Annotated in this window: 50 protein-coding genes (2 of these 50 cut by a window edge); 28 read left to right on the top strand and 22 right to left on the bottom strand. The window is 70.2% G+C overall.

All coding sequences use genetic code 11. The features are described from left to right. Positions 1 to 885, bottom strand: the 5' portion of a protein-coding gene (locus ACFVBH_RS21755; protein WP_379003824.1) for a hypothetical protein. It extends 345 nt beyond the left edge of the window; the window shows 885 of its 1230 coding nt (coding positions 1–885); its start codon is at positions 883 to 885; its stop codon lies beyond the left edge, outside the window. A gap of 79 nt (positions 886 to 964) precedes the next feature. Between ACFVBH_RS21755 and ACFVBH_RS21750 the strand changes: the two genes are divergently transcribed. From ACFVBH_RS21750 to ACFVBH_RS21735, 4 genes are all read left to right on the top strand, one after another. After that, entirely contained in the window at positions 965 to 2890 is a 1926-nt protein-coding gene (locus ACFVBH_RS21750) for a protein kinase (RefSeq protein ID WP_379003821.1), read from the top strand. A gap of 77 nt (positions 2891 to 2967) precedes the next feature. Beyond that, positions 2968 to 4119, top strand: a complete 1152-nt coding sequence (locus ACFVBH_RS21745) for a serine hydrolase domain-containing protein (protein ID WP_379003819.1) — start codon at positions 2968 to 2970, stop codon at positions 4117 to 4119. A gap of 119 nt (positions 4120 to 4238) precedes the next feature. Continuing rightward, positions 4239 to 5483 (top strand): polysaccharide pyruvyl transferase family protein, encoded by a 1245-nt coding sequence (locus tag ACFVBH_RS21740; RefSeq protein ID WP_379003816.1) that lies wholly within the window; start codon positions 4239 to 4241, stop codon positions 5481 to 5483. Positions 5484 to 5524: 41 nt separating this feature from the next. Beyond that, positions 5525 to 6331, top strand: a complete 807-nt coding sequence (locus ACFVBH_RS21735; RefSeq protein WP_379004571.1) for a glycosyltransferase family 2 protein — start codon at positions 5525 to 5527, stop codon at positions 6329 to 6331. 10 nt (positions 6332 to 6341) lie between these two features. Here ACFVBH_RS21735 and ACFVBH_RS21730 read toward each other — a convergent pair whose 3' ends face one another. Both ACFVBH_RS21730 and ACFVBH_RS21725 read right to left on the bottom strand, forming a co-directional pair. Next, a complete protein-coding gene (locus tag ACFVBH_RS21730) occupies positions 6342 to 6968 on the bottom strand; it encodes an MspA family porin (RefSeq protein ID WP_354991451.1) in 627 nt (208 codons plus the stop codon). A 132-nt stretch (positions 6969 to 7100) separates the two neighbouring features. Beyond that, a complete protein-coding gene (locus ACFVBH_RS21725; protein ID WP_379003813.1) occupies positions 7101 to 8276 on the bottom strand; it encodes a methyltransferase domain-containing protein in 1176 nt (391 codons plus the stop codon). A gap of 14 nt (positions 8277 to 8290) precedes the next feature. On the opposite strand from ACFVBH_RS21725, the gene ACFVBH_RS21720 reads away from it, so the two are divergent. Further along, positions 8291 to 8854, top strand: coding sequence for a dTDP-4-dehydrorhamnose 3,5-epimerase family protein (locus tag ACFVBH_RS21720; RefSeq protein WP_379003811.1), 564 nt, complete (start codon positions 8291 to 8293; stop codon positions 8852 to 8854). 42 nt (positions 8855 to 8896) lie between these two features. On the opposite strand, the gene ACFVBH_RS21715 is transcribed toward ACFVBH_RS21720, so the two are convergent. Genes ACFVBH_RS21715 through ACFVBH_RS21705 form a run of 3 tightly spaced genes read right to left on the bottom strand, consistent with a single transcriptional unit; the run spans position 8897 to position 12007 of the window. Beyond that, the gene (locus ACFVBH_RS21715; protein WP_379003809.1) at positions 8897 to 9925 is read right to left on the bottom strand and encodes an NAD-dependent epimerase/dehydratase family protein; all 1029 of its coding nucleotides are present in this window, start codon (positions 9923 to 9925) and stop codon (positions 8897 to 8899) included. 46 nt (positions 9926 to 9971) lie between these two features. Continuing rightward, the gene (locus ACFVBH_RS21710) at positions 9972 to 10754 is read right to left on the bottom strand and encodes a sugar phosphate nucleotidyltransferase (protein WP_354991447.1); all 783 of its coding nucleotides are present in this window, start codon (positions 10752 to 10754) and stop codon (positions 9972 to 9974) included. Further along, entirely contained in the window at positions 10751 to 12007 is a 1257-nt protein-coding gene (locus tag ACFVBH_RS21705) for a class I SAM-dependent methyltransferase (RefSeq protein WP_354991446.1), read from the bottom strand. Before ACFVBH_RS21705 ends, ACFVBH_RS21710 begins: the two co-directional genes overlap by 4 nt. Positions 12008 to 12522: 515 nt before the next feature. Here ACFVBH_RS21705 and ACFVBH_RS21700 point away from each other — a divergent pair. Continuing rightward, complete coding sequence (locus ACFVBH_RS21700) at positions 12523 to 13227, top strand: sugar transferase (protein ID WP_379003805.1); 705 nt, start codon at positions 12523 to 12525, stop codon at positions 13225 to 13227. Here ACFVBH_RS21700 and ACFVBH_RS21695 read toward each other — a convergent pair. Genes ACFVBH_RS21695 through ACFVBH_RS21680 form a run of 4 tightly spaced genes read right to left on the bottom strand, consistent with a single transcriptional unit; the run spans position 13154 to position 17470 of the window. After that, positions 13154 to 14002 (bottom strand): polysaccharide lyase, encoded by an 849-nt coding sequence (locus ACFVBH_RS21695; protein ID WP_379003803.1) that lies wholly within the window; start codon positions 14000 to 14002, stop codon positions 13154 to 13156. The two genes, ACFVBH_RS21700 and ACFVBH_RS21695, sit on opposite strands and share 74 nt — an antisense overlap. 4 nt (positions 14003 to 14006) lie before the next feature. Beyond that, a complete protein-coding gene (locus ACFVBH_RS21690; RefSeq protein ID WP_379003801.1) occupies positions 14007 to 14963 on the bottom strand; it encodes an NAD-dependent epimerase/dehydratase family protein in 957 nt (318 codons plus the stop codon). A gap of 44 nt (positions 14964 to 15007) precedes the next feature. Next, entirely contained in the window at positions 15008 to 16162 is a 1155-nt protein-coding gene (locus ACFVBH_RS21685) for a glycosyltransferase family 4 protein (protein ID WP_379003799.1), read from the bottom strand. Between the two features lie 60 nt (positions 16163 to 16222). After that, positions 16223 to 17470: a GNAT family protein gene (locus ACFVBH_RS21680; RefSeq protein WP_354991441.1), complete on the bottom strand. Its 1248-nt coding sequence runs from the start codon at positions 17468 to 17470 to the stop codon at positions 16223 to 16225. Between the two features lie 177 nt (positions 17471 to 17647). Between ACFVBH_RS21680 and ACFVBH_RS21675 the strand changes: the two genes are divergently transcribed. The 6 genes from ACFVBH_RS21675 to ACFVBH_RS21650 are packed head-to-tail and all read left to right on the top strand — an operon-like array spanning position 17648 to position 25473. Further along, on the top strand, positions 17648 to 19024 hold the full coding sequence (locus ACFVBH_RS21675; RefSeq protein WP_379003795.1) for a polysaccharide pyruvyl transferase family protein: 1377 nt from the start codon (positions 17648 to 17650) through the stop codon (positions 19022 to 19024). Next, positions 19017 to 20642 carry an oligosaccharide flippase family protein gene (locus ACFVBH_RS21670; RefSeq protein WP_379003792.1) on the top strand — a complete coding sequence of 542 codons (1626 nt, stop codon included), beginning with the start codon at positions 19017 to 19019 and terminating at the stop codon, positions 20640 to 20642. The genes ACFVBH_RS21675 and ACFVBH_RS21670 overlap by 8 nt, the downstream gene beginning before the upstream one ends. After that, entirely contained in the window at positions 20639 to 22060 is a 1422-nt protein-coding gene (locus ACFVBH_RS21665) for a hypothetical protein (protein ID WP_379003790.1), read from the top strand. The genes ACFVBH_RS21670 and ACFVBH_RS21665 overlap by 4 nt, the downstream gene beginning before the upstream one ends. 46 nt (positions 22061 to 22106) lie before the next feature. After that, positions 22107 to 23132 carry a glycosyltransferase family 4 protein gene (locus ACFVBH_RS21660; protein ID WP_379003788.1) on the top strand — a complete coding sequence of 342 codons (1026 nt, stop codon included), beginning with the start codon at positions 22107 to 22109 and terminating at the stop codon, positions 23130 to 23132. Beyond that, the gene (locus ACFVBH_RS21655; RefSeq protein ID WP_379003785.1) at positions 23129 to 24265 is read left to right on the top strand and encodes a glycosyltransferase; all 1137 of its coding nucleotides are present in this window, start codon (positions 23129 to 23131) and stop codon (positions 24263 to 24265) included. The genes ACFVBH_RS21660 and ACFVBH_RS21655 overlap by 4 nt, the downstream gene beginning before the upstream one ends. Further along, complete coding sequence (locus tag ACFVBH_RS21650) at positions 24262 to 25473, top strand: glycosyltransferase family 4 protein (protein WP_379003783.1); 1212 nt, start codon at positions 24262 to 24264, stop codon at positions 25471 to 25473. The genes ACFVBH_RS21655 and ACFVBH_RS21650 overlap by 4 nt, the downstream gene beginning before the upstream one ends. On the opposite strand, the gene ACFVBH_RS21645 is transcribed toward ACFVBH_RS21650, so the two are convergent. Genes ACFVBH_RS21645 through ACFVBH_RS21630 form a run of 4 tightly spaced genes read right to left on the bottom strand, consistent with a single transcriptional unit; the run spans position 25428 to position 30656 of the window. Then, positions 25428 to 27080 (bottom strand): O-antigen ligase family protein, encoded by a 1653-nt coding sequence (locus tag ACFVBH_RS21645; protein WP_379003781.1) that lies wholly within the window; start codon positions 27078 to 27080, stop codon positions 25428 to 25430. The genes ACFVBH_RS21650 and ACFVBH_RS21645 overlap by 46 nt on opposite strands. Next, positions 27077 to 28639 (bottom strand): hypothetical protein, encoded by a 1563-nt coding sequence (locus ACFVBH_RS21640; RefSeq protein WP_379003779.1) that lies wholly within the window; start codon positions 28637 to 28639, stop codon positions 27077 to 27079. Before ACFVBH_RS21640 ends, ACFVBH_RS21645 begins: the two co-directional genes overlap by 4 nt. After that, on the bottom strand, positions 28636 to 29280 hold the full coding sequence (locus ACFVBH_RS21635) for a hypothetical protein (protein WP_379003777.1): 645 nt from the start codon (positions 29278 to 29280) through the stop codon (positions 28636 to 28638). Before ACFVBH_RS21635 ends, ACFVBH_RS21640 begins: the two co-directional genes overlap by 4 nt. A gap of 17 nt (positions 29281 to 29297) precedes the next feature. Then, positions 29298 to 30656: an AMP-binding protein gene (locus tag ACFVBH_RS21630; protein ID WP_354988553.1), complete on the bottom strand. Its 1359-nt coding sequence runs from the start codon at positions 30654 to 30656 to the stop codon at positions 29298 to 29300. Between the two features lie 182 nt (positions 30657 to 30838). Between ACFVBH_RS21630 and ACFVBH_RS21625 the strand changes: the two genes are divergently transcribed. The 4 genes from ACFVBH_RS21625 to ACFVBH_RS21610 are packed head-to-tail and all read left to right on the top strand — an operon-like array spanning position 30839 to position 35295. Next, positions 30839 to 32215, top strand: a complete 1377-nt coding sequence (locus tag ACFVBH_RS21625) for a nucleotide sugar dehydrogenase (protein WP_379003774.1) — start codon at positions 30839 to 30841, stop codon at positions 32213 to 32215. 19 nt (positions 32216 to 32234) lie between these two features. Then, positions 32235 to 33251 carry a glycosyltransferase family A protein gene (locus ACFVBH_RS21620; RefSeq protein WP_354988555.1) on the top strand — a complete coding sequence of 339 codons (1017 nt, stop codon included), beginning with the start codon at positions 32235 to 32237 and terminating at the stop codon, positions 33249 to 33251. Beyond that, positions 33248 to 34741, top strand: a complete 1494-nt coding sequence (locus ACFVBH_RS21615; RefSeq protein ID WP_379003771.1) for a lipopolysaccharide biosynthesis protein — start codon at positions 33248 to 33250, stop codon at positions 34739 to 34741. Before ACFVBH_RS21620 ends, ACFVBH_RS21615 begins: the two co-directional genes overlap by 4 nt. Further along, positions 34738 to 35295 (top strand): YdcF family protein, encoded by a 558-nt coding sequence (locus ACFVBH_RS21610; protein ID WP_354988557.1) that lies wholly within the window; start codon positions 34738 to 34740, stop codon positions 35293 to 35295. The genes ACFVBH_RS21615 and ACFVBH_RS21610 overlap by 4 nt, the downstream gene beginning before the upstream one ends. A gap of 104 nt (positions 35296 to 35399) precedes the next feature. Here the strand turns inward: ACFVBH_RS21610 and ACFVBH_RS21605 are convergent, their stop codons facing one another. Continuing rightward, positions 35400 to 37535 (bottom strand): alginate lyase family protein, encoded by a 2136-nt coding sequence (locus ACFVBH_RS21605; RefSeq protein WP_379003768.1) that lies wholly within the window; start codon positions 37533 to 37535, stop codon positions 35400 to 35402. Positions 37536 to 37738: 203 nt separating this feature from the next. On the opposite strand from ACFVBH_RS21605, the gene asnB reads away from it, so the two are divergent. Beyond that, entirely contained in the window at positions 37739 to 39580 is a 1842-nt protein-coding gene (gene asnB / locus ACFVBH_RS21600) for an asparagine synthase (glutamine-hydrolyzing) (protein WP_379003766.1), read from the top strand. A gap of 7 nt (positions 39581 to 39587) precedes the next feature. Here the strand turns inward: asnB and ACFVBH_RS21595 are convergent, their stop codons facing one another. Further along, positions 39588 to 40259 (bottom strand): GntR family transcriptional regulator, encoded by a 672-nt coding sequence (locus tag ACFVBH_RS21595; RefSeq protein ID WP_379003763.1) that lies wholly within the window; start codon positions 40257 to 40259, stop codon positions 39588 to 39590. A gap of 238 nt (positions 40260 to 40497) precedes the next feature. Between ACFVBH_RS21595 and ACFVBH_RS21590 the strand changes: the two genes are divergently transcribed. Together ACFVBH_RS21590 and ACFVBH_RS21585 are read left to right on the top strand one after the other, a co-directional pair. Beyond that, complete coding sequence (locus tag ACFVBH_RS21590; RefSeq protein ID WP_354988561.1) at positions 40498 to 40698, top strand: hypothetical protein; 201 nt, start codon at positions 40498 to 40500, stop codon at positions 40696 to 40698. A 13-nt stretch (positions 40699 to 40711) separates the two neighbouring features. After that, a complete protein-coding gene (locus tag ACFVBH_RS21585; RefSeq protein WP_379003760.1) occupies positions 40712 to 41548 on the top strand; it encodes a hypothetical protein in 837 nt (278 codons plus the stop codon). Between the two features lie 3 nt (positions 41549 to 41551). Here the strand turns inward: ACFVBH_RS21585 and ACFVBH_RS21580 are convergent, their stop codons facing one another. Further along, positions 41552 to 42145 (bottom strand): transglutaminase family protein, encoded by a 594-nt coding sequence (locus tag ACFVBH_RS21580; protein ID WP_354988563.1) that lies wholly within the window; start codon positions 42143 to 42145, stop codon positions 41552 to 41554. Positions 42146 to 42154: 9 nt separating this feature from the next. After that, complete coding sequence (locus tag ACFVBH_RS21575) at positions 42155 to 42784, bottom strand: TetR/AcrR family transcriptional regulator (protein ID WP_379003757.1); 630 nt, start codon at positions 42782 to 42784, stop codon at positions 42155 to 42157. 62 nt (positions 42785 to 42846) lie between these two features. On the opposite strand from ACFVBH_RS21575, the gene ACFVBH_RS21570 reads away from it, so the two are divergent. From ACFVBH_RS21570 to ACFVBH_RS21550, 5 genes are all read left to right on the top strand, one after another. After that, on the top strand, positions 42847 to 43602 hold the full coding sequence (locus ACFVBH_RS21570; RefSeq protein WP_379003754.1) for a nuclear transport factor 2 family protein: 756 nt from the start codon (positions 42847 to 42849) through the stop codon (positions 43600 to 43602). Positions 43603 to 43759: 157 nt separating this feature from the next. Then, a complete protein-coding gene (locus tag ACFVBH_RS21565) occupies positions 43760 to 44647 on the top strand; it encodes an alpha/beta fold hydrolase (protein ID WP_379003752.1) in 888 nt (295 codons plus the stop codon). A gap of 128 nt (positions 44648 to 44775) precedes the next feature. After that, a complete protein-coding gene (locus ACFVBH_RS21560) occupies positions 44776 to 46218 on the top strand; it encodes a hypothetical protein (RefSeq protein WP_379003749.1) in 1443 nt (480 codons plus the stop codon). A 209-nt stretch (positions 46219 to 46427) separates the two neighbouring features. Then, entirely contained in the window at positions 46428 to 47660 is a 1233-nt protein-coding gene (locus ACFVBH_RS21555) for an AAA family ATPase (RefSeq protein WP_379003747.1), read from the top strand. Then, the gene (locus ACFVBH_RS21550) at positions 47657 to 48880 is read left to right on the top strand and encodes a VWA-like domain-containing protein (RefSeq protein ID WP_379003745.1); all 1224 of its coding nucleotides are present in this window, start codon (positions 47657 to 47659) and stop codon (positions 48878 to 48880) included. The genes ACFVBH_RS21555 and ACFVBH_RS21550 overlap by 4 nt, the downstream gene beginning before the upstream one ends. A gap of 19 nt (positions 48881 to 48899) precedes the next feature. Here ACFVBH_RS21550 and ACFVBH_RS21545 read toward each other — a convergent pair whose 3' ends face one another. The 3 genes from ACFVBH_RS21545 to ACFVBH_RS21535 form a co-directional block, all read right to left on the bottom strand. Beyond that, entirely contained in the window at positions 48900 to 49178 is a 279-nt protein-coding gene (locus ACFVBH_RS21545; RefSeq protein ID WP_379003742.1) for a hypothetical protein, read from the bottom strand. 53 nt (positions 49179 to 49231) lie between these two features. After that, entirely contained in the window at positions 49232 to 49645 is a 414-nt protein-coding gene (locus ACFVBH_RS21540) for a hypothetical protein (RefSeq protein ID WP_354988571.1), read from the bottom strand. 95 nt (positions 49646 to 49740) lie between these two features. Further along, complete coding sequence (locus ACFVBH_RS21535; protein WP_379003739.1) at positions 49741 to 51246, bottom strand: sugar transferase; 1506 nt, start codon at positions 51244 to 51246, stop codon at positions 49741 to 49743. A gap of 298 nt (positions 51247 to 51544) precedes the next feature. Here ACFVBH_RS21535 and ACFVBH_RS21530 point away from each other — a divergent pair, with 298 nt between their 5' ends. From ACFVBH_RS21530 to ACFVBH_RS21515, 4 genes are all read left to right on the top strand, one after another. After that, positions 51545 to 52771: a cytochrome P450 gene (locus tag ACFVBH_RS21530; RefSeq protein ID WP_379003736.1), complete on the top strand. Its 1227-nt coding sequence runs from the start codon at positions 51545 to 51547 to the stop codon at positions 52769 to 52771. A 138-nt stretch (positions 52772 to 52909) separates the two neighbouring features. Next, the gene (locus ACFVBH_RS21525) at positions 52910 to 54145 is read left to right on the top strand and encodes a cytochrome P450 (RefSeq protein ID WP_354988574.1); all 1236 of its coding nucleotides are present in this window, start codon (positions 52910 to 52912) and stop codon (positions 54143 to 54145) included. 60 nt (positions 54146 to 54205) lie between these two features. Continuing rightward, complete coding sequence (locus tag ACFVBH_RS21520) at positions 54206 to 54934, top strand: TetR/AcrR family transcriptional regulator (RefSeq protein WP_379003732.1); 729 nt, start codon at positions 54206 to 54208, stop codon at positions 54932 to 54934. Positions 54935 to 55040: 106 nt separating this feature from the next. After that, positions 55041 to 55346, top strand: coding sequence for a hypothetical protein (locus ACFVBH_RS21515; RefSeq protein ID WP_379003729.1), 306 nt, complete (start codon positions 55041 to 55043; stop codon positions 55344 to 55346). A 24-nt stretch (positions 55347 to 55370) separates the two neighbouring features. Here the strand turns inward: ACFVBH_RS21515 and ACFVBH_RS21510 are convergent, their stop codons facing one another. Further along, a protein-coding gene (locus ACFVBH_RS21510; protein WP_354988588.1) for an MMPL family transporter crosses the window boundary here: on the bottom strand, positions 55371 to 57385 show its 3' portion. It continues 187 nt past the right edge of the window; only the last 2015 of its 2202 coding nucleotides appear in the window; its start codon lies off the right edge, out of view; its stop codon occupies positions 55371 to 55373.

Raw genomic sequence — 57385 nt, 5'->3', positions numbered from 1 at the left:
GGCAACGGGGGAGTAGACGGCGAAGGAGTCGGGGTCGGGGGTGCGCGAGCCGCGATGGGCCGTGACCACCCGCGCCAGCAGGTTGTCCGGATCCACCTTCAGATCCGCGATGTCCTCCGCCGGTGTCGGTGCGAAGGCGTCCAGCAGGCGGACCTGGGCGTCGAGTGTCTTGCGCACCCATTCGGTGAGGTCGGCGCCATCGGCGCGCGGCCGCTGCACCAGCAGCGATATGACGAAATCCCCGTGCGCCATGAAGGTTCCGACGTTCGCCACGCCGGGCCGCCAGTGGATGAAGGCGTCGGGGAAGGCGGTCAGATTCAGCCGCCTGTTCTGGTCCGCGGCGACGGCGAAGTCGACGTCCTCCAGTTCGCGGGCGGCGAGCTTTGCGGCCGCGGCGCCGGGAAAGCGCAGCAGCAGAACGGTGACCGAGGTCGTGGTGGCGGCGGGCCGCTCGGACCCGGCCGGATCGGCGGCGTCGGCGCTGCCCGCCGCGTAGCCGGTGATCAGCTCCTGGCGTTCGAGCACCGCTGCCGAATCCGAAGCCAGGAAGCCGGATTCGGCGTCGGCGGCGTCCAGCACCACGCGGCCGCCGCGACCCGAGGTCAGCGTCGCGTCGATCGCGGGTCCGATCGGCACCGCCCCGGACATGCGCATGCCCTCGAGCAGTGAGCCGTTGTCGCGCGCGTCCTGGTCGTAGCGATAGCGATCCACCGGGTACGCGCCCGTATCCAGGGTGCGGACGTCGAGCTCGGCGGGGACCGGATGACCGGCGACGCCGCAGGCGGTGAGCCCGGCGAGAGCTACGGCCAGCAGATATCGGGACAGGGGCGGGAATGTGCGACGTGACGTACGCGGCATGGTGACCTCGATTCCGCTCGGTCCCACGCTGCGACCGGGGACCGCTGTCCACCCAATTGTGCGTTACCGTGGTCGGCAGTAGGCGGTAGTCGGAGGTAGTGGGGATTTGGCCAGGACACTCGCGCCGGGGCAGTCATTCGCGGGCTATCTGATCGAACGACTGCTGGGTGTCGGCGGCATGGGGGAGGTCTATCTCGCCAGGGACCGGGACCTGCCCCGGCAGGTCGCGCTGAAGCTGCTGAATCCCGCCGTGGCCGACAATCCCGAAGTGCGCGCGCGGTTCCTGCGGGAGGCCGATACCGCCGCCCGGCTGGCGCATCCCAACATCGTCGCGGTCTACGCGCGCGGGCGGGAGCAGGACCGGCTGTGGATGGCCATGCAGTACATCGAGGGCACCGATGTGGCGGCCGCACTGGCCGAAGGGCCGCTGCGGCCCGATCACGCCGTGCGGATTCTCGGTGAGACCGCCGCGGCGCTGGATCACGCGCATCGCGCGGGCGTGCTGCACCGCGATGTGAAGCCGGCCAACATCCTGCTGGCCTGGGGGCCGGAACAGCGGGTGTTCCTGGCGGACTTCGGCATCGCCAAGGCGCTGGACCAGACCAGCCAGCTCACCCGCACCGGGGAGATGTACGCCAGCTTCCAGTACGCCGCGCCCGAACAGTTCGAGCTGCGCGCGGACATGGATCACCGCGCGGACGTCTACGCCCTGGGCTGCACGCTGTTCCACATGCTCACCGGCGGGTTGCCGTACCCGGGGGCGAGCACCGCGCAACTGGTGAACGGGCATCTCAACGGCGAGATTCCGCGGCCGAGTCATCGAAACCCGGGCCTGTCCATGGCGTTCGACGAGGTCATCGCGCGGGCCATGGCCAAGGACCGGGATCGGCGCTACGGCAGCTGCGGGGAGCTGGCCCGGGCCGCCGCCCGCGCCCTGGCCGAACCCGTGCGGGTCTACGACGGGCCGGACCGTGCGACCGGCGGTGCGCATCCGGGCTTCGGCACCACCCGAACCGGCTCCGGCGCACCGGGACCCACGCAGCCGGGGATGGGCGGGTCCGGCCCGTTCCGGCCCGGGCCGGGCGGCCCCGGCGGGCGTCCGGGTGCGACCGGGCCCCGGCCGATGCCGACCGGACCGACGCGCACCGGCTTCGAGCCGACGCGGTACGCCGATCGGCCGCGGACAGGAACACCGTCGACCGGAACACCACCAACCGGTGTCCCGCACGGCAGCGCCGGGCATGGGAGCGGCGCGCACGGCACAGCTCCGCACGGGAGCGCCCCGCACGGGAGCGCCCCCAGCAGCAGCGCGCACGGCAGCGCTCAGTACAACAGCGCCCAGCACGGCAGCGGTGTGCCGTATCTCGCGTCCGGCGGGGATCGCCGCGGCCCGGCGTCCGTCGACCAGGGTGGTGTGCCGACCGTTCACGGCTCACCCGGTTCCACAGCAGCGCAGGAAAACTCCGCACCGCGCGGTCGCCGCCGCAGGTGGCTGCTCGTCGCGCTGATCGCGGTGCTGGTGCTCGTCGCGGGCGTGGGGGTGGGGCTGGGCACCGGCACCCTGCGGCTGCGGATCGGCGGCAGCGACACCGCGACCACCGCGATCACCTCGACCACCGCGGCCGGCGACGGCGGGCCCGCGGTCACCGATCCGAGCCGGGCCGCGGCCATCGCGGCGGCCTGCGATTACGGGCTGCTGATGAACACCTACGACTACGGCGATGGCGACGGGTGGCAGCGCAAGGTGCTGGCCGGAGCCACCGGAACCTGGAAGACCCAGGCGGGCCAGCTGCTGCCCGCGATTCGGCTGCTGCTGGAGGCGGATTCGGAACACACCCGCGGCACCGACGCGAAATGCGCGATCACCTCCGGCAATTCCACGCATTATGAGCTCACCGCCGAGATGACCCTGGTCAACTCGACGCAGGGCAAGCCCGATACCACCGAACAGCAGACCATCACCATGTCCATGGATTACGTGGACGGGCGCTGGCTGTGCAGTAAGTGGGTCAGCCCGCTGTTCCCCGCCTGAGCGCTCGAACCCGGTCCGGGGCTCGCGCGTATGCCCTGCTGGCCGGTGCCCCGCCGGTCCCGTGCCCTGGAGGACCTATGCGAGCCCGTACCGGATCATCGATGGCCCGCGCGCTGACCGGCGTGTGCGCCGCGGCGGTGCTGACGATCGCGACGGGCACGGGAATCAGCGCCGCCCAACCGGGTTCGATCCAGGAGCGGTTGCGGGTGCTGCTCGATGACACCGTGCGCGGCAGTGACGTCCCGGGCGCGCAGCTGGTGTTCACCGAGCGCGGCGGTGAGTTCCGGATCACCGGCGGGGTGGGCGATCTCGGCACGGGTGCGGGATTCCCGGACGATGCCCAGGTGCGAATCGCCAGTAATACCAAGGTTTTCGTCGCCGCGGTCGTGCTGCAATTGGCGGGCGAGGGCCGCATAGCGCTGGACGAACCACTGGAACGGTATATGCCGGGGGAGGTGCGCGGTCCCGGCGGGGACGGCGCCGTCATCACGGTCCGGAATCTGCTGCAGCACACCAGCGGAATTCCGGACTATCTGAGCGAGCTGAACCTGGAATCGGTGGACGCGCTGCGCCGGGCCCGCCCGCCGGGCGAATTGATCGGCCTCGGCCTGGCCCGGCCCGCGGAGTTCGAACCGGGTTCGCGCGCACAGTATTCCAATACCAACTACCTGCTCGCGGGCGAACTCGTGCACCGCGTGACCGGCGTGCCGGTGGGTGTCGAAGTGACCCGGCGCATCCTGCTGCCGCAGGGCCTGAACGACACCTACTGGCCGCTCGCGCCGGTGGAACAGGTGCTGCGCGGACCGCACGCGCGCGCCTATCACCAATTCGGCGACGCGCGAGTCGATGTCACCGATATCGACCCCGGGTGGGGGCTGCCCGACGGCGCGATGGTCTCCACCGGAGCGGATCTGAACCGCTTCTTCATGGCGCTGCTGTCCGGGCAGGTCCTCGGGCCGGCCCAGCTCGCCGAGATGCAGCGTACGGTTCCCAGCGGAGATCTGCGGCGGCAGGAGGAATTCGGGCTCGGTCTGTTCGGCTGGGTCACCTCGTGTGGTCTTCAGGCCTGGGGGCACGGGGGCACCATGCACGGCACCTTCGTATACGGCGGCGCGACCGCGGATCGCTCGATCACGGTGAGTATGAATCAGATTCCCGATATTCTCGCCGCGCGCACCGGCGGTGTCGATCTGGACGAGGTGGTTGATACCGCACTCTGCTCGGTATAGCGCGATCCCCCCGGCGCGGCATAGCGCGAACCCCGGCTCGGTGTAGCGCGAACCTCCCGGCGTGGGTTAGATTTCGCGGGGAATTACCGGCGCGACGCCGGAACTTCGGAAGGACGAGTGTGGGGACTTCTGGCGCGGGGGACGGTGCCGGGGAAATTCGAGTACTGGTCGACAATGGCGAGTACGCACTACGTAATCGGGGCGATCTGGCCCTGATGGCCATGACGGTGGAGCGCCTGCGCGAGCGCTGGAGCCGGGCCCGCATCGGCATGCTCACCGATGAGCCGCACCTGCTGCGCGCGGTGCTGCCGCAGGCCGAGCCGATTCCCGCCGGGGGTGGCGGGCACTGGGGCAGAAGCGGTTTCATCGGTCAGCTCGATCAACTGGCGGGCGCCCGGGTCACCGGGCCCGCGGTGCGGCGGTGGCGGCACGTCACCGACGCGCCGCTGGGCACCCTGCGCGAGGTGCGCGCCCGGGTGCGCACGGAGGTGCTGGCTCGCACCGGCAGCGCGCCCGAGGTGGCCGGAATGCCGCCGCTGCCGCCGGTGCCGGCGGCCGTGGCCGAATCCTCGCTGGTGATCGCCCAGGGCGGGCAGTACCTGGCCGACGCGGATCGCTACCAGGCCCACCGCACCCTCAATCTGCTCGAACACGCGCAGCGCCTGGGCATTCCGACCGCCATGCTCGGTCAGGGCCTGGGGCCCATGCGGGATCCGGAGTTGCTGCGCCGGGCCGCCGAAGTGCTGCCGGGTGTGGATTTCATCGGGGTGCGTGATCGGCTCTTCGGCCCGCCGCTGCTCGCCGAACTGGGGGTGCCCGCCGACCGCGTGCTGGTCACCGGCGACGACGCGGTGGAATTCGGATATCGGCTGCGCCGCCCCGAGATCGGCGGGGAACTGGGTCTGTGCGCGACCGTGTCCGGCGCCGCGCGCACCGCCCTGGACGCCGCCGTGCGGGTCAGCACGCTCGGGCCGGTGCGCCCGATCGACAACAGAGCCGGAACGGCCGAAAGCCTGGCGCGCTGTGTTGCCCGCTGCCGCGTGCTGGTCACCGGCGCGTTCCACCCCGCGGTTTTCGCACTGTCGCAGGGCATTCCGGCGGTCGCTGTAACGGCCTCTCGGCACTACGACGACAAGTTCAGTGGATTGGCCGATATGTTCGGTACCGGGTTGCGCGTGGTGCATCTCGACGCCGAGGACCTCGAATCCGGGCTGGCGAACGCGGTCCGGGAGCTGTGGGCGGCGGCGCCCGAGCTGCGCGATACCCTGCAGCAACGCGCTGTCGAGCAGATCGACGATGCCCGAACGGGTTTGGAGCGCGTCTGCCAACTCGTGCGGGTGCGGTCCGCGAGCCGGTCCAACTGAATCCGCGCGAGTGCTCAGGGGGAAACTTGGCCATCCTGTCGGTGTGTGTTCCGGTGCACGATGCCGGACCTGGCCTGGCGGCGACGCTACGTTCGATTGTGGACCAGGACACCGAGATCGAGGTGGTGGTCCTGGACAACACCGGTCACGACGAGACCGCCGACATCGCGAGCGCCTTCGACGATCCGCGACTGCGTGTGGTGCGCAATGCCGAGGTGCTGCCCGCCGGTGAGAACTGGAACAAGGCGGTGTGGCTGTCCACCGGCCGCCTGGTGAAAGTGGTGCGCCCGGGCGAGCTGCTGCTGCCCGGGGCGCTGGACAAACAGCGTGAACTCATGGGCGACAACGGCATCGCGGTGTGCGCCGCCCGGTATCGGCGGCTCGACGCCGGCGGACGGATCGAACGGGCGGATCTGGGGCTGTCGAATCTGCTGGGGCCGTGTGATTCCCGGGCGCTGCTGCGGACCCTGGTCTGGCGCGGTGCGGCCGATTTCGGGCCCACGGCGGCGGCGGTCTTCCGGCGCCGGGACTTCGACCGCGTCGGCGGCTTCCGCGGTGATCTGCTCGCCGCGGTCGATGTGGACCTGTTCGCCCGGGTGTGCGCCTTCGGCCGTTTCTTCGGGATGGCGGAGAACCTGGCGGCCCGCGCCGCCACGCCGCCGGCCTCCGGCTTGGGCGAACTGGGCGAGGCGCTGCGTTTCCATCATCGAATGGGTGCGGAGTATCCCGAATTGCTCGGGCGCGCCATCGTATTGGGCGGTGATCTGCGCCTGGCTCGCTCCGCGGTGGAACGGCTGCGGCTCCGGGCGGCGCGCTCGCGCCGGCCGGAGCCGCATCTGAACCTGTGACCCGAGGCCGCTAGATGGACCGCAGCGGTCCGTAGGTGATCACGGTGTCGCCGTTGCTGCTCACGATCTTGACCCAGGGCCGGATGGTGACCTGCCCGACCACACCGCTGACCGTGCCGTGGAAGCCCGACATCTGGATGAAGCCGTCGGTGCCCGAGACCTCACCGCTGGCCGCCTCCACGGTCTGGATCCCGGGGCCGAAGCCGACATCGAGCTCCACGCCGGCCTGGGGCAGCAGGTTGTTCACGGTCACACCCGGATCGGTGCCGATCTCCACCCCGAGATTCGGCGTCCACCACTGGAATCGCAGCTTGCCGTTGAGCGTGGCCGGATAGCCGACCTGGTACCCGAGGGTCAGCTGCCCGGACCAGTCGTCCGCCTTCGGGCCCGACACCCGGAAGCTCGCCTTGCCGTTGTGGAACCATTCGCGAGTCAGCGGATTGCCGTCCAGCGGCGGGACGAAGTCGATCCGGGTATCGGAGGCGATGGCCTCCACCGTGCGCTCCTGGCGGTCCACGATCGAATTGCTGCTGTCGATTCCGGCCACCGAGATACTCGTGCCCAGCATCAGTCCGACGCCGATCGCCGCTGCCACGGCCATCGTGCGCGCGGTCGCGCGCTGCTTCGAGCCTTTCATCTGTTCCCCTATTCCCTCATCAGGTGTTGCGTTCGTAATCACTACGCGTGTAAAGAATTCCCCACATGCATCCGGACGTCGCGGCGAAAGTGCCCGACGTCCTCACCACCGGTCCTCAGCCGGCTGCCGAGACTACGAGTCGGGTACCGTGACGACCCACCTCCCGTCCAGTTCGGGCCACTGCGCCCGGACCTCCTGCACGAGGTCGGGCAGCGTGAGCAGAATTCGGTCGGGTCGCGCGGCGAGCAGTTCCGCCGGTGTGATGATCGGCACGTCGGTGCCGGGCATGCGACGGCCCTGCTTGCCGGGTGAGGCATCCGCTACCGCGCACAGCAGCGCGCGGCTCACCCCCGCCAGATAGAGCAGGGCGACCGCCCGCGAGGCCGCGCCGTAGGCGTACACCGTTCGCCCGGCGGCCTTCTCGTGCTCGAGCCAGCGGCGCAGGGCGTTCGCCTGGGCGTCGGCCGCGGTCTGCAGTGTGCGGACGGCGGCGAGATCCGGTGCGCCGGACGCGGTCGCCAGCACTCCGGCCTCGGTTTCGAGCAGTGTGGTCACGGCCCGGTCGGGCGCGAGGTGGTCGGGCAGTGCTCGGCCCGGCATCGGTCGGCCGGGTCCGGGCGCCGTCGCTGGATCGCGGACCGCGGCGACCAGCACCGTGCCGCCGTAGAGGTCGAATTCCCAGGCCGTGACCACCCGCAGGCCGGCGTCCGCCAGCAGCCGGGTGAGCGCGGCGAGCGAGTAGTACGCGAAGTGCCCGTGCCGCAGCGCGTTCCACTGGCCCTGGGCCACGATCGCGTGCAGCGCGTGAAACTGCAGCAGCAGGACGCCGTCCGGGGCCAGCGCCGCGGCGCGGCGCGCGAAGGCGGCCCGCTGGTCGGGTTCGTGCATGATGCCGAAGCAGTCGACCACCACGTCGGCGGGCTCGCCGGTGGCGGTGAAGCCGCGCTCGGCCAGCAGCGGCAGCCAGCTCCCGCCGTGCGGACTACCGAACTCGCGCACGGTGCGCCCGCGCAGCCAACCGGCACCTGCGACCCGGGCCAGCGCGTCGGCGGCCTGGTCGCGCAGCGCCCGCGGCTCGATGCCGCGCGGTTCATCGGTCACGGTGTCGTCGTCCGCGAGCTGCGCCAATCCGCACGCTCGGCACAGATCCATGGCCAGCGGATGCCCGGCCTCGCGGCCCGGCGCGGCCCCCGCCGGTTCGTCCGGCCCCGGAAAGTAGTCCGCCGCAGGCATTTTGCCCAGATCCAGCACGCGGTCCGGGCTCGGTGCGCCGCAGCCGCGGCATCCCCGCGTCACCGGCGCGCCCATGGCACGATAGCGGGGTGCTCATCGAACAGGCCGCGCTCGCCGACGTGCTGGTGCTGACCCCGCAACCCCACCGGGACGGCCGCGGCCTGTTCACCCGGACCTTCGACGCGCACGAGTTCGACGACTTCGTGGGCAGGCCCGGGCTGGCCGCGACCTTCATCCAGGATTCGCAGTCGCGGTCGCACCGGGGCGTGGTGCGCGGGATGCACGGCCGGGCCGGGCGCGGCGAAGCCAAGCTGGTGAGGTGTGCGCACGGCTCGGTGCACGACGTGCTGGTGGACATGCGGCCGAATTCGCCGACCTTCGGTGCGCAGCAATCGTTCCTGCTCGATGACACCGATTTCCGGACGCTGTTCGTGCCTCCCGGCTTCCTGCACGGATTCCAGGCGCTGAGCCCGGTCGCCGATGTCTGCTATCGCATCGACCGCCCGCACGATCCGGGCGAGGACATCAGCATCGCCTACGACGATCCGGATCTCGCCATCGCCTGGCCGCAGCCGGTGACCGCGGTCTCCGATCGCGACGCGTCGGCGGCCTCGTGGAAAGAGCTGCTCGCCGCCCTCGGCCTGGGATCCTGATCCGTGTTGGGGTCCGCTCGCGCGTCGCTGCGCCGCGGCCATTCATGCCTCGATTCTGCTGCGGCGCAGGTCGTCGTCGAGCACGCCCGCGTCCTTGAGCGCGGTCAGGTGCGCCAGGCGGGTGAAGCGGTGGAAGAAGCCGTCCGCGGTGAGTCCGCGCGCGGTGTACTCGTGTGCCAGCTCGGCCGCGCCCGCGGGAATGTCCCAGCTCGCCTCGAAGCCCAATTCCCGGCGCGCGGCGGCGAAGTCGACCCGATACGACCGCGGATCCGCGCCGCTCTCGCCGGTGATGACCAGGCGGGAGCCGGGCACCGCCGCGACCACGGCCTGCGCGATCTCGGCGACGGTGAGGTTGTTGGTCTCGGCGCCCACGTTGAAGGCCCGGCAGTGCACGGCCGGCGCGGGGGCGGTCAGGCAGACGGCGAAGGCGCGGGCGATGTCCCGCGCGTGCACCAGCGGCCGCCACGGGGTGCCGTCCGACAGCACTTTCACCTCGCCGGTGAGCACCGCGTAGCCGACGAGATTGTTGAGCACGATGTCCGCGCGTAGTCGCGGCGAGAATCCGAAAGCCGTTGCGTTGCGCAGGAACACGGGCGTGAAGCCGGAATCCGCCAGGGCCGCGACGTCGTCCTCGACCCGCACCTTGGACTCGGCGTAAGGGGTCAGCGGGCGCAGCGGCGCGTCTTCGGCGACCAGGTCGCTGCCCGCGGCCCCGTAGACCGAACAGGTGGATGCGTACAGGAACCGCTGTACCCCGGCGTCCTTGGCCAGACGCGCCAGCCGCACCGAGGCGGTGTGGTTGATGTCGTAGGTGATGCGCGGGGTGAGTGCGCCCAGCGGATCGTTGGACAGGGCGGCCAAGTGTACGACCGCGTCGAATCCGGCGAGCTGGTCCACCGTCACGTCGCGCAGGTCGACCCGGAGCTGCGGCGGCGGCGCGGGGGCGGTACCCAGGACGCACTCGGCGAAGAAGCCGCTGTCCAGGCCGGTCACCTCGTGTCCGGCCCGCACCAGCTCGGGGACCATGACGGTGCCCAGATAGCCCTGGTTGCCGGTGACGAGTACGCGCATGGTCATGCTCCTTCGACGGTGATGGTGGTGGCGGTCCCGAGTGCGCTCATGCGCCCGCTCGTTCCCAGACCATCCACGGCCGGTCGCCCGAGTGGTAGCCCGCGTCCAGTTCGGCGCGTTCCTTGAAGGTGTCGGCGGGTTTCCAGAACCCGTTGTGCTGGTAGCCGAACAGCCGCCCCTGGGCCGCCAGGGCCCCGCACGCGTCCTCGACCAGATCGCCGTTGGGCGGCAGGTGGTCGAACACCTCCGGGGTGAGCACGAAGTAGCCGCCGTTCTCCCAGATGGGCAGGCGCGAGACCGGGGTGATGTTCTTGACCTCGCCCGCGGAATTCACGTCCACGCAGTGGAAGGAGGACTGCGGCGGCACGATCATCATGGCCGCCGCCGCCTTGGACGCGCGGAAGTCGCCGATCATGGTGTCGAGCGGGGCATCGGTGAGCACGTCGGCGTAGTTGGCCAGGAAGTGGCTCTCGCCGTCGAGGTGCGCACGCACCCGGCGCAGGCGCTCGCCGATGGGCGATTCCACGCCGGTGTCGACGAAGGTGATGGTCCAGTCGCTGATATCGGAGTGCAGCAGCTCGACCTGGCCGCCGCGGATCACGAAGTCGTTGGAGACCGATTCCTGATAGGTCAGGAAGAAGTTCTTGATGTGCGAGGCGCCGTAGCCCAGGCACAGCACGAAGTCCTTGTGCCCGTAGTGCGCGTAGTAGCGCATGACGTGCCAGATCAGCGGGCGCGGGCCGACCAGCTGCATGGGTTTGGGGATCATGTCCTCGGTCCCGTTGCGCATGCGCATGCCGTAGCCGCCGCAGAACAGTACTACCTTCACTTCGCTTGCCTCTCCGCATGATTCGACGCGGCGAGCTGCCCGCGATGCAGGGTCGGAAGCGGGTAGATCAGCTCGCCGCCCCACTCGTGCACCCGGTGCAGCTGCGCGGTGATCTCCGCTTCCAGATTCCAGGGCAGCACCAGCACCACGTCCGGGCGATCGGCGTCGATGCGCTCGGGTGCGTGGATGGGAATGCGGGTGCCGGGGGTGAATCGCCCGTGCTTGTAGGGATTTCGATCCACCGTGTACTCGAGTAGATCGGGACGGATGCCGCAGTAGTTGAGCAGGGTGTTGCCCTTGCCGGGGGCGCCGTAGCCGACCACGCGCTGTCCGGCGGCGCGCGCGGCCAGCAGGAAGCGCAGCAGTTCCTGGCGGACGAGTTCGGTGCGCGGGCGCAGCTCGAGATAGCCGGCCACCGCGTGCAGTCCGGCCTCGGCCTCTCGGCGCAGCACGTCCGCGACCCGCGGCCCGGGCTCGGCGACGCCGTCGGGCCGGGCCCAGATGCGTAGCGAACCACCGTGTGTGGCAAGCAGTTCCACGTCGACCACGGTGAGCCCGGCGGTGGCCAGCGCGCGCTGGGCCGAGAGCACGGTGTAGTACTGGAAGTGCTCGTGGTAGATCGTGTCGAACTGGCCGTGTGTCACCAGCTCGAGGGCGTGGTGCACCTCGATGGAGAGCCAGCCGTCGTCGGCGAGCAGGACGCGCAGCGCTCGGGTGAAGCCGAGCAGATCCGGGATGTGCGCGTAGACGTTGTTGGCCACCAGTAGATCCGCGGGGCCGTGCTCGGCTCGGACCTGCTTCGCGAGATCCTCGTCCAGGAACGCGGTGATGGTGGGGACGCCCCGGTCGCGGGCGGCGGCGCCGACGTTCACCGAGGGTTCGATCCCCACGCAGGGGATGCCCGCCTCGACCGCGTGCCGCAGCAGGTAACCGTCGTTGCTGGCCACCTCGATCACGAGGGACTCGGCGTCCAGGCCCAGGCGGCGCGCCGCGTCGGCGACGAACAGCCGCGCGTGCCGTACCCAACTCTCGGAATAGGAACTGAAATACGCGTATTCCGTAAATGTCTCTTCGGGGGTGATCAATGCGGGAATCTGCAGCAGCAGGCAGTTCTCGCACAGGCGCAGATGCAGCGGGAAAGTAGGTTCCGCAAGATCGAGTTCGGCGGCGGTGAGAAATTTCTCGCAGGGTGGTGTCGCGCCGAGATCCAGCACGCTGATCAATCGGTCCGACTCGCAAAGACGACATAGCACGCGAAACCCCACCTTTCACCGCGATCGGCCGACTGTTGTACCGGCTGAACTGAGGTCGGCGCGATCCGGCCTTACGTTACAACAGGATTGACCGCGGCCGTGGGCTCAGTGGTGCGGTGACCCGGCGCCGGGTACTGAATTTCTGCGAGTCGCAGAACGGGGCGTTCGGTTGGCTATCCCTCGGGGATTGCAAATCAAGGGTTACGCACCATGAACCCGGCCGGGTGGGCAATGCATAACCTGCAATTTTGCGAATAGGGGAAATGCGGGGAAACAAGCGGGAAACCGGTTGCGATGCTATCGGCAACCTTCGGGGGACTTTGTTGTCACACAGGTTTCGCTAACGGCGCCGACCCGGGTGTGTAACATTCGGCTTCTGGTCATCGAAGAAGTCGGCGACCCCGGTGGTCGGCATGGGCGCCGGCGGTTGCAGGGGTTCCCGGCTCGGCCCGTTGGATGGAACTGATCAGTGGGGATCGGAACCCAGTTCTCCCGTGGGGGAGGTGTGGTCTCTCATGTCCGAACACGCGTCATCGCCCGGACGGCGCACGCCCGGACCGGCGGCGCCGGGTCGGCGAAAGTTCAAGGCCGTCTTCGACTTCTGTCTCGCGCTGGCGGCCGTGCTGGCGCTCGCGCCGATGCTGCTCGCGCTCGCGGTGGCGGTCAAGGCGGGTAGCCGCGGACCGGTGTTCCATCGGTCGCCGCGGGTGGGTCCCGACGGGCGGCCCTTTCTCATGCTCAAGTTCCGCAGCATGTACGTCGATCCCGACGCCCATATCGATGTCCTGCTCGGTGTCCGCCGGGTGCGCGGATTACCCGCCGGACCGCGCCGTGATCCGCGAATCACACCGGTCGGCAGGGTGATTCGCGAACTCCGGCTCGATGAGCTGCCGCAGTTCTTCCACGTGCTGACCGGCCGGATGGGCATCGTCGGCCCGCGCCCGCAGCTGCGGCGCGGACCGGAGCCGTCACGGCATCCGGTTCGGGACGGCGTGGTGCGACCCGGGATCACCGGCTTGGGTCCCCGCCTGGAGCACGGTGCGAATCCGCCTACGCGCGAGGAGATTCGGGATTTCGACCTGGCCTATCTCCGGGACTGGACGCCGCTGGGTGATCTGCGCCTGCTGGTCGCGGCCGTCATCCGGCCTACAGCGGCGCCAGCGCGTCTTCCGAGAGCGCCGCAGAGAATCCGTCATGATAGACCGCGCCGAGCGGCGTGATGCCGGCGTCGCGATAGTAGCCCTGTTTGAAGTAGACGCCGCCGCCGTTCGGCATGAGGGTGCGAATCGAGCAGCGCAGCTGCCCGGCGCAGGGTGAGGCGTCGAAGGTCTGGCGCTGGCCGCCCAGCCAGAGTTCGACATAGCCGTCCGTGTCACGCGCGGACCACTTCACGTGCAATTTGATGTCGTTCCACACGTCCGGCACCAGCTGCATGCTCCACGGGGTGTAGGTCGGGCCCGCGTCGCCCGGTGCGTTCCAGGTGGAAATGACTATGCCCCAGTGGTTCTCGCTGACGTTGGTGGGACCGGCCGCGATGGCCAGCGGCGGCGAACCATCCTCCTCGGCGTGCCACTGCGACAGCACGGTCCAGCCGCGGTCCGCGGGGAAACCGCGCTCGAACCGGGTGCTCCACTGATACCAGCGCTCGTCACCCTCGTCGGCGCGGGTGGCGTCCTCGCCGCTGACCTCGGCCCGTGCGCCGCAACAGATTCGGTCGGGGGTGTCGCCCGCGCCGACCTGGAAGCGCGCGGCGTACTCGCCCTGGCGCACCACCGAGGTCTCCACCCGCATGCTGTCGGTGGGATCGGTGTAGTCGGCGCACGGGGTGCTGCTGACCGCGACGTTCTGGCAGTTTGCCCACTGATCGAAATTGCCCGTCTCGAAATCGCCGACGAACCGGTCCACCGGCGGCGACGGGGCGGGCGTGCACGCGATGAGCAGGGACAGCAGCACCGCGCCCGCGGTGACGCAGACCTTCCAACGGCTTTCGCGCATCGCCCTACTGCCAGGTCGCTCCGGTCAAGGACGAGTACCAGGCTACAGTCCGGGTCAAGCCCAGGTCGAAGTCCACGAGCGGCTGATAGCCGATGGCTTGCAGCCGGGTGATATCGACGACGAGCCGCTCGGGATCGCCGGGGCGATTGGACCCGCTGTAGTCCAGCTCCGGATCCAAACCGGTGATGCCGCACAGGGATTTGGCGAGCTGGTCGATGGTGTACTCGCGGCCCGCGCCGACGTTGTACGCCTCACCGCGCAGCGGTGCGTTGGCCGCCACGATCATGGCCGAGCGTGCCGCGTCCTCGACGTAGAGGAAATCGCGGACCTGAGTGCCGTCACCGTGGATGAAGATGCGCCGATGGTCGCGATCGAGCTTGGCCAGCAGATCGAACACCACCTGTTTGCGCTGGCGCGGGCCGAACGCGGAGAAGAAGCGCACCGAGGCCAGGTTCAGATCGTAGAGCTCGGCGAACACCGCGAGATAGCGTTCGGCCGCGAGCTTTCCGACCCCGTAGGGGGAGATGGGCACGGTGGGGTCGGCCTCGCTGATGGGTACGCGAACCGAATTGCCGTAGACCGCCGCGCTCGATGCGAAGACCAGCCTGCCGGGCCAGCTCAGCACCCGCAGGGCTTCCAGGAGCCGGAAGGTGGTGGCGAAATTGAGTTCGTAGTCGGCGGCGGGCGCCGTCACCGACGGGGGCACGTAGGCGTTGGCCGCCAGGTGGAAGATGAACTCGGCCGGGTGCGCGGTGAGGTATTCGGCCCAGTCCAGTTCACGAATGTCCAGCTCGCGCAGCGTGATCGCGTCCTGTACCGCGGTCAGATTCGCGCGGCTGCCGGTGGCGAAGGTGTCCAGCACCGTCACCTCCGCCCCGGCCGCGACGAGCAGCTCGACCAGGTGTGAGCCGATGAACCCGGCCCCGCCGGTCACCAGTGCGGTTCTTCCGGTCCAATCCATCTGTTGCTCCGATGTTTTCGCGATGGGACGGGCTGGTGTGCGACCTACCGGCCGGCCACCCGCAGGTAGGTTTCGACGGTGCGCCGGGCCACCGCGTCGGGGTCGAACTTCTCCCGGGCGATGCGGTGTCCGCGGGCGCCCAGCCGCAGCGCCAGGTCCTGATCCTCGAGCACCCGCACCATGCGGTCGGCGAGTTCGGGGGCGTCCCCGGGCTCGATCAGGAATCCGCTCTCGCTGTCGGACACCATTTCCGGGATGCCACCGACCCGCGCCGCGAGCACCGGTTTCCCGGCCGCCATGGCCTGGGCCAGGATGGTGGGTGAGGTCTCCTCGTGGGAGAACAGCACCACCGCGCGGGCCCGGGTGATCTCGGTGCGCAGCCGATCGTTGTCCACCATGCCCACGAACTCGACCCGGTCCGCGAGCCCCAGCCCGGCGGCACGCTCGCGAATTTCGCGTGCGTAGTGCGGATCCGGTTGCGGGCCGACCACCGCGAGCACGGCCTTGGGAACCCGCTGGGCCGCCGGCGCGAACGCGTCGAGCAGCCCCTCGGGGTTCTTGCGCGGCGAGAGCACGCCCGCGAAGAGCAGCCGGGGTTCGGTGGGTCCGGAGGGCGACAGGGCGAAGAATTCCGCCGCCGTCGGATTGGCGATGCTCACGTGCTCCCCGCGCACCAGGCCGCCCAGCGCGCGGGCGTCGTAGTCGGAGATGGAGACCACCGCCCGTGCCCGGCGCAGCACCCGGCGCACCATGGCGGCGACGAGGTGATAGCGCACCCGTTCCTTGGCGCTCGCGCGCGCCTGGAGTTCGGTCTCGCGGTGCACGAGCCCGTGCACCGTGACCACGGTGTGCGTGCTCACCTGGGTGGCGATGTCGCCGCGCACACCGATCTCGTGCGCGTGCACCACATCCGGGGCCAGTTCGGCGATGATCGCCCGCGCCCGCCGCACATCGAGGTACGAGCGGGTGGCCACCGCCAGGCGGCGCTGTCCGCGCGGAAAGCGGATCTCGACCTTGGGTCCCTCGCGGCGATCGGGGACCGGCTCGGGGCCGGTGTGGAAGCACAGCACGGTCAGCCGCTCGATCTCCGGGCGGGCGGCCAGGGCGGGGACCAGTGTGCTGGTGACCGACTCGATGCCCCCCACTATGCGTCCCGGTTCCAGCGGATAGGTCGCGATCATGACGACGTTCAGACCCAACGTTCGCTCCTAGAGTCACCGCACCGCCCGCCCCCGCGGTCGTGCTATCCGGGACTTTACCTATTCGTATGCGGTTGTGCGCGATGGCTTCTCGCTCGTCGCCGCCCACAGCTCGACATCGTGGAAGTCGCCGTCACGGCCGCGCCGGGCCGCGATCAGGACGCCTTCGCGCCGCAGTCCGCCCGCGGTGGCGATGGCCGAGAGATGGGTGGCGGCCGGATCGATGAGGGTCTCCACCCGTTCCCCGCGCAGTTGGTCGATCGCGTGGTTCAGCAGCAGTGTTACCGCGGCCGCCGCACCGGGCCGCGGTGTGCCGGAATCGAAGTCGAGGGTGAGACCGATGTTGGGCCCGCTCAGGTCCAGGTGCAGGCGGCCGATCGGCTCGCCCGCGGCGCAGACGTCGTAGGCGTGCCGCCGGTGGACGGTGCGCGGGGAACGCCGCGCGGGGGGTTGACGCAGCAGGACCGGGCGGTTCGCGGCGTCGCGGCCCGAGAGTGTTTGCGGCAGGCGGGTTTCGCCTGTCCCGGTGCGGGCTCGCCAGGGCGTGCCGAGCAGGTAGCGGGTCGCGACCACGACCACCGCCCCGGGCGCGGCGGCCCGCAGGGCCCGCGCGCTCGCCGCGAGCCGGGTGCGCACCGAGATCGCGGCGGGCGCGGGGCGGGCGGTGGCGACCCCGGCCGCGAGCAGTGCCGCGACGTAGCCGCCGGGCGGGGCATCGCCCGCGCGGACCGCCCAGAGTTCGTGGTCCTTGCGCGCGCCGTTCACGTCGACCGCTCGAATCATCGTGGCCTCCAGCGACATTCCGCCCCGGATGACGGCCTGGCGGGCCCGGCGATTGCCCACGCACACCGGGGCGGTGACGCGGTGCAGGCCGAGCTCGCCGAACGCGTGATCGGTGGCCAGCGCGCCCGCCACGGTACCCACGCCGTGCCCGGCCCGCCGGCCGTCCATCCAGAGTCCCAGTTCGGCGGTGCGCTGCGCGAGATCGATGGGGGCGAGCTGACATTGGCCCGCGAACTCCCCGTTCACCAGCACGCTGAGCGACAGCGCCCGGCCCGTCAGCCGCGCCCGGCCCTGGCGCAGGCGCTCGCGGATCCACCAGGCGCGGGAATGGCGTTCCTCCCACGTCAAAGCGGAGGTGTACCAGTACGGTTCGATGAATTCCCGGTCCCGCAGCCGGATCTCGCGCCAGTGCGGGAAGTCCGCGAGCCGGGTCTCGCGCAGGGTGACCAGCTGCCCCGCCACCAGTACCGGCCCCAGGCGCACCCGGCGGCGGGCGGAACCGCGGACCGCGCCGACTGCTGGCATGGGGCCGACGCTACCGGAGAAGTTCCCGCCGCACGGCTCGGAAACCGGGAATCCGCCGGGCGGCATCGCATCCGAGTTGCAAAGGCGCTGCGGGTGTGGCTAATTGAGATACCGTTGGCGTGCAACGAAAGCCGGTCGCAGCCGTGTGGGCCCGTTGTATGACCGGGGGAGGTCGACATGGGAACCGGACTGCCGTGCGGGGGCGCCGGACATCGCATTCTCATCGAGAACAGTGAGTACTGGCTCCGGAACTACGGTGATCTCGCCATGCTCGAGGTCACCGTGCGCCGGCTGCGGGCCCGGTGGCCGGGCGCGAGCATCGGCATCATGACCGAAGCGCCCGCGCTGGTTTCGGCGTATTTCCCGGGCGCGGTGGGGATCACGGTCGGCGCGGCCGATCCCTGGCGTGCGCCGGGCCCGATCGCGCGCCTGGCCGCGCGCCTGGGTCCCACGGTCGCCGGGCCGGTCGAGATCACGCGCCTGCGCGCCTGGGCGTGGTTTCTGCCCCGGGCGATCGAGGTTCGAGATCGATTGCGGGCCAATCGATCACGTGCGGAGCCGGTCGCGGCTGCGGCCGGTGCGGAGGCCGTCGCGGCCGTCGGCACGCGGATCGAAGCGCGGCATCCGGGCGCCGCCCGGGCCGTGCGCGAAGCCGATCTGGTCGTGGCGCTGGGCGGGGGATACCTGACCGATGCCGACGTACCGCAGGCCACCCGGGTGCTCGAATTGCTCGACTACGCCAGGGACGCGGGCATTCCCACCGCCCTGGTCGGTCAGGGCCTGGGTCCGCTGCGCGATGCGCGCCTGCGCGACCGCGCGGCGCAGGTGCTGGCGAAAACGCCGTTCATCGCGCTACGTGAGCGGAGGCGCGGACCGGAGCTGCTGGCCGCGCTCGGCGTGCCGCCGGAAGCGTTCGCCGTTACCGGTGACGATGCCATAGAACTCGCGGTCGCGGCCCGGAAAGTCGAGCTGGGCACCGATATCGGGGTGTGCCTGCGGGTCGCGCGCTACGCCCCGGTGGCCGCCGCGGCCCAGGATCGGGTCGGCGAGGTGGTCCGGACGTCCGCCGCGCAGCTGGGCGCGCGCCTGGCGCCGCTCATCATCGCCGAGACCCCGGGCTCCCCGGATCGCGCGACCACCCTGCCGCTGGTGCGTGCCAGCGCGGACCCGGTTGCGCCGCCGGGCCGGTTCGTGCGGCCCGGCGACGTCGCCGAGCGGGTGGCGCGCTGTCGCGTACTCGTCACCGGCGCATACCATCTGGCGGTTTTCGCGCTCAGCCAGGGGATCCCGGTCGTGGCCCTGACCTCGACCGAGTACTACGACGACAAATTCCTGGGCCTGGCCGAGATGTTCGGCGGCGGCGTCCGACTGATCCACCTCGACGACCCGGATCTGGGCGAGCTGCTCGCCGCGGCGGTGCGCGCGGCATGGGACGAGGCCGAGGAGGTCCGGGAACCGTTGCGGGCCGGCGCCGATGAGCAGGTCGCCGCGAGCAGGGCGGGCTTCGAGCGGTTGTTCGCGCTGCTGGAACGATCGCATATCGAGCATGGGTAGCTTCGGACTTCCGCCGCCGCAATCCCCGCCGCTGGATCCGGGCGGGGCGGGTGCGGGGGCGGGCGAACCGCCGCCGGGGAAGAGCCTCACCGGCAAGATCGGCCGGGTCGCCGCCGCATCGGCGGGCGCACTGATCTTCGGCGAACTGGTCTCCCTGGGGCAGACCGTCGCGCTCGCACGGTTGCTGAGCCCGGCCGAGGTCGGCGCTTTCGCCGCGGGCACCGTGCTCACCATGCTGCTGACGACCTTCGTGGAGGGCGGGCTGCGGTCGGGACTGGTGCAGCGGGAGAAGGAGGTCGCGGACGCCGCCGACACGGTCTTTCGCGCCTCGCTGCTGAACGGGCTGGTAGTTGGTCTGTTTGCGCTGGCCGCGGCCCCGGTCATCGGCACGGTGTTCCACGACGAGACCATCGGTCTCATCGCGGCGGCCACCTCGGGCTTCCTGCTGCTGTTCGCGCTGACCAACGTGCCCGAGGCGCTGTTGCAGCGCGAATTCAGCGTGCGGCGCAGAATCATTGTGGGCCCGGCGGTTTCGGTGAGCTTCTGCGCGGTGTCGGTGACGCTGGCCGCGCTGGGGTTCGGGGTCTGGAGTCTGGTGATCGGCACCTACGCCTCCTACGCGATGTGGGTGCTCGCGGTGTGGTGGCTGGCGCGCTGGCGGCCCGGGCGCGGCCGCGCCTCGATGCGGATCTGGCGGGAGCTGGCGCGATTCGGATCCCCGGTGGTGGTGAACATGCTCGGGTCGCGGGTGCAGACCACGGTGGAGGCCGCGGTGGTGGGTCGCGGGCTCAGCGCCGCGGCACTCGGGCACTACCGGTACGGCCAGCGCATCGCCCAGATCCCGGTGCGCTTCATCGTGGAAGTCGGTGCGTTCTCGCTGTTTCCGGCCTTCTCCCGGATCGCCGAGGAACGGGACGCGCCGCGCCTGGCCGCCGCCTATCTGCGGGCCATCCGGCTCACCACGGCGGGCGCGGCCGCGCTGTGCGGGCTGATCGTGGCCGTGGGCGAGCCCGCGGTGGTCATCGTCTTCGGTGAGCGGTGGCGCGAGGCCGGGCTGGTCGTGGTCGCCATGGCGGGGCTGGGCCTGGGCAAGGCGTGGATGAGCGTGAGCGAGGAGGCCATCAAGGGCGCTGGCCGCACCGCACTGCTGAACTGGCAGACCGCGATCGAGCTCGTGCTGGGCATCGGGCTGCTGCTGGTGCTGGTGCGGCTGTACGGGCTCATCGGCGTCGGACTGGCGACCTCGGCCACCGCGCTGGCGGTCGGGGTGGTGGTGATCGGGCTGGCGCGCACCGTGATCGGCGTGCGGATCGGTGACCTGATCCGCGCGATCGGCCCGCCGCTGCCCGCCGCCGGTCTCGCCCTGGCCGCGACCTGGTTCCTCGAACACCGTGTGCTGCAAGCCGATACCCGCCCGCTGCTCACCGGGATCGGAGCCCTGCTGTTGGACGCGGTCGTGTTCGTGATCATCTACGCGCTCGTGCTGTGCGCCCTCGCGCCCGAGGCGCCGCGCGCGGTCCTGCGCCTGGCGGCCGCGCGCACCGGCCGGCGTAACGGCGCGTCGCCGGACGCGATATCCGTCGGTGCCGAGCCCCTAGCTTCCAGGGAGCCGAATTGAACAGTGCCACAGCAGTTCACCTCATTCGCATCCGCCGTCGCGCCTGGCTGGTGCTGGTGGTCACCGCGGCGGCGCTGGCGCTGGCGGCGGTCTCGGTTCGCGATCTGCAGCCGACGTACACCAATCGCATCGCCCTTACGGTCGGCTCGCCGAACCGCGCACCCGATCAGGACGCGGTGCTCTCGGTCGGGTACGCGCAGTACTTCGAGGATCCGGCGTATCAGTCCAAACTCAAAGCGGTGACCGGTGTTCCGGACGCGGTGAGTCTGCAGGCCCGCACGGTCGCCTCCAGCCCCATTTTGTTCATCGAGGCCACCGCCGCGACCGCGGGGACCGCGCTGGACGCGGCGCAGAAGGCGGGCGCGGCCTTCCGCGACGAGATCAACGCCAGTCTGCGCGCCGCCCAGGACGCGGCCATCGCGGCGGTGCGCAAACCGTTCGACGACATCCGGGCCGCCAACGGCGTGGTCAACGACGTGTCGCTGACCCAGATGCAGGACCAGATCAATCGCATCAACGCCGACACCTCCAACAAACTGATCGATCTGCAGTTGAGTTCGGAGGTGGTGCGCACCGAACCCGTGCGCTGGCCGACCCTGCTCGGCTACGGCGTCGGCGGGTTGCTGCTCGGGTGCGTCGCGGCGCTCGTCGCCGGCGCGCTCTCCCGCCGGCTGCGCACCGCCGACGATGTCGAGCAGAAGGCCGGAGTGCCCGCGATCGCGGTGGTACCGGGGGATTCCCGGAAGCCGGGGGCGCGGGGCGGGTCCGATGCGCCGCGCGATCGCGCCCTCCGGCAGGTGGTGACCGCGGTGGGGCTGGCCGTGCCGGTGACCCGGGCCGCGGTGGCGTGCACCGCCCCCGACTCGACCCCCGGCGTGGAGACCGTGGCGCGCACGATCGCACGGGAACGGGCGCGGCAGGGCGTGCGGACCATCCTGGTGCACGCGGATCTGCGGCATCCGCGCGGAATCGGCGTCGCGGAGCTGCTGGCGGGCCGCATCGGCATCGACGCCGTGCTCACCGCGACACCCATGCCGAATCTGCACGAGGTGTTCGCGGGCAGCACCGGTGAGGATCCGTTCACCGCGCTGAGCCGCGAACGCTTCGCCCGCCTGCTCGACGCGCTGCACGAGCGCGCGGACTTCCTGGTGATCATGGCGCCCCCGGTGCTCGAGGCCGTGGAGACGCAGGTGATCGCCGCGGCCGCCGGATCGACCGTGCTGATCCTGGACCGCGCCACCGCCCGGACCGCCCCGGCGCGCAAGGCGATTCGGGTACTGGCCGCAGTGGACGCCGCCGTGCTCGGTGCGGTGCTCATCGACGTGCGCGGCGAGGCGTCCGCGACCGAGCCGGGCGCCACCGCGCGCGTACCCGCCATCGAGGCTCCGGCGATCACCGCCGGACGCGGTCCCGAGTAGTCGCGCCGCCGTGAACGGTCAACGCGCCCTCTGGGTTTCCACGAGCATGACCACGCGCGGCGGGGTGTCGACCTTCGTCCGCGAGATGCGCACGACCCCGCTGTGGGAGCGCTGGCGCGTCGCGCACGTCGCCACCCATCGCGACGGCGGCCCGGCGGTCAAACTGTCCGCGTTCGCGGCCGGGCTGCTCGTGTACGCGTACCGGTTGCTGGTGCGCCGGCCCGCGGTGGTGCATCTGCACCTGTCCTCGTACGGCAGCTTCCCGCGCAAGTACCTGTTCGAACTGCTCGCGCGCGCGGTTCGCGTGCCGGTCGTGCTGCACGTGCACGGCTCGGACTTCCGGGTGTTCTACGACGAGGCGCGGGGACCGCTGCGCGCCGCCATCCGCGACGCGCTGCGCGGCGCCGCGGTCGTGATCGCGCTGGGCGAGTCCTGGGCTTTGGCGCTGCGCGGTATCGCACCGACCGCGCGAATCATCGTGGTGTCCAACGCGGTTCGAGCCCGCCCCGCGGTGCGCCAGCACACCGCCGCGCCGGTGCGGGTGCTGTTCCTGGGCGAGATCGGCGAGCGCAAAGGGACCTTCACGCTGCTGGAAGCCTGGCGTGCGGCCGCACTCGCGGGCCCGCTGCCCGCGCGGTTGATCGTGGCCGGGGACGGCGCGGTCGAGCGGGCGCGCGAGCGGGTCGCCGAACTCGGCATCGCCGACAGCGTGGAGATCACCGGATGGGTTTCCCCGCAGGCGATTCCGGAGCTGCTGGCGGACTCGCAGGTGCTGGTGCTGCCCTCGCACCGGGAGGGACAGCCCATGGCGATCCTCGAGGCCATGGCCCGGGGACTGTGCGTGGTCACCAGCCCGGTGGGCGGCATACCGGATCTCGTCGACGAGCGCTGCGCGATCTCGGTGCCGCCGGGCGCGGTCGAACCGCTGTCCCGCGCGCTCATCCGGGTGATCGAGGACCACGCGCTGCGGGCGCGCCTGGGAGCGGCCGCCCGGGAGCGAATGCTGGCGGAATTCGACATCGACGTGGTGTGGCGGCGATTCGACGGCATCTACCGGGAGCTCACCTCATGACCCCGACCCCGACCCCGACTCCGATCCGGGTGCTCTACGTGGTGCCGGACCTGCGCGTCGGCGGGGCCGAACGGCACGTGACCACACTGCTGCCCCGGCTCGATCGCACGCGATTCGAGCCCGCGGCGGTGTGCATCGGCGAGGAGGGCGCGCTCTTCGGTGATCTGGCGGACGCGGGCGTGCCCGCCCGCGCCCTGGGCTATCGCAAGCGCCAGGCCGTGCCCGCGCTGCGCGCGCTCGTGCGGATCATGCGCGAGCAGCGGCCGCACGTGGTGATCACGCGCGGCTACAACGCCGAGGCGCTCGGCCGGATCGCGGCGCGCCTGGCCGGGGTCCCGGCTTCGGTCGTCTGGGTGCACAACCACGGTGACATCGAGCCGCGCGGGCGGATCCGGCCGCTGGTGGACCGGTTGCTCGACCGCGGCACCGCCGCCTACTTCGGGGTGGCGCGCGCTCAGGTCCGGTACATGGTGCGGGAGCTGCGTTACCCCGAGGCCAAGATTCGCGTCATTCACAACGGTGTCGACCCGGCGGCCTTCGACCCCGCCGACGATCGCCGGGCCGCGGCGGAACTCGGTGTCGCGCAGGGTGACTCGGTCATCGGCATCGTGGCCGCCCTGCGCCCGGAGAAGGATCACGACACGTTCCTGGCCGCCGCGAAGCTGGTGGTCCGCGAGCTGCCGACGGCCAAATTCCTGATCGTCGGCGACGGCCCCGCACGCGCGGAGATCGAAAGCCGGATAACGGAATCGGGGCTCACCGGGCACGTGCTGCTGACCGGCTCCCGCCCGGATGTCGCGGACCTGTTGCGCGCCATGGACGTCGTGGTCCTCAGTAGTCACAGCGTGGAGTGCTTCCCCATGGCCCTGCTCGAGGCCATGGCCGCGGGCAGGGCCGCGGTGTGCACGGCGGTCGGCGGCGTCCCCGAACTCGTGGTCGAGGGCGAGACCGGCTATCTGGTCCCGCCGCGCGATCCCGAACGCCTCGCCCGGCGGGTGCTCGACGTGCTCGCCGATCCCGAGGCCCGCAAGCGGATGGGCAGCGCCGCCCGCGACCGCGTTCACACGGAATTCAGTCTGCAGGCGAGCACCGCGGCGGCGGAGCGCGCTCTGGAAGAGGTGGTGCTGCGATGAGCGGACACATTCTGATCCTGGTCGAGAACCTCTCGGTGCCTTTCGATCGGCGGGTGTGGCAGGAGAGCCGCGCGCTGGTCGCGGCCGGCTACCGGGTGACCGTCATCTGCCCGATGGGCGCCAAGGCGGACCGCGAGCCCGAGGTCACCCTCGAGGGCGTGCGCATCCTGCGGTACCCGCTGCGCGCGGCCACCGGCGGCCCGGCCGGATATCTGCGCGAGTACTCCCTCGCGCTGTGGCACACCCTGCGCCTGGCGCTGCGGGTGCGCCGGGAGGGGCCGGTGCACGTCGTGCAGGCCTGCAATCCGCCGGATCTGCTGTTCCTGGTCGCGCTGGTATTGCGGGTCGGCGGAACGCGATTCGTGTTCGATCACCACGATCTGGTCCCCGAGCTGTTCCTGTCCCGGTTCACCGGCGGCAAGGGCGCGCTGTACCGGGCCTCGAAACTGCTCGAACGACTGACCTTCGCCTGCGCGGACGCGGTCATCTCCACCAACGAGAGCTACCGGCGCGCCGCCATCGACCGCGGCGGCATGGCCCCCGACCGCGTGCGGGTCGTGCGCAGCGCGCCGGACCTGTCCCGGTTCGTGCCGCGCCCGCCCGATCCCGCGCTCAAGCGCGGAAAGCGGTATCTGGGAGCGTATCTCGGGGTGATGGGACCGCAGGACGGCGTCGACTACGCGCTGCGGGCGGTCGCGTACCTGCGTGACACCCTCGGCCGCGACGACACCCACTTCGTATTCATGGGCGGGGGAGACGCTTTCGAGGATCTCGTGGCGCTGTCCAAGGAACTCGGGGTGGCGGACATCGTGGAGTTCACCGGCCGGGTGCCGGACGAGTTCGTGCAGACCTGCCTGTCGACCGCCGACGTCTGCCTGTCGCCGGATCCGAAGAATCCGCTCAACGACGTCTCGACCATGAACAAGGTCGTGGAATACATGGCCATGTCCCGGCCGCTGGTCTCCTTCGATTTGATCGAGGCGCGGGTCTCGGCGGGCGCGGCCGCGGTGTACGTCCCGGACAACGACGAGGCCGGGTTCGCCGCGGCGATCGGCGCCCTGCTGGACGACCCGGACCGGCGCGCGCGCATGGGCGCCCTCGGGCGCGAACGGGTGGAACGCGAACTGTCCTGGGACACTTCCCGAGAGAATCTGGTGGACTTCTACGCCGGGGTGTTCCGCACCTCGGTGCCCCCGATCCGGGGCTGATCCGCGGCGGCGGTCTCGAGCTTGCGGGCCCGGATCGCCGCCCGGCGCTCCCGGCCCGCGGCGAGCGGATCCCGCGGTGTGCCGCGCTCGAGGCGATCGGCCGCCCCGACCGCGGCCCCGATCAGCGCGAAGACCATCGTGCTCGGATAGTCGAACAGGCGCAGATCCACGAAGAGCCCGGCCAGCGCCAGCGACAGGAACGCGGTGACGGCGATGAAAGCCAGTGGGCGGCCGGTGATCCCGGCCGGCGGCAGGCGCAGGTACGCCGTGATCAGCCGGTGGGCGAGCAGAACCAGCACCGTCAACCACAGCAGCAGGCCGATGATGCCGAGTTCGGCCAGGATGCCCAGCTCGGTCTCGTGCGCGGGGATGCCCAAACCGCGCTCCCACGGCGTATCGGGCGACCACTGCTGGTGCCGGTAGGTGTTGACCTGCACGAAACGGCCCAGACCCCAGCCGCTCCACGGCTTTTCGAGAAAAGCCCAGACCGCGGTGGCATTGGCGTTGAGCCGGTCGTAGACCTCGTTGGTGGAGGTCACCCCGCCCGATGTCCGGTCCGAGCTGGTGAAGTCGGTCCAGTTCATGGCGATGATCGACACCGTGCCCAGCGCGGTGACCACGAAGCCGGTGCGATAGCCCTTGCCCAGCACCATGCCCAGCACCACGACCACGGCGAAATCGAGCCAGATGGAACGGGTGTGGGTGAGGAACACCGCGTAGGCGCACGCCCCGGCGATCACCGCGAGCAGGACGCGCTGCGCGCGGGAGCGCCGCTCGGAGCCGATCAGGACCAGCGCCAGCACGTACCCGGCGATCAGGATGAGCCCGTTGACCTCCGGTTGATTCGGCAGCCCCACCGCGCGTTCGGGCCAGGCGGGCGCGAGCACGATGTAGCGCGGCCACACCAGCGCCCGCGGCCCGTGGAACTGCAGGATGCTCACCAGCGCCGAGTACGCGCTGCACGCCAGCAGGGTCAGCAGCAGGAAGCGCAACGACTCGCGCGTGCGAAAGATGATGCGCGAGATCAGGTAGGTGGCGAACGGGATGCCGGTGCCGATGATCAGATACCGCCACAGGTCCAGCTCCTGACCCGACAGCGGGTACAGGATGGGGCGGTACTCGTGCTCCTGCACAATCGAATTGACGTTCCACAGCAGATACAGCGCCATCGCGCACTCGATCGCCCCGAGGGACACGCGGCGGTCGGGGCGGCCGCGAATCCAGGCCACCGTCGCGATGAGCAGCCCGCCGAACGCCAGGATGAAGGGATCGGTGGTGGGCAGGATCTTCGGAATCGCCGGGCGCAGGAAGGTCGCCACGATCAGGAAGACGAAGGCCCAGCGCGGATCGCGCAACCCGGCGATCACGAGCGCCGCGGCCACCGCGCCCGCCGCCGCGACGGTGCCGACGCCGCCGGGGGCCCGGCCCGATACCGCGATCATGGCGACCAGCGCCACCGCCATCGCCACGGCCGGTACGGCCCAGCGGCGCAGCAGGTCCGGCCACCGCGCCGCGGCCGCCCGCGCGCTGAACCGGGCGGGTCGCCGCGGCGGGGCCGTGGGGCCGGGATGCTCCTCGGACCGCGTCGTCTCGGACCGTGTCGTCACGGGGCGGCCCCGGCCCGTTTGCGCGGCGACGACCGCGGCGCGCGGGTGTCGATCAGCACCGCGCCCAGCACCTGCGCGCCGACCTGATTCACGGCCCGCACGGCCTCGCGGACCTCGTCGACCCGGGTGCGCCCGCGCTCGATGACCAGGATGGTCAGATCCGCCAGGTCGGCCACGATCTGCGCCTCGGGCGCCGCGGTGATGGGCGGCAGGGCCAGCACCACCGTGTCCGCGGCGGCGGCGACCGAATCGAGCAGGGCGCGAACGCGTTCGCGATCGAAGAGCGGATAGGGATCGGGACTCGTCGCGCCCGCGGCGATCTCTGCGAAGCCGTCGGGAGCGTGCGTGGTGACCAGCTCCCTGGCGTCGGGCACCCAGCCGCGCAGATACTCGGCGAGGCCGCGCTCGGGGCGTGGAATGAATTCGGTCGCCTGCGGATCGGCACTCGGCCGGACGGGGCCGACGAGCCCGTCGTCGGATCGGGTCCCGGCGTTCTGGCCGGATTCGGCCGTCGGCTCGGAGGTGTCGGTGCGCGGCGCACCGGGCGCGCGGCGCAGGTTCGCGTTGACGAACACCGTCGGAGTGCCCTGGGCGGCACGCTGTTCGGCGATCGACCGCGCCAGCTCGTCGCCACCGGCGCCCGCCGAGATCGGTATCACCGCGATCGAGGTGGAAGCGGGCGTCCCGGCGCGCGCGACGAGGTTGGCCACGTGCCGCAGCGCCACCGCGCGGCGGGCGTCGCGTTCGGGGGTGCCGCCGGGCGGGATCACCTCGAACGGGCGGACCCCCGTCTTCTCCACCACGTCGTACTCGGTGTGCAGCCGCCGGGTGGCCGCACCGGCGATCAGCGCCGCCACGCAGCCCAGCAGCAGCCCGCCGACGAGACCGGTGGCCAGACCGCGCGCGCGGCCCGGTCCGGTGGCGGTCACACCCGCGCCGGACTGCAGCACCGTGAGGTGGTTGGAGGAGTCGGCATTGAGCCGGTCGATCTCCTGCTGCAATTGGATCTGGGCGCTGAAGGCGTTGGGATCGTTGGCCGCGAGCCGGTCGCCCCACACCTTCATCATGGCGGCGGTCATATCGGCGGCGGTCTCGGTCCGGCTCGCGTCCAGGCGGCCGTTGACGTCGTCGACGAACAATTGCGCGACGGTGGGCGCGGCCGCCTTGGCCACCGCGGGCGTGGCGGCGGTGACCTGGATGTAGAACAGCGGGCTCGCGGTGACGAATTCGGCCGAGAAGCCGGTGATGCCGGCCGGGAAGCCGGTCTTCTGCGCCAGATTCGACTGGTACGAGGGGTCGTTGAGAAAGTACGTGTAGCCCTGGGCCAGGATCGCGTCCTGGGTGGGCGGGCGCGTCGAGGCGGCCGAGACCAGGACCCGGCTGGTGTAGGTGGTGCTCTTGCCGTGCGAGGCGGCGTACGCCCCGCAGGTCACCAGGATCGCGATGACCAGCACCAGCCAGCGGCGCTGCCGAATGCGGTCGAGCAGCACGTACAGCGTGCCGGGCGTATGTGTTTCGGTGGTGGGATCGGGTGCGGCGGCGTCCGGGATCGCTGTCATCGGTGATCGACCTCCACCACGACCCGCGTGGGATCGGCCAGCGCGCTGACCCGGAAGCCCACCTGCGGGGTTGTCAGGCCCAGGAACACCTGGGTCACCCCGCGCACGGTGCCCGCGTACCTGATCTGGCCGATCGCGGTCAGCGTGGGATCGGTGAGCGTCTCCGGACCCGCGAAGGGCGGCACCCCGGAGACGAAGGGACTGGCCGCCTCGCGAACCAGCACTTCGATGACGGTCCGGCCGTCCACCGGATACACCTGCTGGGTGCTGTTCTGGATCGCCTGGTTCACGTAGTGCACCGCCCAGCCCGGGGTGGCCGCGCCGGTGAACTCCAGGACGACCCGATCCGCGGAATCGCCGCGCGCGGCGGAGATTCCGGTGAGGCCGATGCCCACCGCCGCCGGATCCGGCGTGCGATTCTTGGCCGCGAACTCGTCGACCGCCGCGGTGGTCACCGGGACCTGGCCGGGGCCGGGGCCGGAACCGGTATCGCAGCCCGCGAGCAGTCCGGCCGCCAGCAGCGTCGACGCCAGGGCGGCCAGGCGGCGGGCGGTGCGGCGAAAGTCGCTGTCCCCGGGCCGATATCGCCGGCGCGCGTTCCGCTCGTGCTCGTACCGTTCGTGCGCCCGAGGAACCGGCACCGGCACACCCCCTCCACTCATGTCGGCCGGCGTTCCACCGGAATCGCCGGCTGCCGCCACGTCTCGGCGTGCTCGACCACCGCGGTTTTCAGCTTGCCGCTGGGTGGTCGCGGCAGCCGCTCGAGCACGCTGACCGAAACCTGTTGACCCGGGCCGAACTGCCGCGCGACATTGCGCCGTGCGTGCGCCGCGGTCCGGGTCGCCGAAAAGCCGTCACCGGGTACCACTCTCAGCTCGAAGACCCCGGGCCGCAACTGGGCGATCTGGGCCTCGCGCAATCCACTCAGATCGTCGACCACGCTCGACGGCAGCGGCAGCGGGCGGCCGTCGGCCGCGGTGAAGGTGTCCTCCACCCGGCCGTCGACGACCCCGAGCAGCGGAAACGCGCGCCCGCACGGGCACGGGGCCGGTGCGGCCGGGCGCACCTCGTCCCCGGTGCGATAGCGCAGCAGCGGAAAGCCACTGTTCTGCAACGAGGTTCCCACCAGCTCCCAGCGCGAATCCGAGCCGGGCACCGGCAGCAGTTCGACGATGCCGTAGTGCGGGAACACGTGGTAGCCGCCGTGCTCGCAGGTGCCCGCCATGGCCACCCGCTCGGTCTGGCCGTAGTGATCGACGATGGGCGCGTCGAACACCTCGCGCATGAGGGTGCGCTGTCCCGGGGCCATCATCTCCGAGGAGGTGATGACCGCGCGCACCGGAACGCGCAGTCCGCGATCGCGCAGCAGCGCCGCCAGCAGCGCGATGCTCGACGGCCAGCCCTCCACGACGTCGGGCCGGAACCGGCGGATCTCCCCGGCGATGAGATCCACCCGTTCGGGGGTCAGGTGATAGCTCGACACCAGCAGCTGGCGTGCGCCCCGCATGCCGAGTGCGGGACCGTGCCCTGGGCCGTGCGCGAATCCACTGCCGCGCAGCACGATTCGCCGAGCGTTCGCCGGAACGCCGAACCAGCTCCACTGCTGCTCCAGCATGGCGAGCTCGAAGACCGCGGAATCGACGGTGCGATAGCACCGGATCGGCACCCCGGAGGTGCCGCTGGAGCGGGCCGGCCACATGAGCCAGCGCGGGCGGGTGGCGAAATCGGCTGCTCGTGCGGCCAATTCATCGCGCGAGATCAGCGGGAGCCGAGGCAGGTCGGCGAGAGTGCGAATGGAGGACGGATCGATGTCGTTGGCGCGGAAGTGTTCCCGGTAGAACGGTGAGCGCGCGGCGGCCAACCGCACCAGATGACGCAGCCTGCGCTCCTGGAACGCCGCGATTCCCGCCGCGTCGTCGTGCTCGAGCTTTCCCAGCGTGCGCCGCAGCGCACGATGGCGCGGATGTGCGCGCCTGAGCCGGTACTTCAGACCCCCGCCGGCACTCGGCAAACTCATCGTGTTCAGCAACCCCCCAGCCGTTTTCCCGTGCGGGTATACGGCCTCGACATCGTCACCCCCGACGGCGATGGGCACGGGACCATCGCGTGCTGCACCGCACGATGATAACTCGAACGAATCACGGAATACATTGGTATAAAGCTAAATAGCGGTTGCGACGATCCCTGGTGGGGTGCAGTGTGGACGAGCGGTACCGGCGAACAGCGAACGACGACGGCCCGATGGCGGGCGGCAGCGCGGGGGTCAGCGTATTCGGCCTGGGCTATGTGGGATGCGTGTCCGCGGCCTGTCTGGCCGCGCGCGGGAATCAGGTCATCGGGGTGGACGTCAACCCGCAGAAGACCGAGTTCATCCGGCAGGGGCGCACACCGGTGGTCGAGGAGCGCATCGGGGAGCTCATCGCGAGCGTGGTGGCCCGCGGGCAGCTGTCGGTGACCGAGGATGTGGCGAAAGCGGTTCTGGCGACCGACATCTCGATCGTCTGCGTGGGCACGCCGTCGGCGCCCGGCGGCGGCCTGTCCACCGAGTATCTGGAACGGGTGAGCGCGGAGATCGGCGCGGCGCTGGCGGTCAAGGCCGGCTGGCACGTGGTCGCCTATCGCAGCACCATGGTCCCGGGCACCTGCGTGGGCACCCTGATTCCCGTGCTGGAGCGCGCTTCGGGCAAACGCGCCGGGGTCGACTTCGGGGTGAGCGTGAATCCCGAGTTCCTGCGCGAGGGCAGCAGTGTCCGCGACTTCGAGAATCCGCCCAAAACCGTTGTCGGGGAATCGGATGAGCGCACCGGCGCGGAGATGATGAGCCTGTACGAGGGCCTGCCCGGGCCGCGCTTCCGGGTGCCGATCGACGTGGCGGAGATGACCAAGTACGTGGACAACAGCTTTCACGCGCTCAAGGTCACCTTCGGCAACGAGATCGGCGCGCTGTGCGCCCGGCTCGGGCTGGATTCGCACGCGGTGATGGACATCTTCCTGGCCGACACCAAACTCAACATCAGCCCGGCCTACCTGCGCCCCGGATTCGCCTTCGGCGGCTCCTGCCTGCCCAAGGACGTGCGGGCGCTGACCCACACCGCGCGCAGGCACGATCTGGAGCTGCCGGTGCTGGCGAACGTGCTCGCCTCCAACGAGACCCAGTTGCGCCGCGCGGTCGATCTGGTCATCGAGCTGGGCCGGCGGCGAGTCGGCATCTTCGGGCTGTCCTTCAAATCCGGGACCGACGATCTGCGCGAGTCGCCCATGGTGGAGTTCGCCGAACGACTCCTGGGCAAGGGCTACGACGTCCGCATCTACGACGCGAACGTGGCGCTGTCCCGGCTCATGGGCGCGAACCGGGCGTTCATCGAGGAACGCCTGCCGCACATCGGCGACCTGCTCACCGACGACATCGCCACCGTCGTCGCGCACGGCGAGATCTTCATCGCCGGCACCGCCGAACCGGCGGTGGTGGCCGCCATCGACGGCCTCGGCCCGGATCGGACCGTCATCGACCTGGTGCGGCTGCCCGGCGCCGCGCAACGACGCCTGCGGCCGGGATATGTGGGTATCGGATGGTAGGGCCGAAGGGGTTGGCACGGTGGAATCGATCGTTCCCGAGTTCAGTTTTCTGACCACCGCGTATCGAACCGAGGACGTGCTGGCCGACACCATCGAATCGGTGCTGGCGCAGACGATTCCGGACTGGGAACTGGTGGTCGTCGACAACGGCATGTCCGAGGCGATCGCGGACATCGTGTCCGGCTACGCGGCGCGCGATGCGCGAATTCACCTGATACGGCAGGAGAACAGGGGCTACGACGGCGGGGTGATGGCGGCCGCGGCGGGTGCGACCGGCCGCTATTTTGTGGTGCTGGACAGCGACGACCAGGTCGTGCCCACCTACTGCGAGGTGCTGCGCGCGGCCTTCGCGGCGGACCCCGGCATCGACGCCATCGGTTGCGACGCCTACCGATTCGACGACTCGGGCGCGGATCTGCCCGTCGGCTACTACCGCTCGACCAACGTGAAACGGCGGCCCGATCCGGCGCACCGGCTCACCCTGACCGATCTGCTCGGCGGACTGGTGCCGTACTACACCGCGGCCATCCGGCGCGAGGTGTGGGAGGCCGTGGGCGGCTACGACCGCGGCGGTGAGGAGCTGCACGAATCGGTCGTCATCTGGATTCGCATGGTGCGCGATCACGACATCCGGATCCTGCCGCAGCGCCTGGCCCGCTTCCGGCTGCGCAGCGACTCCATGACCCGGGACCCGGCCAAGGTCGAGGCGTTCATGACCGAGCTGGAGCGTTCCTTCGCCTGGGCAGCGCCGCAGGGTCCGGGCGAGCGCGCCGCGCTGGACCGGACGCTGCGCACCTTCCGGTACTGGGAGGCGCTGCGCAAAGCGCAGGGGGCGTTCCTGGCACACGATGATCGCGGGGCACGGGGGTTCGCGCGCGAGGCTTTCCGCCAGCGCCGCACCGCGCGCGCCGGCGCGATCATCGTGTCGGTCAGCCTGTTTCCGGGCGTGCTGCGGCGCGTGCACCCGCTCAAACAGCAGGTCTCCGAGCGGGTCGCGCACACCGCGGGCCGGTTCGTGACCGCCGTGAAGCGGTGACCGCCGGGGAACCGGAGGAACCGGCGGCGCCCGCCACCGGATTGCGCGCGGTCCTGCGGCGCGGGGCGGCGCTCTCGGCCGCCGGGGTGGGCGCGGTGCAGCTCATCGCGCTGGCGCAGACCCTGGTGCTCGCCCGGCTGCTCACCCCGGCCGAGGTCGGCGTCTTCACCGCGGGCACGGTCCTGACCGCCATCGTGGTCGTGTTCTCGCACAGCTCGCTGAGCCACGCGCTGATCCAGCGCCGCACCGAGGTGTCCGACGCGGCCGAGACCGTGTTCTGGGTGACCCTGGGATCGGGCGCGGCGCTGGCCGGACTGCTGGTGCTGACCGCGCCGGTGCTGTCGGCGATCTTCCGGGACGATCGGGTCGGGGCGGTCGCCGCGGTATCCGCGGGCACGGTGGTGCTCACCTCGCTGCTGGCGGTGCCGGACGCGTTGCTGCAGCGCTCCTTCCGGTTCGAGCGCCGGGTCATCGTGGATCCCGCCAACGCCATCGCCTTCGCCGCGGTGTCGATCACGCTGGCCGCCTGCGGTTTCGGTGTGTGGGCGCTGGTGGCGGGCTACTACGCGGCGGTGCTGGCCGCGGTGGTGGCCTCGTGGTGGCTGTGCGGGTGGCGGCCGCTGCGCGGGCGCTTCCGGCTCCGATTGTGGCGTGAGCTGGCCGGATTCGCGGCGCCGCTGCTGATCGAGAGCCTGGTGGAACGAGCCGTCGAGGTCACCGAAGTGGTGCTGGTGGGGCACCGGCTGGACAGCGCCGCGCTCGGCAACTATCGCAACGGGCGGCGGCTCGCGTTCCTGCCGGTGCAGGCGATCGTCCAGATCTGTTCGTACGTGCTGTTTCCCGCGTTCTCGAGCATCGCGGGCGAGCCCGCGCGCTTCGCCCGGGGTTTCCTCGGCGCCCTGCGCTGGATGTGGCTGGCCGTGGTCCCGGCCTCGGCGCTGTCGGCGGTGCTGGGCGCACCCCTGGTCGTGCTGCTGCTCGGCGAGCCGTGGCGGGGTGCGGGAATTCTGGTGCAGGCCATGGCCGGGGTCGGCATCGGGTACGCGCTGATGTCGGTGAGCGCCGAGGCGCTCAAGGGCGCGGGGCGACCGCATCTGATCAACGGCATGACCGGGGCCGGTGCGGTCACCGCGATTCCGCTGCTGGTGCTGCTGCTGCCGCACGGCCTGGCGGGCGTGGGCCTGGCGCTGTCGGCGTCCGCGCTGCTCACCGGAATCACCGGACTGCTGCTCTCGCGTAGCGTCGTCGGGGTGACCCCGGGTGAACTCGGGCGCATCCTGCTGCCGCCGGTCGTGGCCGGGGTCGTCGCGGCCGCGGTCACCGCGGTCCTCGAGTACGCGGTGCTGCGCGCGGGGGACCGGGGCGTGGCCGCGGGTCTGGCGTTGGTGACGGTGGAGGTGATCGTGTTCGCGACAGCGTTCGCGGCTGTGCTGCAGGTGATCTCGCCCGCCACGCTGCGCCCGGTGTGGGCCGCGGCGCGGCGGTCGTGACGCCGCCGCTGCGCCGCCGGAGCGTGCGGGCGGGGGTGGCGCTGCTCCTGCTGGCAGCGTTCGTCGCCGCCGGCATACCGGTGTACGTGCGGCCGCAGATCGATCCGCTGCGGCACGCGGACGCCATCGTGGTGCTCGGCGGCGAGGGCATCGACCGGTACGCCTACGGCATGGAACTGGCGCGGCGGGGCTACGCGGCCACGGTGCTGTTCTCCAATCCGTACGGGCCCGACACCGAACTCGACGAGGTGCGCGAACCGTGTCGCACCCCGCCCCGGGACTTCACCCTCGAATGTTTCGCGCCCGATCCGCCGACCACACTCGGCGAGGGCCGCGCCCTGGCGCGCACGGCACGCGAGCGCGGCTGGCACACGGTCATCGTGGTGACGATGCGGCCGCATCTGTCGCGGGCGCGCTACATCCTGGCGCGGTGCTTTCCCGGTGAGTTGATCATGGTGGACAGCCCGCTGGATATCTCACCGGCCTATTGGGCGTGGTCGTACGTCTACCAAACCGTCGGTTACGCACGGGCTTTCCTCTCGGACGGGTGCTGATTCCCGCGAGCGGCAGGGTGTATCGCACGCGGGTGCCGAGCCCGGTGGGTGGCCGGCCCGGGTTCATCGCGCGGGTGCCGAGGGGCGGCGTGGCGCCACCGGGTTCAGCGCGTCGCGACCGCGATCTCGGCCGCGCCGGGACGGTTCGGGTCGATGGTCACGGTGCGGCGGGCATCGCCGGTGATCCAGTGGGCGGTGATCCGGTCGCCCGCGTGCGCGATCTCCAGGGTGTGCGGGGATTCGGCGTCCGGGCACAGCGGCGTCAGCACGCTCAGCAGGGCCAGCGGTGTGCCGCCGGTGCAGTACGCCCCCACCGACCAGGACGGTTCGCGCGATTCCAGGCGTTCGGACCACCAGCCGAGGTCGGTGCTCTCGTCACCGCGCACCATTGTCGTCTCGAGGCGATGATTCGCCGCGTACGCCAGCGCCAGCACCGGCGTCCCGGCCCGGGTGGCGAGGTGGCCGGGGCCGTGGGCGCGGACGTGGAGGGACGGATGCAGCGGCCAGGTCAGCCGGGCCGAATGCGTGCCCGTACCCGAGATCGCGTCCACCACAACGATGTCCGGGTGATCCGGCGCGGCGATCACCCAGCGCCGGTGCACGACGGGATCGGCGAGGCGGGTGTAGCCGTCGTGTTCGGCGTCCACGACGCCCCGCGCCAGATCCACCGCCCGAACCCGCACCGCGGCGTGGGCGCGCCACAGGAACGGCCCGCCCATCACCGACTGATCGAGGTCGTCGACCGTCACCGTCGCGTGCGCGCGGGTGGAGCGGTGCGCGGCGCGCCGGCCGGGATGGCCGTAGTAGCTGGCGGTCCCGGGATCGCCGATGAGCTCGTGCCCGGCCGCGGCCAGGGTGAGCGCCAGGGCGTCGGCGTGGCCGTGCGCGGCGATCGAGAGATAGCCCAGCGGGCCGACATCCACGCTCGCCCGGCGGTTTCGCGCGCGCAGCACCACCAGTCCGCCGTCCGGTGCGTAACCGCTGCCTATCGGCTCGGCATCGAGGCTCGCGGCCGATCCGAGCGCGGCGCGCAGCCAGGTCGCGGTCATGCTCGGCGTGCCCGCGCGGGCCGCGGCCGGCTCCGGAACCAGTGCGTCGGCGATGCCCAGATGCGCACGGACCGTGCGGATCTCCTCGGGCCCCAGGCGCAGGGCGAAACCGCCGTCGTCGTCGCCGTAGCGCGGGTCCGGATCGGTGTCGCCCACGGTGAGCGCCAGATATCGCGAACTGCGGGCGATGGCGGCGGCCAGCCGCACGGGTGGTTCGCCGCGCAGCGCCAGGAGGGCGTGGACCACGCCGATCAGCTCAACGGTGAAAATCTGATACGCGACGGCCTGTTCCGCGCCCGCGCCGTCGGGCAGCAACTGCCGATCGGCGTGTTCGGTCAGCAGGGCCAGGGCATCGTCCGACCACCGGCGGGCGGCGGGAATCTCCGGCAGCAGCACCGCCACCACGGCCAGTCCGGCCAGTTCGCCGATCAGATGGTTGTTCGCCGAACTGAACAGCGAGCGTTCGCTCCAGCAGCGCCGGGCACTCTCGCCCAGCAGCACCACGTAGCGGCGATACCGCTCCGGCGTCAGGCCCGGCGCGTCGCGCAGCCCCTGCACCGCCACGGCCACCGAGATCGCGCGCACCCCGCATTCGAACGCGCCGCGCCACGCGATGCCCGCACCGGGCCGCTGCTGTTCCACCCAGGAGTCCAGGTGCTCGAACGCGGCGTCGGCGAAACGGGTTTCGCCGGTGAACAGCCATGCCTGGGCGAGCCACGGCAGGTGCTGCAGGCGGTTGAGTTCCCAGATCCACTTCGGGTCACCGGCCGCGGTGCGATGGTCGATGCGCTCGGAATTGGCGGTGGGCCAGCGGGTTCCGGTGAGCGGGTCGTGATTCCAGTCGACGGCGGCGCCGAGATCCGCGGCGGGATAGCCGAAATAGCGGACCTGCCCGGTCAGTACGCGTTCGGCGGCGGCGACCACCGCGGCTACCGCATCGGGGTCGGCCGCGGCGATGGCCGCGGCCCGGTCGCGGTCGAGCAGCACCGGGCGATCCGTTCCGGCGCGGAACGCGAGCAGCGCCTCGGGCCAGGACGGCTCCGCACCGCCGAACAGCTCCGCGCCCGCGTCCGCCCAGCTCACCCGGCGCGGGCGCAGGCGCTCGCGGAGTCTGCCCGCGCGCCAGAGCATTTCCGGGCCGCTCATGGTGCGCAGCCGGTGCAGGTACCAGAGCAGCTGGGTCAACAACACGCCTTTCGCCCCGGGCGATCGCCACGCCCCCGCAGTGTCGATTGCACGATACCCGTTCCCGCGCGCGGCATGCCTGCCCCGAATTCCCCGACAGCCCAGGCGATTACATCTGCTGACACCCGCCGGGACCGCGGTTACCCTTGGCTGGCGGGGCACACGCACAGGGATAACTGGATGACGGTCGACGGCGAATCGGGGCAGATGTGTGCGGAATAGCCGGGGTGCGCCGATTCGACGGTGCTCCGGTCAGCGGGGAACTGTTGGCGAAGATGGGGGAGTGCCTGCGCCACCGGGGACCCGACGCGTCGGGGGTGTGGAGCGACGGGCCGGTGGGGTTCGCCCACTCCCGGCTCGCGATCATCGATCTGGCGGGCTCGGAGCAGCCCATGGCGGGTGCGGGGCAGCAGACGCACATCGCCTTCAACGGTGAGATTCTGAACTATCGCCGACTGCGCGACGAGCTCGACTACCCGTTCACCACGCACGGCGACACCGAGGTGCTGCTGGCCGAATACGAGCGGCACGGGGTGGACGGGGTGCGGCGTCTGCGCGGTCAGTTCGCCTACGCCATCCACGACGCGCGGACCGGGGAGACCCATCTGTTCCGCGACCGCCTCGGGATCCTGCCGCTGTACTACTACCGCACCGACGAGTTCTTCGCCTTCGCCTCGGAGATCAAAGCGCTGTTCCCGGTGCTGGATTCGCCGCGGGTGGACACCGCCAGCCTGCACGATTTCCTGGCGCACCGCTCGGTGCCCGCGCCGTACACCTTCTTCGAGGGGGTGCGCAAGGTGCCGCAGGGGCATCACCTCACGGTCGGTGCGGACGGGAGCCTGCGCATCGAGAAGTACTGGCGGCTGCCCACCGAGGCCGAGATCATGGACGTCTCGCCCGCGGCCGCCGTCGAACTGCTGGACGAGGCGCTGCGCGCCTCGGTGCGCGACGCGCTGGTCGCGGATGTGCCGGTGGGAGCCTATCTTTCGGGCGGGGTGGACAGCAGTCTCATCTGCGCGCTGGTGGCACAGCAGCGTGGCGGCGAAGGGCTGCACACGTTTTCGGCCGGGTTCGGCGACGACCGGGTGGACGAGACCGAATGGGCGCGCCTGGCGGCGAAGGTCGTCGGCAGCGACCATCACGAAACCATCATCACCGCGGACGATTTCCAGTCCGATTGGGCGCGACTGAGCCGGCACCGGGATTCGCCGCTGTCCGAACCCGCGGACGTGGCGGTATTCCGGCTCGCCGAGCTGGCGCGCAAGCACGTGAAGGTGGTGCTGTCGGGCGAGGGCAGTGACGAATTGTTCGGCGGTTACCCGAAATACCGCTACGCCCGCACCACGCGCGCCGCCGCCCTGCTGCCGTCCGCGCCGCTGCGGATGCTGGAGGGCCGGATGCCCGCCGACCGGGCCCGGCTCACGGTCGCGCTGCGCGCCATCTCCGAACCCAGCTATCCCGAACGCATGCGGGGCTGGTTCGCGCCCTTCACTTCTCGCGAACGCGACGGGCTGCTGGGCGGCCCGCCCCGGCGCAGCGTCCTGGCCCCCTACCTCGACGGTCGCGGCGATGCCCTGCGCCGGATGCTCTACGCCGACGTGCACACCTGGCTGGCGGACAACCTCCTGGAGCGCGGCGACCGCATGTCCATGGCGGCCTCGCTCGAGCTCCGCCCGCCCTTCCTGGACCACCGCGTCGCCGAACTGGCCTTCCGCCTGCCCAGCAACGTGAAGGTCCGCAACGGGGCCACCAAGTGGATCGTGAAGGAGCTGGCGCGCCGCCATCTTCCCGCCGAACTGGTGGATCGCCCCAAGGTCGGCTTCAAGGTGCCGCTGGATGCCTGGTTCCGCGGCCACCTGCACGACATGGCCCACGATCTGCTGACGGATCCGTCCTCGTTCGTGGGCTCGACGTTCGATCGGACCGCGGTGCGCCGGTTGCTGGCGGCGCATGCGTCCGGCGGCCGTGACGAACAACCCCGGATCTGGACGCTGCTGTCGCTCGAGGTCTGGCACCGGGAGCTGCGCAGGCAACTGCTCGAGACCGTGTGAGAGGCCGCTACGCCGGGCCGATCGGCATGCGAAAGACGAAGGCGTCGTAGCGATCCTGGGGATAGGAGATGTCCGACACCATGATCACGCGGTCGTCGCCGCCGAGAAATCGCTGATGCACCGTCTTCACCAGATCGCCCGCGGGCGTGCCCAGCCAGGCGGCGTGCGCGGGGGTGGGCAGCCGGTCGGCGATGGTCTCCTCGAGGAACGCCGCGCCGTCGACGCCGCTGATCCCCGCCGGCTGATAGGAGTCCGAGATCGACACCGCCCGGCCGTCTTCGGACGCCCGGGTGACGACGTGCGAGACCGTCGCGCCCACGGCGATCTCGAGCGCCTCGGCGAGTTCGGCCGTCGCCGCCAGGCGCGCGGTGTCGCGCTCGATCACGACGTCGCTGCCGGACTCGTTGCCGAAAGTTGTTTCCGGGCTTTCCAACTGCCGCTCGGGCGCGACGCGGGTGAGATCGGGCCGGGCGGTGACGAAGGTGCCCCGCCGTTCGATCGTGCGCACCAGACCCTGGCTGATCAGCAGTTTGATCGCGCGCCGGATCACGATGTCCGAGACCCCGTGCCGCTCGGCGATATCGGCGTAGCTCGGCAGTCGCGCGCCGGGGCGCAGTTCGCCGGTGCGGATCGCACGCGCCAGGCTGCCCGCGATGGCGACGTACTGCGGTTCGGTCATGGTCCGTCCTCCGCATCATGTTCCGCGCCCTGATCATCGGTGTCACTCAGCGTACTCATTCTGTGTATACGCATCAGCCGTTTGGGTGTGCGGGTTCGGTGCGGGCGGCGCGCCCGGTGTACGGCGCGCCGCCTTCGTCTGGGCGCGTATACGCAAAGTCAATTGCGTATACACACACTCGTCTACGCTTGCAGCATCGCCTTCAGCGAGGGGGCGTTCGCTCGAGGAGTTGGGTCCGGTGGCGGCATATATCGATCACGGTGTCCCGGGCTACCCGGTCATGAATATCGAGACGGCCAAGAGCGCGCTGGCCAAACATGAAGGCTGCGACGCGGAGTGCGCGGCCAAGTCCTACTACTCGAAGCTGGTTCCCAGGCTCGAGCGATCCCTTTTCCGGGATTCGGTCGCGACGAGCTGGAACATGTGGACCACCGATTGACGAGATTGGACCCATGGCGGAACTGGAGCTGACGGACGAGCGCAGGACCGAGCTTGCCGCGCTGCTCGGCGACGAGCGGCGACTGCGGGACGAGTTCCCTTTGGTCGCAGACTATTTGGACACGGCGGGGCGGCTCGCGGGATCCGGTGATCAGCGAGCCGATGCGGCGTTCGATCTGCGGTTCGTGCACTATCTGACCGGCGGGGGCGCCGGGAATCCGTACTGGGAGATCGTCGCGCCCTCGGTGTCCCGGGGAGTGGTGAACGGCGGGCGGAGCACCGGCAGCGCCCGGCTGGCCTACGCGCAGACGCTGCTGCAGTCGGCCTACGCGTACGCGATTCCCGCGCCCGGGACCCTGGACTGGATCGCGGAATTCTGTGGATCGCGACCGCTGCTGGAACTCGGCGCGGGGCGGGGCTATTGGGCCGCGCAACTGTCGGCGCTGGGATTGAAGGTCGAGGCGTTCGACTCCGAGCCGCCGGACCGGAACGAGAACATGTCGTTTCCCGGCTCGGCGGGATTGCCCGCGACCTGGCATGAAATCGGTGACCTCGCAGCATATTCCGAGCACACGAGCGGTGACCGTGACGAGGTTCTGATGCTGTGCTGGCCGCCGGGGTGGGGTGACACCATGGCCTCGCAGGCCCTGGCTCGGTTCGAGAACTCGGGCGGTGATCGGCTCGTGTACATCGGGGAGCCACGCGGCGGCAAGACCGGGGACGACGCGTTCTTCGAGGCGCTCGACAGCCGGTGGGCGCTGGAATCGGTGGATCCGCACTACGTCTCGTGGTGGAACCTCACCGACACCGCCCAGGCCTGGGTGCGCCGGACCTGGGCGTGCTCGATGTGAGGATCAGGGCAGGGCGTCGGGCAGTTCGAGGTCCAGGATCGAGACGTCGCCGGCGTTGGCGAGCGTGTCGACCACGACCGCCGCCGGATCCCGATGCAGGCCCGGGTAATCGACATCGCCCGCGGCCGGATCGATGGGGAAGGCCAGCTTCTCACCGTCCAGCGAGAACTCCGCGGCGACGTCCGCCCGGTTGCCGCGCGCGTCCTGGCGATGCCAGCCCCCGTCGAGGTACACGGCCACCAGGCCGTGCAGCACGTGGCCCTCGTCGTGCGAAAGCCGTTGGTAGCACAGCGCGGTCGGAATGCCCTGCCCCCGCAGCACCGCGGTGAGCAGATGGGATTTGGCGTAGCACAGGCCCACCCGCTGCTCGAGCACGTCCGAGGCGCGCAGGGTCACCCGCGGATCCTGCGCGTCGTACGAGTGCGCGACCTCGTCCCGCACCCACTCGAACGCCCGCCGCGCGAAATCGGCATCCCCCGCGCTCTCGCCGCGCAGTCGCTCCCCGAGCGCGCGCACCCGCGGGTGATCGATCTCGATCACGGCGTCACCGGCGAGGAAGTCCGAGGGGTCGAGTGCTGAATCGGGCGTGAAGGACATTCGGCAACTCTAATTCGGCCGGGTTCCGGGACCGATCCGGACCTCGGGAACCGTCGCGTCGATGAGGCCGTCGCCCAGCAGTAGTACGACGACCCGGGTCGCGTGGTCGGCGAAGGCGGCGCGGTCGGCGCCCAGACTGCCTTCGGTCCATTCGATGAACAGGGAGATGAGTGCGCCGAAGAGGGTGGAGAAGCGCATCCGGGTGGCGGGGTCGTCGGGGGAGCCGGTGACGCGGTCGCCGAGGGCGGCCCGGGTCAGGGCCGGAACGGTGTCGCGGACGTGGGTGCGCAGGCGGGCGTCCGCTATGGGTTCGATCAGCAGAATTCGGCAGACGCGGGGGTCGGACTCCATGAGCTCGGCTGCCGCTTCGAAGGTGGCGCGCAGGTCGCCGGCGGCGGGTGCGACCGCGTGTTCCAGCCGGGTCAGGGCCGCGCGGTAGACCGTGTGCAACAGGGCGTCGGTGTCGGGGAAGCTCTCGTAGAAGAATTTCTGGCTCAGGCCCGCCGTGCGGCAGACGGCCCGCATGCCGAGGGCGGAAACACCGTGCGTGCCAACCAGTTCGAAAGCGACGTCGATGAGCCGGGCACGCCGGTCGGCGGCGCGGTCGGCGGCGGTCTGCCCGGCGTAACTCCTTGACACGGACCCCACCCTACAAGAACGATCGGTATCGGGAAGCGGGTGCTTCCCGATAGGAGATCGCGATGTTCACCGAAGAACAGTTCCAGCTGGCGTTGGCGCAACCCCGCCTGGCGCAACCGATTCCGAAGGTTCTCACCAATCGCGCCGAGCCCGTGCCGGTGCTGGACGAGGCCGCCCTCACCGCGATGACCCGCACCTGGTTCGCGGAATACGAGCGCAAGATCGAGTTCTACGCCGGCCACGGCCTGGACATCGCCTGGACGCTGGACTGGGCCAAGAAGTACTGGTGGAGTTGGCAGGCCCGCGACATGAGCCACAACCACGAGCTCTACGCCCCCGATCTGCGCTACAAGGACGTCACCACCCTCGGCGCCACCATGACCGGCCTGGACGAGTTCGTCACCTACAACTTCGCCTTCTTCGACGCCATCCCCGACTGGCGCTACGACCCGATCCCGGGGCAGAGCTATGTGGACGTGGCCCCGGACGGGACACTGCGGATGGTGGTTCGCTACTACGGATCCGGTCATCTGGTGGGGCCCCTCAAGCTGCATCCCTACGGGCCGGGGGCTCCCGAGCTGCCGGGCAACGGCAACTTCGTGCAGTGCACCGCGGTCGATCGCTACCACTTCGACGCGGATCATCTGATGTCCGAGGGGGAGACCCTGTACGACCTGGTCGACGCGGTTCAGCTCGCCGGGCTGGTTCCCGGGCCCGCGTCGCCCACCTTCTCCTGGTTGCTCCGCGGCGCGGGTCTGGCGACACGGGCCGCGACCCGGCTCGGCGGCTTGCGGGGTGGTGACCGGCGGGCCTCCTGAGGCGGCTGCGAACCCGGCGTGGGAGGTGCGCCACTCATGCTGTGGCGCAATGGGTTCCAATCGTCTGCCGCCAGTCTTCGAGTTTCCTGACATCGATTTGATGGTACGAACATATCAATTCTCTGATATGTTCGTACCATCAACGGAAGGGGTCGGAATGCCGAAGATCGGGCGGTTCACGAGTGACGCGAACAAGGGCGTGTATCTGCGGGCCTATGACGTGGCGGCGGGGCAGTGGCCGGTGGAATCCGAGGACATCGACGTCGAGACCTCGTTCGGGGTGACGCGGGTTCGCCGGTCCGGGCACGGGGCGGGGACGCCGCTGTTGCTGTTGCCGGGGCTGATGGGGAACAGCCTGTTCTGGCTGCCGCTCGTCGCGGAGTTGTCCCGGGAGCGAGTGGTCTACGCGATGGATGTCATGGGGTGGGCGGGCAGGTGTGAACAGACCGCGCCGATCGAGGACGAGGCGGACGTCGCGGCGTGGGTGGGGGAGGTGATCGCCGGGCTCGGGGCGGATCGCGTTCACCTGGCGGGGTATTCGCTGGGGGCGTGGATCGCGGCGGTGGCGGCGGCCCATCGGCCGGACCGGATCGCGAGCCTGAGCTTGCTGGAGCCTGCGCCGGCAACGTTCGCCCGGCCGTCATGGAAGGTGCTGTACAAGTTCATGGCCGGTGGAATCCGGCCGACCCGGGCGAAGATGGAGAAGTTCAATCGGTGGCTCTCGCCCGGCCTGGAGCTGTCCGAACAGATGTGGGCAATGCTGTTGGCGTCGTTCGAGTTCCGGATGTCGCTGCCCTGGGCGCGGCCGCTGACCGCCGAACGCTTCGCCGCGATCACCGCACCGGTCCTGGTCCTGTTCGGCGGCGAAACAGTGGTCCACGACGCCGAACTCGCCGCCGCGCGCGCCCGCACGGTCATGCCGGCCGCCGACATCGAGATCTACCCCGGGGTCGGCCACGAGATGATCTTCGCGATTCCGGAGCAGGTGATACCGCGGTTTCTCGAGTTCGCCGCCAAACATGAACCCGGCCCAGGTGATCGATAGTCCGGGGCGCCGGACACGCGGGCCCGCACCCTCGGGTGGCTCGGAGCGCGGCGGGGCTCTATGATCGGGGCGATGAATACTCATTCCGAATCAGGATTGGGGGTCTCGTACGCTGAAGGTGAGTGCTGATGCTCACCGATGACGCGAACGAGAATCTCTCCAGGATTTCTCTCTGGCAGCGCGTGCGGGAATTCGCCGTGCCGCCCTCCATGATCGACAACGCGACCGCTCGGCGCCGTGCCGGGGATTGGGCGGGGGCCTGTGCCGCCGCGGGTTTCGATGTGGACCTCGATTTGCGGGAACTGGCCCGAAGGTACGGGCGTGGGCTGGCCGCCCGGGTCAGGGCCGATCTGCGCTATCTCGCGCCGGATCTGCTGCGCTGGCACATGCCCCGGGGTGCGCCCGACGGATTACTGCGGGCCGGGCTGACCATCACGCTGGCCCGGTACGGGCCCGAGGGATTCGAAAACCCTTTCGGGACAACGGGTTCGGTGGAGCTGGTCGTCCGTACCGCGCCGGAGTGGGCCGATGCCGGGCAGCGGATCAGCCTCGCGCTGTGGGGCGAATCCCTGGCGGCGGCGGGAACCGGACTGCATCCGCACCCGCGGCCGGATCGGCGGTTCCGGCTCGACCTGCATCGGCATCTGTGGGACGCGCGCCGCAGCGATGAGCTGCTGATGCGTTCCGGGGCAGTGGAATCGGCGGCCGGTGCTGTAGCCGGTGCTCGGCCGGCTGCCGGGCGCGGCGATCCCCGCGCATCCGGCCACGTCGACCCGGCAATCCTGTCCTGGGCCGAGCGCGGGTGCGCGGTCGATCGCTGGGCCGACGAGGCCCGGATTCTGTTGCGCTCGCAAGGCCGAGCGGGTGGACCGCTGCTGGTGCGCCCGGGCGCGCGGCAGCGACTCGTCGTGGAGCCGGCCGAGCACGGCGATGATCCGCACCTGCGCGTTATCGACGACTTCCCGGCCGGGGAGCTGTCCGGGCTACCGGTGCTGCCCGACGCCGCGACCCGGACGCTGCCGGATCTGGAACTGCTGCGTGCCGCGGCGATCACGGCCGATCGGCTGCATCCGCTGGTCGCCGCCGCGCTCGTGCGGGACCACGTGCCACGCGTGCGGTCCGGGGCCGTCAGCGTGTCGGAACAGGCCCGCTCGGTCGAATGCCGGGGCGAGCGACATCGCATCGGCCTGCGCGACGGTGTGCTCACCGCGCTCGATCACGACCCCGGCGAGGTCCGGCGCGAGGAACTGCTGGCCGCATTGACCGGCACCCCGCTGCCCTGTCTGCAGGCGATCGATCGTGCGCACCGGCAGCCGGACTGTCTCGCCGGTGTGCGAGAACGCCTGAGCCACGGCGATATCGACGGCGTGCTGGCCATCGTCGAAGACCTGCTCGGTCCCGAGGCCGTGCTGCGGCCGGGCGCCCTGCGGGACGAGCTGGAAGCGGCCGCGGAACGCCGGGTCCGCTACGGCATGTTCCGTGCGGGGCTGTCCGCGCCCGACCCTGGTATCCGCCGTGCCCCGCGCCCGGCGGGGCGCGATCATCCTCGTCTCGCCACCATCGAGCGCTGACCGCGGCCGGGCCGCATCCGCCGCGGGCCGATCGCATCGCGGGCGGTTCTCGACGGTCGCGACCGCATCGGCCGTCGCGGACGACCTGACCGCGCAGCGCCCGTGATGGCTCAGCGCCCATCTCGACCGGGCAGTACCCCATCGCCGGCCACCGGCCATTCGCCGGTTCGTCGTCGCCCAATTCTCGTCAACCTAAAGGTGATTCACACATGCTTACCCTCGCTTCCGCTCCCGTTCAGTCCTCCCAACTCGATGTCGCCGGGGACCTGCTCACCCTGCTGGGCGATTCGACCACCGAGCTCCGCCCGAACATCCAGCTCGCAGCCCTGACCCTGGCGGTCGCCGCCGACCTGCCGGTCCTGCTCTGGGGCGAGCCCGGCATCGGCAAGACCGCCGCCCTCACCCAGCTCGCCGAATCCTTGGATCTCCCGCTCACCACCGTGATCGCGAGTGTCCATGAGCCGTCCGACTTTTCGGGCCTGCCGATCATCGGTGACGACCCGGCCGTCAACGGCGTTCCGATGGCCCCGCCGGACTGGGCCGTCGAACTCTGCCGGGCGGGTCGCGGCCTGCTGTTCCTGGACGAACTCTCCACCGCACCGCCCGCCGTCCAGGCCGCTCTGCTGCGCCTGGTCCTGGAACGCCGCATCGGCGCGCTGCAACTGCCGCCCGGCATCCGCATCGTGGCCGCGGCCAACCCGCGATCCTCGGCCGCCGACGGCTGGGAGTTGAGCCCGCCGCTGGCCAACCGATTCGTGCACCTGTACTGGACTCACGATCACGACGTGGTGGTCCGCGGGCTCGGCGGCACCTGGCCGCGGGCGATCCTGCCGGTCCTGGACCCCGAACGGCTCACCGCCGCTGTGGCTTTCGCGCGGCGCGCGGTGTGCGGGCTGCTCGCGGGACGCCCCAAGCTCGTCCATCAGCTGCCCACCACCGAAACCCGCCGCGGTGGGGCCTGGCCGTCGCCGCGCAGCTGGGACATGACCCTGCGCCTGATCGCTTTCGCCACCGCGGCGGGATCCACCCCGGATGTGCTGTCGCTGTTGATCCGCGGCACGGTCGGGGACGGGCCGGGTTTCGAACTGCTCACCTGGATCGAACGCATGGATCTGCCCGATCCCGAAGTGCTGCTCGCCGATCCCGATGCCGCGGAGCTGCCCGAGCGGGGGGACCTGCGGCAGGCGGTGCTCGACGCGGTGGTGGCGGCGGTCCGCAAGCGGCCCGAGCGGTCGCGCTGGGACGCGGCGTGGGCGCTGCTGGTGAAAGCCGTGCAGACGGGCGCGCCGGACCTGGTGGTGGTCCCCGCGACGACCCTGGCCACGCTGCGTCAGGGTGAGTGGGACGTCCCGGCGGCGATCGAGGACCTCGCCGCCATGGTGTCGGTGTCCCGGGAAGCCGATCGCGCCGCGGCTCGCGTCGAGGCCGAGGTGCGCCGATGAGAACCCCGCTGGATCTCGAAAAGATAGCCGCGGCACGGCTGCTCGCGGTCCGGGCCCGGCCCTACCTGGCGACCGCGCTGTTCGCGATGCGGCTGGTCGAGTCGTCCCGGACGCCGACGATGGCCGTCGATCGCTACTGGCGCTGCTACATCTCGCCCGTGTTCGTCGATCGGAACCCGGTCGAGGAACTGGCCTCGGTCCTGGTGCACGAGGTCTCGCACCTGCTGCGCGACCATCACGGCCGCAGTGACCGATTCGCCGCGCTGCACAACCTGACCGGGCCCGCCGAACGCCTGCGCATGAACATCGCCGCCGACGCCGAGATCAACGACGACGCGTTCGGCGACGGTCTGATCCAGCCCGAGGGCGCGGTCCTGCCCGCCACCCTGAACCTGTCCCCGGGTGAACTCATGGAGGACTACCTGCATCAGTTCCGGCTCGGTCCGCGCACGGCCGCCATGGCGTGGCTCGACTGCGGCAGCGGCGCGGACGGCTCCGACCGGGAATGGGACCTCGGCCCCGACGGCGCCGACGGTCTCAGCCAGCAGGAGACCGACGCCGTCCGATTCCGGGTGGCGCAGGGCATCATCGGCCGCCCGGGCAACGCGCCGGCGGGCTGGCGGCGCTGGGCCGAGGACGCGGTGCACCCGCCCCAGCCGTGGCGCGAACTGCTCGGCGCGGCCGTGCGCTCGGCGGTCTCGGCGGGCGGTTCGGGCGACGACTACACCTACGGCCGCACGGCCCGCCGCTCGACCGCCCTCCCCGGGATCGTGCTCCCCAGCCTGCGTCGCACCCCACCCCGGATCTGCGTCATCATCGACACCTCCGCCTCGGTCAGCGACGCCGAACTCGGCAGCGCCCTACTGGAAACGGCCGCCATCACCCGCGCGGCAGGCGGCCGCCGCGACCTGGTCACGGTCCTGTCCTGCGACGCCGCGGCCCGTATAGCCGACCCCCTCTGCCGGGCGGAAGGCATCCCCCTGATGGGCGGCGGCGGCACCGACCTCTGCACCGGCTTCACCAAGGCCCTCTCCACCCACCCCCGCCCCGACGTGATCGTGGTCCTGACCGACGGCCAAACCCCCTGGCCCCCAACCCGCCCCTCCTGCCGGACGGTGGTCGGCCTGTTCGCCCGCGAACGCCGCCGCACGTGGAACGAGAATTCGGACTACGTCCCCGACCGCCCCCCGGACTGGGCACGTGTGGTCCGGATCGGCTGAGACGGGCCGGCCGCCGTGCTCATGCATCGAGTGAGAATGCTTGTGCCGCTTCGCCGATGAACCGCTGCACCAGTGCGAAGGGCAGCGGCTGATCGGTGAACACGCGCAAGGTACAGGCCCCGGTCGTGTCGTCCGAAAACGCGACCAGCACTACGCCGCGACCGGGGGCAGGTCCGAGATCCTCCAGCTCCCAGCCGTATCCGTCGCGCGCGGAGACATCGCTGAACGCTGTGACGGTGTAGAACCGGCCTTCGTACTCCCAGCGGTCGGCCGGGGAATCACGGAACGGAACGTTCATGCCCGGAATGTACCGGTGGGTGGGAACCGAGGTTCTGTCGGCAAGCGTGGAGATCAGCCGAAGTGGAGGAGGACCTCGCCTGAACCGACCTTCCAGTACTTGCGGTTCAGTTGGGCCGTGCCGGTGCCGTCGGTGTAGGGGACCAGGACCGGGAGGTTGTTGGTGGGGGTCAGGGTGGCGGTCCAGGTCTCGGTGCGGTCGGTGCAGGGGAGGGTGATGCCGGGGGGAGTGCTCGCCAGTTGGATCGTGCCGCTGCCGGTGGTGTCTATCGCGGCCTTGACGTCCAGGTAGCCGATGCCTGCCTCACAGCGGTAGGTGCCGGTCGCCTGGAGGCCGCCGGGGGCCGTTGTCACCGCGGCGTTGAGGGTGATGAACTCGGACTCGGGGCCCGCGTGGGCGGGGGTGGCGCAGACCGTCGCGGCGGTGGCCGCGGCGATCGCGAGCAGGGCGTACTTGGTGTCGAACACGGACCGGCTCCTGTCCATCGAAGGTCGAGCTCGGGAAAGTTCGACCTTGATGGTAGCCAGTTGGGCCGGGCCGCACGGGAGTTCGCCGCAGCGGATCAGTACGCGCCCTCGCTGCCGGCCACGGCGGTCATCGTCTTCTTGATGATCGAGAGGTCCTGGACCATGCTCCAGTTCTCCACGTAGGACAGGTCCAGGCGGACCGACTCCTCCCAGGACAGGTCGGAGCGGCCCGAGACCTGCCAGAGGCCGGTGACGCCGGGCTTCACCAGCAGACGGCGGCGGACCTTGCCGTCGTAGCGCTCGACCTCGGTGCGCAGCGGCGGGCGGGGGCCCACCACGCTCATCTCACCGCGCAGGACATTGATGAACTGGGGGAGCTCGTCCAGGCTGTAGCGGCGCAACAGGCGGCCGACGGGGGTCACCCGGGGATCGTCGCGGATCTTGAAAAGCGGACCCGCGCCCTCGTTCTCGGTGAGCAGGTCCGCCAGCGCCCGATCGGCGTCCGCGCGCATACTGCGGAACTTGATCATCTGGAACGGGTGGCCGTTGAGACCGATGCGTTCGGACCGATAGAAGACCGGACCGCGGCTGGAGACCTTGATCGCCAGCGCGAGCATCAGCATGAACGGCGCGACGGCCAGCAGCGCGACGGCCGCGAACAGGACGTCGAAGGCGGTCTTGCCGAAGGACTTCGCGCGATCGTACTGCGGCTTCTGGATGTGCAGCAGCGGGAGATTGGCGACCGGCCGAATCGACAGGCGCTGATCGGCCACATCGACCACACCGGGCGTCACCACCAGATCCACCCCCAGCGGCGCCAGCTTCCAGACCAGGTCGTTGATGCCCCGGGTGCCGAGCTGCTCGGTCGCCGCAATGGCCACGGTGTCGGCGCCGGTCTCCTGAACCGCCTCCAGCACAGAGGATTCGGCGCCTATCACCGGCAACTCCGAATCCTCGATCTCGAAATCGTCCGGATCCAGCAGGTACGGGGTGTAGACGCCCACGACCGAATAGCCGACAGCCGGATCGCGCGCGAAACAGCGCATGATCTCGCGCGCCGAATCCCGCCGTCCCACAACCAGAACCGCGGTGAGATAGCGCCCGGCCCGGCGCTGGCGCGCGGCGAACTTGCGCCAGCACAACCGGTTCAGGATCAGGCCCGCGAGCCCCACCGGCAGCGCGATGGCGAGATAGCCACGCGCGAACTCGATCCGAAGAAGCAGCGAGACGATCGCGATCAGGCCGAACAACCGCATGGTCGCCGAGATGAGCCGGCGGTACTCCTCCGGCCCGGTGTCGATAATGCCGCTGGACCACACGTTTCCCACGGTGAGGAACCCGATCCAGACCAGCACGAGCATGAGCGAGATGGCCGAGTAGCCGATGCGGGTGTCGCCCGCCCAGTCCAGCATGGGGTCACTGCCGGGGTCCCCGAAGCGAATGAACTGGGCCGCGACCACTGCCGCGCAAACAATCAGCGCATCGGTAATCCGCAGTCGCCGACCGTATTCCGTTTGCCACCGATCCTTACCGGACCGCTGCACGCCGCCCCTGCGCGGCGCTCTCCGTCGAGTCTGTTCCTGGTCGATCCGGAAGGCCATCCTGCAGCTCCATCATGCGACACGTAAGTCTCGTGGTAGTCCCCCCGACCGGACGCCCAGCGCAATACTACTGGTTCTGTTCATCGTCCGGCCAGCATTGATCGCTACCGAATGGTGCGAAATGCCAACAGGTTTGGTGTTTCTGCGGGCTTTCTGCGACCTCCGATGCGACCCCCCGCGCGCACGGTACCGAGCGGGCGCACAGTGACACATCAAGTGAACAGCATTTACTAAACGGGGTTCACAAAACGAGTGTGGCGTGCTTCACTCCTGTGGACCGTGTTCCAAAGGAGGTACCGTGTCCCCTCGAATCATCAGTCCCGGTTTCGATTTCACCGATCCAGACCTGTTCGCCACCCGTCTGCCGCTCGAAGAATTCGCCGAATTGCGGCGCACCGCGCGCGTGCACTGGAATCCGCAACCGGACGGCGTCAGCGGCTTCGACGACGGCGGCTATTGGGTAGTCACCAAACTCGAAGACATCAAACACATCTCGAAGCATCCCGAGCTCTTCTCCTCGGAGGAGAACACCGCCGTCATCCGCTTCAACGGCGACATCACCCGCGACGAGATCGAGGTGCAACGCTTCCTGATGCTGAATCAGGATCCGCCCCGGCACACCCAGCTGCGCCGCATCGTCGCCAAGGGCTTCACGCCACGCGCGATCGAGAGCCTGCGCGCGGCGCTGCGCGAGCGCGCGGAGCGAATCGTGCACGCGGCCAAGAAAACCGGCGGCGGCGACTTCGTCACGCAGGTCGCCAGTGAGTTGCCGTTGCAGGCCATAGCCGAGCTCATCGGGGTGCCGCAGGAGGATCGCGGGAAGATCTTCGACTGGAGCAACCAGATGATCGGCTACGACGATCCCGAGTTCGAAGGTGATCATCGGGCCGCGACCGCCGAGGTCATGGGCTATTCCTGGAACCTCGCCGAAACCAAGCGGGCCTGCCCGATGGACGACATCGCCACCGGCCTGCTGCGAGCCGACGTCGACGGTGCGGGGCTGACCTCCGAGGAATTCGCCTGGTTCGTCATCCTGCTCGCGGTCGCGGGCAACGAGACCACGCGCAACTCCATCACGCACGGCATGAAGGCGTTCGTCGATCATCCCGACCAATGGGAGCTCTACCGCGAGCAGCGCCCGCGCACCGCGCCGGACGAGATCGTGCGCTGGGCCACCCCGGTCATCGCCTTCCAGCGCACCGTCATGGCCGATACCGAACTCGCCGGGCAAGAGCTGAAGAAGGGGCAGCGGGTCGGAATGTTCTACAGCGCCGCCAACTTCGACGACGAGCACTTCCATCGGCCCTTCGAGTTCGACGTGCTGCGCAACCCGAACCCGCACGTCGGCTTCGGCGGCACCGGCACCCACTTCTGTGTCGGGGCGAACCTGGCCCGATTGCAGATCGACCTCATGTTCAACGCCATCGCCGACGCGATGCCGAACCTGCGCCAGCTCTCGGAGCCGGTGCGCCTGCGCTCGGGGTGGCTCAACGGCATCAAGAGCTGGCAGGTCGCCTACGAGTGAGGGTCGCGGGCGGACGGCGCTGACCAGCGCGGTTCTCTACATACCGCATGGTTTGTGAACATGTTTTAGTAATACATGTTCACAAACGCGGGTGTGGTGTGGTTCACTGCTCCGGAACGTGTTCCAAAGGAGGTAACCGTGTCCGCGCCGTCCAGCCCCGCCGGCTTCGATTTCACCGATCCGGATCTGCTCGCCACTCGACTGCCCGTCGAGGAGTTCGCCGAGCTTCGCCGCACCTCGCCCGTCTCCTGGGTTCCCCAGGCGGGCAGTGGATTCAAGGATGACGGCTACTGGGCCGTCACCAAACTCGAAGACATTCGCGAGATCTCGAAGAACCCGGAGGTGTACTCCTCCGAGGAGAACACCGCGGTCATTCGCTTCTACGACGACATCCTGCGCGAGGAGATCGAGGTACAGCGCTTCCTGCTGCTGAACCAGGATCCGCCCCGGCACACCAAGCTGCGCCGCATCGTCTCCAAGGGCTTCACCCCGCGCGCGGTCGAATCGCTGCGCGGCGCCCTGCGCGATCGCGCCGAGAAGATCGTGCAGGAGGCCAAGGCGCAGGGCTCGGGCGACTTCGTCACCCAGGTCGCGTGCGAACTGCCGCTGCAGGCCATCGCCGAGCTCATCGGCATCCCGCAGGAAGATCGCGGCAAGATCTTCGACTGGACCAACCAGATGATCTCCTACGACGATCCCGACTTCGAGGGTGACCACAAGGTCGCCACCGCCGAGGTCATGGGCTACTCGTGGAACCTGGCCGAGGGCAAGCGCGCCTGCCCGGTCGACCTGGACGCGCACGCGGACATCATGTCCACGCTGCTCGAGGCCGACGTCGACGGCGAGGGCCTGACCTCGGAAGAGTTCGCCTGGTTCGTGATCCTGCTGGCCGTGGCCGGCAACGAGACCACCCGCAACGCCATCACGCACGGCATGAAGGCGTTCGTCGACAACCCGGATCAGTGGGAGATCTACCGCGAGCAGCGCCCGCGCACCGCTCCCGACGAGATCGTCCGCTGGGCCACCCCGGTCATCGCCTTCCAGCGCACCGTGCTGCAGGACACCGTCCTGGGCGGGCAGGAGCTGAAGAAGGGCCAGCGCGTCGGAATGTTCTACTCCGCCGCCAATTTCGACGAAGAGCACTTCGAGAACCCGCATCAGTTCGACGTGCTGCGCAAGAACAATCCGCATGTTGGCTTCGGCGGCACCGGAACCCACTACTGTGTGGGTGCGAACCTGGCTCGCCTGGAGATCGACCTCATTTTCAACGCCATCGCCGACGTGATGCCGAACCTGAGCGAGGTGTCCGAGCCGGTCCGTCTCCGTTCGGGATGGCTGAACGGAATCAAGAGCTGGCAGGTCAAGTACGAGTAAGCGTTTCCCGGGCCCGGCGTGATCACGTTGGGCCCACGCTTGTTCGCCGATGGAGACAGTGTGAGTGAACAACGCCGACGCGGCCGGATGCCTGCGGTCAGTGATGCGGACATCCGCCGCGTGGCGCGGTCACTGCTGGTGGAACAGGGCCTGGAAGCGATCACGCTGCGGGCCATCGCGCGCGAGCTGGGCATCACCGCCCCCGCGCTCTACCGGTATTACGAATCCCGCGATCAATTGGTCGCGGCCGTGCGCACCGACGTGTGCGCCGACCTGGCCACCGATCTCGCCGCGGCCGTCGACGGCCTGCCCGACGACGCGGGCGTGCGCTTCTTCGCGGTGTGCCGCGGCTTCCGGACATGGTCGCTCGCGCATTCGCGCGAGTTCACGCTGGTCTTCGCATCCCCCTCGGCCGCCGGATTCGGCAGTGCCATGCAGCAATTCGGCGAGCCCGTCGGCCGCCTCTTCCTCGAGGCCGCCGGCCGGCTGCTGACCGACTACGACATCGTCACCCCGCCGGTCGAACTCATTCCCGCCGAACTGCGCGACGATCTCATCGCCTTCCAGACCGATCTGCTGCGCGTGCTGGCCGAATCCGGCCAGAAGTTCCCGGCCGAGAAGCTGGACCTGGGCGTGAGCTACGTGATGATCCAGTTCTGGGCCCGGTTGTACGGGCACGTCACCCTCGAGGTCTTCGGCAACTACCCGATCCCCATCGGCAACCCCGACGTGCTGTTCGACGCGACCCTCACCGATATCGGCCGCGGCATCGGGCTGACCGTCGGCTGAATCGCGTTCGCGCGCAGGTCGTTCCGCCCGCATATGCGATTGGCCCGACCAGTATTTGCTGCTAACCTCGGGCGGATTTTTCAGTTTCGAATATCGGGGGGCGATCATGCCGAGTGCATCCTCGGACAAGCCTGCGCGCCGCAGGTCATTGAAGTCACGGCAGGTCACCTACGCACTGCCCGCGGCGGTGGCGGTGTCGCTGCTGGTCACCGGATGCGGCGGCAGCAATCGCCCGGCCACGCCGAAGCCGGTGGTCAGCTCATCCACGCAGAAGACCACCACCGCGCCCCGGACCACCACGTCCCCGGGCTCGACCACCAAACCCGGTCTCACCAAACCGCAAGCGCCCGTGACCACCACCGAGCGCGGCGGTCTGGGCGGCAGCGGGAGCGGCGGTGGCGGCGGGAGCTGACTCGCGACACCGCCGCCGGCGCGGTCAGCGTCCGGACTTCACCAATTCCGGGGCTGGGCTGGCGGGCGGTTCCTCGTCGAGGACCGGCTCGCTCAGCCCGATGCGCTGCTGAATCCGCTTCATCCACGCCGGAGCCCACCACACCCGGTCCCCGAGCAGCGACATCACCGCCGGCACCAGGAACATGCGCAGCACGGTGGCGTCGATGATCAGGGCCGCGATCATGCCGTAGGCGATGTACTGCATCAGGACCAGGTCGGAGAAGGCGAACGCGCCGGTGACCACCAGCAGGATCAGCGCCGCCGCCGTGATGATGCCGCCGGTCTGCACGGTGCCGGTGCGGATGGCCTCGTCGGTGCTCGCGCCCCGGGCGCGCGCCTCGACCATGCGTGAGACCAGGAAAACCTCGTAGTCGGTGGACAATCCGTAGACCACCGCGATGATCAGCACCAGTACGACGGCCTGGCCCGGCTGCGGGGTGAAGTCCAGCAGCTCCGCGCCGTGACCCTCGATGAAGATCCAGGTCACGATGCCCAGGGTGGAGCCGAGCCCGAGCCCGCTCATCAGCGCCGCCTTGATCGGCAGCACCAGCGAGCCGAAGGTCAGGAACATCAGCAGCGTGGTGACCAGCAGGACCAGCGCGACCATCCACGGCATGCGGTTCAGCAGCGAATCGATGGTGTCCTTCTGCAGGGCGGGCACACCGCCCACGAGCAGGGTCGTGCCGTCCGGAACCTCCAGCCCGCGCAGGTATTCGATGGTCGCGCCCGCGTCGTTGATGTCCTCCACCGGCGCCTGGGTGCGGAACACCTCCGGGTGGGTCGTCGAGCGCGTCGGGATCTCGAACCGCCCCACCAGGCCCGGCGCCTGATTGGCCTGATCCCACAGCGGTCCGACCGTGGCGGACGAGTCGGTGACGAACACGATCTCGATCGGATCGGACTTGCGCAGCGGGAAGTACTCGTCGATCTGCTCGACCGCCTGGCGGGTGGCGTTGCTCGGCGGCAGATACTTCTCGCCGAAGCCGCCGAACACCAGATTCTGAATCGGCAGGATCAGCAGCACCAATCCCAGGAAGATCGGCACCGCGACCTTGCCCGGATGGCGCAGCACCCACGCGGTGCTGCGACCCCAGAAACCGCGGTCCAGCTGCGCCGCGGTCTTGGTGCGCCGGAATCGGGCCAGCCCGAGCATGTCGACGCGGGGCCCGAGCACCGCCAGCAGGGCGGGCAGCACGGTCAGGGCGGTCAGGGCGGCGATGGTGACCGTCGCGATCGCGCCGTACGCGATGGATTTCAGGAAGCCCTGCGGAAACAGCAGCAGCCCACCGAGACTCGCCACGATCATGGTGGCCGAGAACACCACGGTGCGGCCCGCGGTCATGACGGTGCGGCGCACCGCGGTCGGGGTGTCGCGGCCCGCGGCCAGCTCCTCGCGGAAGCGGCTGACGATGAAGAGCCCGTAGTCGATGGCCAGCCCGAGCCCGATCATCGACACGACCGGGGTCACGAAGGTGTTCACCTCGGTGAAGGTGGACAGATACCGAACCACGCCGAACGCGCCGAGAATCGTGAGCAGGCCGATCACGAGCGGGAGCGCCGCGGCTACCAGCCCGCCGAAGATGAAGAACAGCAGCAGTCCGACCAGCGGAATGGCCAGCAGCTCCATGCGGTGCAGATCATCGGCGATGGTGTCGTTCAGCGTCACCGCCACCGGCTGCATGCCGCCGACCCGGACGTCCAGCCCGGGAATGTCGAAGGCGTCCTTGACCGCTCGATAATTCGCGCCCAATTCGGCGTCGGTCTCCCCGCGCAGCGCGATGGCGGCCAGCGCGCGCTTCTTGTCCGTGGTGACCAGCGCCGGGCTGCTGGCCCCGAACTCGGTGCGCCAGTACGAGGCGAACACACCCTCGATCTGATCCGGGTACGCGCGGGGCAGATCGTCGAGCCGGCCGACGACGGTCGCGGCGAAAACCGGGTCGTCGACGGTGACGCCCTCGGGCGCGGTGTACAGCACCACGACGTCGACCGCGTGACTGC

This window comes from Nocardia sp. NPDC057668, assembly GCF_042799795.1.
In the GTDB taxonomy this organism is placed as follows: Bacteria; Actinomycetota; Actinomycetes; order Mycobacteriales; family Mycobacteriaceae; genus Nocardia.
This window is presented reverse-complemented; position numbering and strand designations above follow the sequence as displayed.

Coding starts and splice junctions, on each gene's coding strand:
- ACFVBH_RS21745 (WP_379003819.1), top strand. CDS start 2,968: ATGCGAGCCCGTACCGGATCATCGATGGCCCGCGCGCTGACCGGCGTG.
- ACFVBH_RS21730 (WP_354991451.1), bottom strand. CDS start 6,968: ATGAAAGGCTCGAAGCAGCGCGCGACCGCGCGCACGATGGCCGTGGCA.
- ACFVBH_RS21725 (WP_379003813.1), bottom strand. CDS start 8,276: ATGGGCGCGCCGGTGACGCGGGGATGCCGCGGCTGCGGCGCACCGAGC.
- ACFVBH_RS21715 (WP_379003809.1), bottom strand. CDS start 9,925: ATGCGCGTACTCGTCACCGGCAACCAGGGCTATCTGGGCACCGTCATG.
- ACFVBH_RS21700 (WP_379003805.1), top strand. CDS start 12,523: ATGTCCGAACACGCGTCATCGCCCGGACGGCGCACGCCCGGACCGGCG.
- ACFVBH_RS21695 (WP_379003803.1), bottom strand. CDS start 14,002: ATGCGCGAAAGCCGTTGGAAGGTCTGCGTCACCGCGGGCGCGGTGCTG.
- ACFVBH_RS21690 (WP_379003801.1), bottom strand. CDS start 14,963: ATGGATTGGACCGGAAGAACCGCACTGGTGACCGGCGGGGCCGGGTTC.
- ACFVBH_RS21680 (WP_354991441.1), bottom strand. CDS start 17,470: ATGCCAGCAGTCGGCGCGGTCCGCGGTTCCGCCCGCCGCCGGGTGCGC.
- ACFVBH_RS21675 (WP_379003795.1), top strand. CDS start 17,648: ATGGGAACCGGACTGCCGTGCGGGGGCGCCGGACATCGCATTCTCATC.
- ACFVBH_RS21670 (WP_379003792.1), top strand. CDS start 19,017: ATGGGTAGCTTCGGACTTCCGCCGCCGCAATCCCCGCCGCTGGATCCG.
- ACFVBH_RS21660 (WP_379003788.1), top strand. CDS start 22,107: ATGACCACGCGCGGCGGGGTGTCGACCTTCGTCCGCGAGATGCGCACG.
- ACFVBH_RS21655 (WP_379003785.1), top strand. CDS start 23,129: ATGACCCCGACCCCGACCCCGACTCCGATCCGGGTGCTCTACGTGGTG.
- ACFVBH_RS21650 (WP_379003783.1), top strand. CDS start 24,262: ATGAGCGGACACATTCTGATCCTGGTCGAGAACCTCTCGGTGCCTTTC.
- ACFVBH_RS21640 (WP_379003779.1), bottom strand. CDS start 28,639: ATGACAGCGATCCCGGACGCCGCCGCACCCGATCCCACCACCGAAACA.
- ACFVBH_RS21630 (WP_354988553.1), bottom strand. CDS start 30,656: ATGAGTTTGCCGAGTGCCGGCGGGGGTCTGAAGTACCGGCTCAGGCGC.
- ACFVBH_RS21595 (WP_379003763.1), bottom strand. CDS start 40,259: ATGACCGAACCGCAGTACGTCGCCATCGCGGGCAGCCTGGCGCGTGCG.
- ACFVBH_RS21585 (WP_379003760.1), top strand. CDS start 40,712: ATGGCGGAACTGGAGCTGACGGACGAGCGCAGGACCGAGCTTGCCGCG.
- ACFVBH_RS21580 (WP_354988563.1), bottom strand. CDS start 42,145: ATGTCCTTCACGCCCGATTCAGCACTCGACCCCTCGGACTTCCTCGCC.
- ACFVBH_RS21570 (WP_379003754.1), top strand. CDS start 42,847: ATGTTCACCGAAGAACAGTTCCAGCTGGCGTTGGCGCAACCCCGCCTG.
- ACFVBH_RS21565 (WP_379003752.1), top strand. CDS start 43,760: ATGCCGAAGATCGGGCGGTTCACGAGTGACGCGAACAAGGGCGTGTAT.
- ACFVBH_RS21560 (WP_379003749.1), top strand. CDS start 44,776: ATGCTCACCGATGACGCGAACGAGAATCTCTCCAGGATTTCTCTCTGG.
- ACFVBH_RS21555 (WP_379003747.1), top strand. CDS start 46,428: ATGCTTACCCTCGCTTCCGCTCCCGTTCAGTCCTCCCAACTCGATGTC.
- ACFVBH_RS21550 (WP_379003745.1), top strand. CDS start 47,657: ATGAGAACCCCGCTGGATCTCGAAAAGATAGCCGCGGCACGGCTGCTC.
- ACFVBH_RS21545 (WP_379003742.1), bottom strand. CDS start 49,178: ATGAACGTTCCGTTCCGTGATTCCCCGGCCGACCGCTGGGAGTACGAA.
- ACFVBH_RS21535 (WP_379003739.1), bottom strand. CDS start 51,246: ATGGCCTTCCGGATCGACCAGGAACAGACTCGACGGAGAGCGCCGCGC.
- ACFVBH_RS21515 (WP_379003729.1), top strand. CDS start 55,041: ATGCCGAGTGCATCCTCGGACAAGCCTGCGCGCCGCAGGTCATTGAAG.